The sequence below is a fragment of the Streptomyces sp. NPDC102402 genome, from assembly GCF_044765765.1.
Classification (GTDB): Bacteria; Actinomycetota; Actinomycetes; order Streptomycetales; family Streptomycetaceae; genus Streptomyces.
On record NZ_JBIWKR010000005.1, the window covers coordinates 499,236 to 555,012 of the forward strand.

Genomic DNA, 55,777 nt, shown 5'->3' on the forward strand with positions numbered 1-55,777 from the left:
AGCCAGATGTACGCACGCCCCGCCCGCTGGGCCCGTGTGCGCACCTCGCTCCAGGCGTCCGCTCCCCAGTCCAGCTCGGCGCCGATCTCCATGGGCCGCGCGAGGGAGACAGCGCCTGGCGGGGCATCGGTCGATTCCCCCTCGTGACCTGCGTCACCTGGGGGCAGCTCGAATCCTCCCGAGCTCACCCGTGTACCGCCTTCCACTCCCCCACCAACGATCAAGGAAGGGTACTCCGGGAGCGGGAGCCGGTGCAGCCGGATGCACAGGCTCCTCACTCAACTCCCCTGCGCGACAGGCCTGTTCCTTGCAGTGAGATCAGGTGGAGTGAGATGGTTCATAGTGATTGCGCACCCTCTCGCATGCCGCATACCGGACGGAGGAGCTGTCGGGCGGCCCGAGCCCCCTGTTCGGGCGACAGCACGGTGCCCCAGGTTGACCGGCCCGCCGGGACCGCGTCGACGGGACCCGGCCGCACCGGCCGACGTACTAGGTACGGGACCGTCTTTCGGGGAGTATCGGGTCGAAAACACCCAGCACCCGGATCAGAAGTGGAAGAGTCCTATCTATGCAGGTCTGGCCGGGACACGCGTATCCGCTCGGCGCCACGTACGACGGCGCCGGAACCAACTTCGCGGTCTTCTCGGAGGCCGCCGACCGAATCGAGTTGTGCCTGCTGCACGACGACGGTTCAGAAACGGCGGTGGAACTCCGCGAGACCGACGCCTTCGTCCGTCACGCCTATCTGCCCGGGGTGATGCCGGGGCAGCGATACGGCTTCCGGGTGCACGGGCCCTACGAACCGCAGAACGGGCAGCGCTGCAACTCCGCGAAGCTGCTCCTCGATCCGTACGCACGTGCGATCTCGGGGCAGATCCAGTGGGGCGAGGCGGTGTACGGCTACCCGTTCGGCAAGCCGGACGAGCGCAACGACCTCGACTCCGCGCCGCACATGATGAGCTCCGTCGTGGTCAATCCGTACTTCGACTGGGGCGACGACCGCCGCCCCCGCACCGACTACCACCGCACGGTGATCTACGAGGCCCATGTGAAGGGCCTCACGATGCTTCACCCGGGCCTGCCCGAGGAGCTGCGCGGCACCTACGCGGGGCTCGCGCATCCGGAGATCATCGCCCACCTGACGGAGCTGGGCGTCACCGCGATCGAGCTCATGCCGGTGCACCAGTTCGTCCAGGACCACCGTCTCGCCGACGCCGGACTGGCCAACTACTGGGGCTACAACACCATCGGGTTCTTCGCCCCGCACAACGCCTACGCCTCCTGGGGCGACCGCGGCGAGCAGGTGCTGGAGTTCAAGCAGGCGGTGAAGGCACTGCACCAGGCCGGCATCGAGGTCATCCTCGACGTGGTCTACAACCACACGGCGGAGGGCAACCACCTCGGTCCGACGCTCTCCTTCCGGGGCCTGGACAACGCCTCCTACTACCGCCTGGCCGATGACCAGAAGTACTACATGGACACCACGGGCACCGGGAACTCCCTGCTGATGCGGTCCCCCCACGTCCTGCAGCTGATCATGGACTCGCTGCGGTACTGGGTGACCGAGATGCACGTCGACGGGTTCCGCTTCGACCTGGCGGCGACTCTCGCCCGCCAGTTCCACGAGGTCGACCGGCTGTCCTCGTTCTTCGACCTGGTGCAGCAGGACCCGGTGGTCAGCCAGGTGAAGCTGATCGCCGAACCCTGGGACGTCGGTGAGGGCGGCTACCAGGTGGGGAACTTCCCGCCGCTGTGGACCGAGTGGAACGGCAAGTACCGGGACACCGTGCGGGATCTCTGGCGGGGCGAGCCCCGCACCCTGGCGGAGTTCGCCGGCCGCCTCACGGGCTCCTCGGACCTCTACCAGGACGACGGCCGGCGTCCGCTGGCCTCCATCAACTTCACCACCTGCCACGACGGCTTCACGCTGCACGACCTGGTCTCGTACAACGACAAGCGCAACGACGCCAACGGCGAGGGCAACCGGGACGGCGAGAGCCACAACCGCTCGTGGAACTGCGGGGCGGAGGGCGAGACCGAGGACAAGGAGATCCTGGAGCTGCGCAGCCGTCAGATGCGCAACTTCATCGCCACGCTGATGCTCTCCCAGGGTGTTCCCATGCTGAGCCACGGCGACGAGTTCGCCCGTACTCAGCGGGGCAACAACAACGGCTACTGCCAGGACAACGAGCTCTCCTGGGTCCACTGGCCCGATCCGGCCGCCGCCACGCGCACCGAGGAAGGCGAGGAGGACGGGGGCGGCTCGGACACGAGCCTGCTGGAGTTCACCCGGTCGATGGTCTGGCTCCGCCGCGACCATCCGGTCTTCCGGCGCAGGCGCTTCTTCCACGGCCGGCCGGTGGAGGGGACGCACGACGAGCTGTCCGACATCGCGTGGTTCACCCCCCGGGGTGCGGAGATGACGCAGCGGGACTGGCAGGCCGCGCACGCCAAGGCCATGACGGTCTTCCTCAACGGCCACGCGATCTCCGAGCCGGGCCCGCGCGGTGAGCGGATCGCCGACGACTCGTTCCTGCTCATGTTCAACGCGAGCGCGGAGTCCCTGGAATTCGCCGTCCCGATGAACCACGGCAAGCGGTGGCAGGTCGTCGTGGACACGGCGATCCCGGACGGGGTGCCGCCCGGCGCGGGACCCAGGGTCTCCGCGGGCGAGCGGGTGACGCTGGTCGGGCGGAGCCTGACGGTGCTCAAGCGTCCGGCGTAGGCCGATGGGGTGACGGGCACCGGTCCGGCGGCTGCCGGGCCGGTGCCGGTGGCGGAGAAGGTGGGAGAGAGGCGCCCGGCTGGGTACGTACGAGTCCATGACGCCCACTGCCACGTACCGGCTGCAGCTCCAACCGGACTTCCCGTTCGCCGCCGCCGCGGACGCCGTGCCGTATCTCGCCGAGCTCGGCGTCTCGCATCTGCATCTGTCCCCCGTGCTGGAGGCCGTGCCCGGTTCGGGGCACGGCTACGACGTCGTCGACCACCACACGGTGCGGGCCGAGTTCGGGGGCGAGGCGGGCCTCCGGCAGCTCGCCGCCACGGCACACGCCCACGGTCTCGGGATCGTGCTGGACATCGTGCCGAACCACATGGCGGCCGCGCCCCGGCACAACCTGCCTCTCTGGGAGGTGCTGCGGGAGGGCCCGGAATCCCCGTACGCCCGCTGGTTCGACATCGACTGGGCGGCCGGCGGCGGGAAGGTGCTGCTGCCCGTGCTCGCGGGGCGCGCCGGCGACGAGAGCGGCGGCTTCGAGGCGGGCACCCGCGACGACGGCACGCCCGTGCTCCGCTACGGGGACCTGGAGTTCCCCCTGCGGGAGGGCACCGCCTCCCTCCCCCTCCAGGAGCTGCTGGCCGCCCAGCACTACCGGCTCGCGTGGTGGCGGCTGGCCAGGACGGAACTGAACTACCGGCGGTTCTTCACCATCTCCGATCTGATCGGTGTACGGGTCGAGCATCCCGAGGTGTTCGCCGGGACGCACGGCAAGATCCTCGAACTGGTCCGTGACGGCGTCGTCGACGGACTGCGCGTAGACCACCCGGACGGGCTGGCCGACCCCGCCGCCTACCTGGGGCGGCTGGGTGAGGCCACCGGCGGCCGGTGGACCGTGGTGGAGAAGATCCTCACCGGTTCCGAGGCGCTGCCGGCCGGCTGGGCGGTCGCGGGGACCACCGGGTACGACGCGCTGCACCGGATCGACGGTGTGTTCACCGACCCGATGGGCGCGGCGGAGCTGCTCGGCCGCTACCGGGACTTCGCCGGCCCTCCCGGGGACCGCGGCGGCTACTGGCCGGCGACGGTCCGCCGTGCCGCGTACCGCGTCGTCACCCATGAGCTGGCGGCCGAGACGGAGTGGCTGACCCGTCTCGCCGTGCAGGCGTGCGCCGGTGATCCGGCGCTGCACGACCACGCGCCGTGGGCGCTGCACACGGCGGTGCGCGAGCTCCTGGTGCGGGTCCCCGTCTACCGGCCCTACGTCACGGCGGGCGGGCCGCTGACCGGGATCGCCGAGTCGACGCTCCCGGCGGAGGCGGTGCGGGACGCCAAGGCGGTGTTCTCGGTCCCGGAGGAGGCGCAGGCCGTCGACGTGGTCCGGGATCTCGCGCTGGGCCGGCTCGGCGACGGCCCGGAACACGCGGCGTTCTGCGCCCGGTTCGCGCAGACGGCCTCCGCACTGCACGCCAAGTCCGTCGAGGACACGGCGTTCTACCGCTACGTGCCGCTCATCTCGGCGACGGAGGTGGGCGGCGACCCGGGGCAGCCGGCGGTGAGCCCGGAGGAGTTCCACGCGTTCTGTGCACGCATCGCGCGGGACTGGCCGGCCACCGGCACGGTACTGACCACGCATGACACCAAGCGCAGCGGGGACGTGCGGGCCCGGATCGCGGTCCTGTCCGAGTGCCCCGAGCGATGGTCCTCGCTGGTGGCACAGCTGACCAGGGCCGCGTCCGTGCCCGCTCCGGACCCCCAGCTGGCCTGGCAGGCCTGGCAGTCGGCGTACGGCTGTGCGGGACTGCCCGCAGGGGAGATGGCGGGCCGCCTGGAGCCCGCGCTGCTGAAGGCCGTGCGTGAGGCGGGCCTCCACACCAGCTGGACGGAGCCGGATCCGGCGTACGAGCGGGCGGTGTCCGACTTCGTGGCGGCCGGTCCGGGCGGCGTCGCGGGCGAGGCGCGACCGATGCTGGCCAGGTTCTCGGACACGCTCGCCCCCTTCGTGCGGGCGAACGTGCTGGGTGCCGCTCTGGTGCATCTGACGATGCCCGGGGTGCCCGATCTCTACCAGGGCACGGAGCGGGAGTACATCGCGCTGGTCGACCCGGACAACCGGGCGCCGTTCAGCAGACCGCGTGGGGGCGGCGACGAGAAGGCGGAGCTGACCTCGGCCGCGTTGCGGCTGCGCCGGGAGCGCCCGGAACTCTTCGGCGAGACGGGCACGTACGCCCCCCTGGCGGCGCGGGGTCCCGCGGCGGCGCACTGTCTGGCGTTCTGCCGGTCCGGTGAGGTGGTCACGGCGGTGACCCGGCTGGCCCTGCGGCTCGACGAGGAGGGCGGCTGGCGGGACACGGAGCTGGCGCTGCCCGACGAGGGGCCGTGGACCGATCTGCTGGTGCCGGGGAGGGTGTTCACGGGAGCCGCGGTCCCGGTGGCGCGGCTCTTCGAGGACCGGCCGGTGGCGCTTCTCACGAAGGCGGGAGCGGTTACCGGCCACGGGTGAGGGGCACGTGGCGAGCCGCCCGCGACCAGCGGCTCAGCGCTCCCCGGCGGGCCCGAACCGGTGGGGGGCGAGGGTGGTCAGCAGGGAGCTGACGACGAGGTCGGTCGAGGCCGCCATGTCCACGGCCTCAGGTGACAGCAGCCACTGCACCTGCAGGCCGTCCATGACCGCGATGACGGCGTTGGCCGCGGTCTCGGCCTCGTACGCGCGGTCCTCGGGCAGGCCGCAGGCCTCGCGCAGGGCGTCGGCCACGAAGGCGCGCAGCCCGGTGTACCGGTCGCGGAAGTAGGTCTGGGCGGGGTGGTCCTCGGTGACGGATTCGGCCGACAGCACGGCGTACAGCCGGACGATGCCTTCCCGTTCGGCGTTGCGGAGCGCGGTGTCCACCAGGTGACGCAGGAATTCCAGGCCCTGGGGGCGGTCGGCGCCCAGCTGTTCGATGTCCGTCTGGTCGCGCAGCTCCAGGACGCTGGTGAGCAGGAGCGCCTTGGAGCGGAAGTAGTGCAGGACACCCGCCTGGGTGAGACCGGCCTGTTCCGCGATCTCGGCGAGCGAGGCGTTGTTGTAGCCGCGGGTACCGAAGGTGTCCGTCGCGATGTGCAGGATGCGCTGCTGCCGCTGCTTGGCTTCCGCACTGCGCGGTGTGCGGGGCCGGGCCTTGTGGGCGGGCGTGCTCGCTGAAGGGTTACTCACCCGCGCAGCCTAATCCCGCTCGTCCTGGCGGGCGCCGGCCTCCCCGTACGACACCTCGATAGGTGACCTACATCACTTACTAACCACTCAGTGGGTGTGCTTTCATATGCGACGGCATTCCAACTCCCCCTCGTGCAGCGGCATTTGAGCGCGAGTGCCGGCACCGGCCCGGAGCGGGACCGAGGGCCGCAGGCGCCGCGCGCACCACCCGCACAGGTACGAACAGAAGGAGCCGCACCATGTCACCACTCAGCCCCGTCCGCCGTCGGGCGGCGAGAGCCGCAGGCGCCGCCCTGGCCCTGGCCGTCGCCGGATTCGGACTGTCCGGCACGGGCACCGCCCAGGCCGCCGACCCCGCGGCCCAGGTGTGGATCACCACGCCGGACGGCAGCAGGAAGCTGGCCTCCGACGGCAGCATCCCCTTCACCGCCACGCCCCAGGCCGTCGACATACGGATCGACGGCAACAGCAAGGGCCAGAAGTTCACCGGCGCGGGCGCCTCGGTCACCGGTGCCTCCGCACACCTGATCCAGAGCCTTCCGCAGGGCAAGCGCGACGAGCTGATGAGGTCGCTGTTCTCCACCAGCGACGGCATCGGCCTCAACTACCTGCGCCAGCCGTTGGGCGACTCCGACTTCAACGCCGCCGGCGGATTCCACAGCTACGAGGACACCCGGGGCGCCTTCTCCATCGCCCGGGACAAGAGCGAGATCATCCCGGTCCTGAAGCAGGCCACCGCCGTCAACCCGTCCATCCGCTTCATGGGCTCCCCCTGGTCCCCGCCCGCCTGGATGAAGACCAACAACTCCCTCATCGGCGGCAGTCTGAGGACGGAGAACCACCAGGACTACGCCGACTACCTGGTCAGGTCCATCCGGGCGTACGGCCAGGAGGGCATCGGCCTGACCGACCTCACCGTGCAGAACGAACCGGAGTTCGCGGCCTCCTACCCCTCCATGACCATGACGTCGGGCCAGCAGGCGGCGTTCTTCAAGGTCCTCGACCGCACCCTCACCGCCGCCGGTCTCCCCACCAACCTGCTGGCCTACGACCACAACTGGGACCACCCGAACTATCCGGTCGAGGTGTTCGACGGGGCTCCGGGCATCAGCCGGGTGATCGGCGCGGCCTTCCACTGCTACGGGGGAGCGCCCTCGGCCCAGCAGCGGGTCGTCGACGCGGGCAAGCGCGTCTTCTTCACCGAGTGCTCGGGCACCGACAGCGCCGACCCGTCCGCCACCTTCGCCGACACCCTGCGGTGGCACGCGGAGAACCTCGTCGTGCAGAACATGCGCCACGGCGGCGAGACCGTCATCAACTGGAACCTCGCGCTCGACCGGAACGGCGGCCCCCATCAGGGTGGTTGCGGCACGCGCTGCAACGGCGTCGTCGACATCGCGAACGGCGACGTCACCCGCAACGCCGAGTACTACGTCCTCGGCCACGTCGCCAAGTTCGTCAAGGCCGGTGCCACCCGCATCGGCTCCACCAGCCAGGGCGGCGGCGGTGTGCAGAACGTCGCCTTCCAGAACCCCGACGGCAGCCGCGCCGCGTACGTGGTGAACACGGGTGCGGGCGCCCAGCGGCTCTCACTGACCGACGACGGCAAGTCCCTCGCCTACACCCTGCCGGCCGGCGCGGTCGCCACGTTCGTCTGGGACGGCACCGGCTCCACCACCGAGCCGCCCACCGGTCCGATCGACCCGGACACCTGGTACCAGGTCAGGAACAGCAACAGCGGCGCCTGCCTGGACGCCGCCGACTGGGGCACCGCCGACGGCACCGCGCTCCAGCAATGGGCCTGCGGCACCGGGGCCAACCAGCGCTGGCAGTTCCGCCCCACCGGCGACGGCACCTACCAGGTCGTCAACCGGCACAACGCCAAGGCCTGGGACGTCGACGGCGGCACGGGTGCCACCGGGAACGGCACCAGGGTCCACCTGTGGACGTACGGAGGCGGAGCCAACCAGCAGTGGAAGCCCGAGTCCGTCGGCACCGGTGGGCAGTACCGCTTCACCGCGCGGCACAGCGGCAAGTGCCTCACCGTGGACGGCTCTTCGGCGGCCGACGGCGCCCGGCTCTCGCAGCAGCCGTGCGACGGTTCGCCCGCCCAGGCGTTCACCCTGTCCGGATGATCCGCTGACACCGTTCCCTCACCGTGCGGGCCCCGTTCCGGCGGACGGGGCCCGCACGTGTTCCGGCGACAGGACGTGCTCCGCCCTCAGGCCGGGGGCGCGGGGAGCTGCACGGTGAGCCGGAAGGTCATCCGGCCGAAGCTCACCTGGTCGCCGTCGCTCACCACGGCGGAGCCGATGACCCGTTGACCGTTGACACAGGTGCCGTTCGTGGAGCCGAGGTCGCGCAGGACCCACCGGCTGCCGTGCGTGGTCAGTTCGGCGTGCAGCCGGGACACCGTCTCGTGGCTGAGCCGGAGTCCGTTGCCCGGGTCGCGGCCGATCCGCAGCGGGTGCGGCCCCGGCAGCGGCAGCATCAGTTTCGGAAGCCGCTCGGACTGCCACGCCCTGCGGACGCGCGCGGGGAAGGCCGAGACCCCGCCCACCGCGCGGTACAGCCCGCGGGACCAGCGCCCACCGGACTCCAGGTCCGAGGTGAGCGCCCTCAGCTCCTCGGACCGCCGGGCGGTCAGGGCCAGCTCCATGCGGCGCAGGAAGGTGTCGTGGGAGAGCTTTCCCTGGGCGGCCCCGTCCCTGAGCACACCGAGGACCCGGTCGCGCTCGGCGTCCGAGAGCCGCGCGGGATACGTGTGGTGCTCGAAGGAGGACGTCACGTCGACGATTGTCGGGCCGGATGGGCCGGAGTGTCCAGACGATGCCCGTTTCCGCCCGCCCTGACCTGCGCGGCAGACGGTAATCGGCTCCCGCCCCATGACCGGTGGTTGGTAGCCTCCGGGGCTGCCGCCGTACGGCGCGGCATCCCCGCCGAGGAGACTCCGTGACCCCTGCACCGCCGGAACTGACCATTCGTCCGCTCGCCGGACCGGACGAACTCGGTCTCTTCTGCCGCCTTTCCTACGTGCTCGACCACGAGCTCGCCGACGACCTCGTCACGGGCCGCCGCCGCCCCGACTGGATGTGGGTGGCCCTGCGCGGCGACCGCGTCCTCGGCCGGCTCTCCTGGTGGACGGGACAGGAGGGCGGCAGCCCGCAGTTCCTGGACTTCTTCGACCTGGACGACACCCTCCCGGAGCCGGAGCGCGGCGCGATCGGGCTCGAACTGCTGGAGAAGGCGACGGCCGCGGTCGTCCCTGCCGGAGCCCCCCGGCCGGAGTACGGCCGGTTCGTCCCCCCGGACTGGCGCGAGGACCCCGTGGCGCGCGATGTCGTCGAGGCACGGATACGGGTGATGGAGTCGAGCGGCGCCCGGATGCTGGTCGAGCGGCTGCGCCTGGAGTGGCGGGCGGGCACTCCGGTGCCCGGGGACAACGGCCGGCTGGTGTTCCGGCAGGTCTCCGGACGTGAGGACCTCGTCGCGCTGATGGCCCCGGTGATGGAGGGCACCCTGGACGCGCACGGCCAGGCGGACCTGGCGTCCGGCCTGAGTGCCCGCGAGGCAGCGGAGAAGCAGTACGACGAGGAGTTCGCCGGTCTCCGGACGCCCCGGGAGTGGTGGCGGATCGCGGAGCTTCCGGGCGGTGGACCGGTGGGCTTCGTCATCCCGGCACGCAACAACTACCACCCGATGATCTCCTACATCGGGGTGCTGCCCGCGCACCGCGGGCACGGCTACATCGACGACATCCTCGCCGAGGGGACCCGGGTGCTCGCCGCCCAGGACGGCGTGGAGCGGATCAGGGCGGCGACGGACCTGGGCAACGTGCCCATGGCGAAGTCCTTCGCGCGCCTGGGCTACGTCAACTTCGAGCGGGCGTTCGACATGGTGTGGGACCACTGAAACCGGTGGACGTGAGGGTCCGGGGGCCGCACCGTCGCCGCCCGGGCACCCGCCCGGTCCCTCCGACCGTCCGCCGCTTCCTCGCGGACGAGGCCGCCACGTCCGTCGCGGGCGCGACGGACCGGGGCGACGCCCCGGTGGCCGCCGCGTTCGCCCGGGCCGCCCACCGCATCACCCAGGAGCGCGTTCACCTGGCGTGAGCGCCCGGCCGCCCGTGCGCTGCGCGCGGATCACCTCGCGGTACCAGGCGTACGACTCCTTGGGGGTGCGCCGCAGGGTCTCGTAGTCGATGTGGACCAGGCCGAACCGCTTGCTGGCCCCCTCGGTCCATTCGACGTTGTCGGTCAGTGACCAGGTGAAGTAGCCGCGTACGTCGACGCCCGCGTCGATGGCCGTCCGCAGCGCCTCCAGGTGTCCTTCCAGGTAGGCGATGCGGCGGCTGTCGGCGACGGGCTCGTCGACCGCGCAGCCGTTCTCCGTGATGTAGACGGGCGGCAGCCGGTCACCGAAGCGGTCCCGCAGCTGACCCAGTGTCTGCGCGAGCCCCTGGGGGACGACGGGCCAGCCGAAGTCGGTGGTGTCGTACCCCTCGATCTCCCTGATCCCGAAGGGAAGCCCGTCGGGCATCGGGTAGCCGGAGAAGGAGTCGAGCGCCTCCGGCCTCGGGGCGCCGACGAGGGTCGGGTTGTAGTAGTTGACGCCGTACCAGTCGAGGGGCGCGGAGATGACCTTGAGGTCGTCCTCGACCGGTCCCGGCATCAGCGCGGCGAAACCCTCGTCGGGATACCGGCCGGTGAGTACGGGATCGGCGAACAGCCAGTTGGTCAGGGTGTCGTAGATCTCCGCACCCGCGCGGTCCTCGTCGGAGTCCCCCGCGGTCCAGACGGGGGTGTGCGACAGCGCGATGCCGATGTTGCCGGCGCCGGCGGCGCGCAGCGCGCGGACGGCCAGTCCGTGGGCGAGGAGCTGGTGGTGGGCGGCCGGCAGCGCGTCGAAGAGCAGCGTGCGGCCGGGGGCGTGCTCGCCGAGCGCGTAGCCGAGCATCGTCACCTCGGCCGGTTCGTTGATGGTGATCCACATGGGGACCCGGTCGGCGAGGCGTTCGGCGACGATCCCCGCGTACTCGGCGAAGCGGTAGGCGGTGTCCCGGTTGAGCCAGCCGCCGGCCTCGTCCAGCGGGAGCGGGGTGTCCCAGTGGTAGAGCGTGGGGGCCGGGGTGATGCCGTGGGCGCAGAGCTCGTCGACGAGCCGGTCGTAGAAGTCCAGTCCGGCCGGGTTGAGTGAGCCGCTGCCGCCCGGCACGACCCGGGGCCAGCTGATGGAGAAGCGGAAGGCGTCCGCGCCGAGTCCGGCGAGCAGGGCCACGTCCTCGCGGTAGTGCTGGTGGAAGCCGGTGCCGCGCGTGGTGTCGGTGCCGTCCTTGATCCTGCCGGGCTGCGCGGCGAACGCGTCCCAGCCGGACGGGCCCTTGCCGTCGGCGTCGAAGGCACCTTCGGTCTGGAAAGCGGAGGCGGAGGCTCCCCAGAGGAAGCCGGGTGGGAAGGTCGGCACGGTCATCTCGGCCTCCAGCAGCCGTCAGAGGGACCTTGTGTGACTGCTCGGGTTCCTCGCGAATGAGCAGAACCCGGCAGGGCAATGATCAGGACCAGACCCTAATCGCCAGTTGTGTGCTCGCTCCAGTGTCCCGGGGCCGTGCGTGCGAATTCCGCCGATCATGGGGCCTCCGGTGAGGCATCAGGTTCATGGACGAGGAGTGCTGAATGCAGTTCGAGGTGTGGGCCCCGGAATCAGGGTCGGCCGTGCTCCGCACGGCGGGCGGCCGCCGTCCGATGGAACGCGACCCCGGGCGCGCGGGCTGGTGGACGGCCGAGGCCGAGGCGGCGGACGGCGACCGCTACGGCTTCTCCCTCGACGACGGCCCCGTGCTGCCCGACCCGCGCTCCCGCCGGCAGCCGGACGGGCCCGACGGCGAGAGCGCGGTCGTGGACCACGGGGCCTACGCCTGGCGCACCACCTGGGCCGGGCGCGGACTCGCCGGCGCCGTCCTGTACGAGCTGCACGTCGGCACGTTCACGGAGGCGGGCACCTTCGACGCCGCCGCCGAGCGGCTCGCCCACCTGGTGGACCTCGGCATCACCCATGTGGAGCTGATGCCCGTCTGCCCGTTCCCCGGTACGCACGGGTGGGGGTACGAAGGCGTGTCGCTCTGGGCGGTGCACGAGCCGTACGGCGGCCCGGAGGGGCTGAAGCGCTTCGTCGACACGGCGCACGGGCTGGGGCTCGCCGTGCTCCTGGACGTGGTCCACAACCACCTCGGCCCCTCGGGCAACCACCTTCCGGCCTTCGGCCCGTACTTCACGGACACGCACCACACCCCGTGGGGCTCGGCGGTGAATCTCGACGCCCCCGGATCGGACGAGGTACGGGCGTATCTGCTGGGCAGCGCGCTCGCCTGGCTCCGTGACTACCGTCTGGACGGTCTGCGTCTGGACGCCGTCCACGCGCTCGCCGACGGCCGGGCTCTGACCTTCCTGGAAGAGCTCTCCACCGCCGTCGACGCCCTGGCCTCGGAACTCGGCCGGCCGCTCGGGCTGATCGCGGAGTCCGATCTCTGCGACCCGCGCACGACCACCCCGCGCACGGAGGGCGGCATCGGGCTGCACGCCCAGTGGAACGACGACTTCCACCACGCCCTGCACACCGCGCTCACCGGCGAGTCCCAGGGCTACTACGCCGACTTCGCGACGGCTCCGCTGAGCGGTCTCGCCAAGACCGTGACCAAGGCGTTCTTCCACGACGGTACGTACTCCAGCTTCCGGGGCCGCGCGCACGGCCGCCCCGTCGACGCCGCCCGGACGCCCGCCCACCGGTTCGTCGGCTACGCCCAGACGCACGACCAGATCGGCAACCGCGCCCTCGGTGACCGGCTGGCCGCCTCACTCTCCCCCGGGCTGCAGGCCTGCGCGGCGGCGCTCGTGCTCACCGGGCCGTTCACGCCGATGCTCTTCATGGGCGAGGAGTGGGGGGCCCGCACCCCGTGGCAGTTCTTCACCGACCACACCGACCCGGAGCTCGCCGTCGCCGTACGCGACGGCAGACGCAGGGAGTTCGCGGCGCACGGCTGGGCGGAGGCGGACATCCCCGATCCGCAGGACCCGGCCACCCGGGCCCGCTCCTGTCTCGACTGGGGCGAACCGGAGCGCGAGCCGCACACCCGGCTGCACGCCTGGTACCGGGAGCTGATCGCCCTGCGCCACGCACTCCCGGACCTGTCCGATCCGGACCTCGCCTCCGTCAGGACGGCGTACGACGAGGACGCCCGCTGGATCGCCTACCGGCGGGGCGATCTGCGGATCGCGGTCAACCTCTCCGGGAAGCCCGCCGCCATCCCGCTGGGCGCCGGCCGTCACCGGGCCGGCGGGGGGCGGGTGCTGGCGGCCTGGGAGCCCGCCGAGGCCCCGGGCGCCGACGGAGTGCTGCACCTGCCACCGGAGTCCTGCGTGGTACTGGCCGACGACTGAGACCTCGCCGTGCGCGGGACGGCGGCCATACCTTCCCCCTGCCCCGCCGGGGAACGACGCCCGGCGCGAGAGGGACGGTCACCGGGGAGCGAACGGTGCGGGCGGTCCTCCTCCGGGAGGCTCACCCGCGTCCGGCAGCGGGCACCGCTACTCGACGATCGCCAGTTCACGGGCTGTGGTGTTCAGCCGGCGTCCGCCGGTCCCCGTGACCGTGACGATGTCCTCGATGCGGACGCCGAAGCGCCCCGGGAGGTAGATTCCCGGCTCCACGGAGAAGCACATCCCGGGGACGAGAACCTGCTCCTCGCCCTCGATCATGTAGGGCGGCTCGTGGGTGGTGACGCCGATGCCGTGGCCGGTGCGGTGGATGAAGCGTTCGCCGTAGCCGAATTCGGTGATGACGGCACGGGCCGCCCGGTCGATGTCCTGGCAGGCGACGCCGGGCCGCACCGCCCGGCAGCCGGCCTCCTGGGCCTCCCGTACGACGTCGTGGACCCGCTGCTCCTCGGCGGTGGGCTCCCCGACGTGGACCGTCCGGGAGGTGTCCGAGCCGTAGCCCTGCATCAGCCCGCCGAAGTCGAGGACCACCATGTCGCCCCGCTCGATGGTGCGGTCGCCGGCCTCGTGGTGCGGGTCGGCACCGTTCGGCCCGGACCCCACCACGGTGAAGTCGACCTGGGAGTGCCCGTGTTCGATGAGGAGCGCGGCCAGGTCCGCTGCCACGTCACTCTCCCGGCGGCCGGAGAAGCGCACCCCCAGGATCTGCTCGTAGGTCGCGTCGGCGGCGGCGCCCGCGGCGGCGAGGCGCTCCAGCTCGGCGGTGTCCTTGACCGCCCGCAGCATCGGCAGGGCTTCGGTGAGCGAGGCGTAGGAGGTGTCGGGGAGGAGCTTGCGCAGCGCCAGGAGGTGCAGCGCCCAGGCGTTGTCGCTGATCCCGAACCGGCCCTTCGCGTCCAGCAGCCCGGCGGTCAGGCCGTACGGGTCGGCGGCGTCGGTCCAGTCCCGCAGGGTCAGGGCGGGGGCGCCCGTCGCGCGTTCCGCGTCCGCCGCCTCGAGCGCCGGGACGACGAGGACGGGGTCGTGGCCCGCCCTCAGGACGAGCAGGGTGAGGCGCTCGGTTTCGGCGGTCGGCCGGTAGCCGGTCAGGTGGACCATGTCGGGACCCGGCGCGACGAGGACGCCGGCCAGACCCGCCGCGTCGGCGGACTCGGCCGCGCGGGTCATCCGGGCCCTGTAGTCGTCGGCGGTGAACGGCACGGACTGATCGGTGCTGGGCATGGGTACCTCCTGGCGTGGCGACGCGGCACTCAGCATCCTGCCCGTCCGCAGGGGTGGAGGCGAGCGGATTCGGGGCGCGCCGGTCACGGTTCGCCGAGCCGCACGACGAGGTCGGCACGGCCGCGGTGCCGCTCGACCAGCCGGGCGTTGCGCTCGTCGGACCCGGCGGCAAAGCGCTCGGCGTACGGACGGGGCTTGCCGAACCGCACGTGCCGGTCCACGAGCCTGCTCAACCGGAGCTCCGGGTCGGTGTCCAGGAACCACACCTCGTCCAGCAGCCCGCGCACCGGCGCCCAGGGCCCCTCGTCCAGCAGCAGGTAGTTGCCCTCGGTCACGACGAGCGGGACGTCCGGGGGAACGCACACCGACCCGGCGACCGGCTCCTCCAGGGCCCGGTCGAAGGCGGGGGCGTAGACCGGGTCCGGGCCTTCGGGGTGGCGCAGCCGTCGCAGCAGTGCCGCGTATCCGGCCGCGTCGAAGGTGTCGGGCGCCCCTTTGCGGTCCGCGCGCCCGAGACGTTCCAGCTCCGCCCCCGCCAGGTGGAAGCCGTCCATCGATACGAGCACCGCGCGTCCTTCGAGCGCTTCGGTGATCCGCGCCGCCAGCGTGGACTTCCCGGCGCCCGGCGCTCCCGCGATCCCGAGGACGCGGCGGTGGCCGCCCGCGGCGAGGCTGCGGGCTCGGTCCGTCAGTGCGGCGAGTTCGCTCGTGTCCATGGCGGGCATTGTCCCCCTCTGCGCCGGGTCCACCGGGGCTCCGCTCCCGTCGTCACCTTTCCGCCGGGCCACCGGCCGCAGGCGGAACCGGTCACACCGGGGCCCGCCGCCCCTGGCCCGGCCGTCCGGGCAGACCGCGGCTCCCTCGACGTCGCGCGGCCGGCGCAGCGCTAGTGTTACGTATGACGTCATCATCACCTCCCCTCACGACGAGGTCCCCCATGTCCCACATCGCCCTGGTCACGCTGGTCGTCAACGACTACGACGAGGCCCTCGCCTTCTACACCGACGCCCTCGGCTTCGAGCTGGTGGAGGACACGGACCGGGGCGACGGCTCCCGTTGGGTGGTCGTACGGCCCCGGGGTTCCTCGGGGACCGGGCTGCTGCTGGCACGCGCCGGAAACGGGGAACAGGGCGAGCGGGTGGGCACGCAGACGGGCGGCCGGGTCGGCTTCTTCCTGCACACGGAGGACTTCGCGGGCGACCACGCCCGGATGCTGGCCGCGGGGGTGCGCTTCCTGGAGGAGCCGCGGCACGAGGTCTACGGCTCGGTCGCGGTGTTCGAGGACCTCTACGGCAACCGGTGGGACCTGCTGCAGCCCGCGTGAGCTCCGCTCCCAGCCTTCCGGACGGCCCGGCGTTCAGCGATGATGCGGTCATGACGTCGGACGAGGCATCTCCGCTCTACGAGGTGCGGTACGGCTGGGACCGCAGGACCACGACGGTCGTGGCGACCGCGGCCGTGTTCACCGCCGTACTGCCGCTGACGGACGCCTCCTTGGTCCTGCGGGTCCTGGGCATCGCTCTCTTCGGCGGCGGAGGACTCCTCATGGCCGTCAACGCGCTGAGCCGCAAGGTCGCGTTCCGGGTCGACGGGACCGGGGTGCTGCTCGGCGGTTCCCCCGCCCGTTACGCGGCGACCACCGCGCACGTTCCCTGGCAGGACATCGCCGCTGTGGTGCTGTGGCGCCAGGGCACGGCCGCCGGGATGCCCTGGGTGGGGGTCGCCCGCCACCCGGGCGCGGGCCCGATGCCGGGGCCCGGACAGGGCCGGGGCGCGCACACCACAGCGCAGGCGCTGGTACCCCACATCCCCGCCGACGTGACCCTGGCCTCGCGCGCGGTGACCGGCTGGCGTCTCGACCGGGAGCGACTGGCCGCGGCCGTCGCGCACTTCGCACCGGACGTTCCGGTCGTCGAGGCCGGCTGACGCGGCTCCGCTCCGGGCCCGGCGGGCGGAGCAGCGACGTCACGCGCGGCCGGGGCCGGACGCGGCGGCGCCCGGCGTCACACCGGTCCGGCCGCAGTGGCCAGCGCGTCCAGGACCGGCTTGATCAGCGGATGCCCCTCGGCTCCCTGCCGTACCGCGGCGAAGACCCGCCGGGTGGGGGCCGCGCCCTCCACCGGCCGCACGACGACCCCGCCGAGCTCCGTGCCGCGCAGCGCCGAGCGGGGCACCAGCGCCACTCCGGCCCCCGCGCCGGCCAGGGCGACCACGGCGTGGAAGTCGTCCGACGAGTGCTCCAGCCGGGGCTCGAAGCCGGCGTACTCGCAGGCCAGGACCACGACGTCGTGGCAGGGGTTGCCGGGGTACGGGCCGATCCACGCGTCCTCGGCCAGGTCGGCGACGGACACGTGGTCCCGCCCGGCGAGGCGGTGGCCGACCGGCAGCACCGCGTCGAAGGGCTCGGAGTAGAGCGGCACCCGGGTCAGCCTCCGGTCGTCGACTCCTGGCGCGCCCCGGTATTCGACGGCGACCGCCACGTCGACCTGCCGGTCGAGCACCATCGGCACGCTCGCGTCGCCCTCGGCGTCCTGCACCCGGACCCGGATCCCCGGTGCGGTGCGTGTCAGTGCCACGATCGCGGGAGCGAGGACGAGCCCGATGCCCGTGGCGAACGCGGCGACGGTGACCGTCCCCGCGACGCCCGCGCTGTACTCCGCGAGCTCCGCCTCGGCCCGTTCCAACTGGGCGAGGACGGCGTTGGCGTGGGTCAGCAGGATCTCTCCCGCCGCGGTCAGCCGGGCGCCCCGCGCCCCGCGCTCCACCAGCCGGTGGCCGGTCTCCTGCTCCAGCGCGGCGAGCTGCTGGGAGACCGCGGAGGGCGTGAGGTAGAGCGCGGCGGCGGCCGCGGTCACCGTGCGGTGGTCGGCCACCGCACGGAGGATACGCAGCCGCCGTGCATCGATCATGTGCTCATTGTCCCTGTTCGCGCGGGGTTCACGCCTCCAGGGCGGCCCGTGCGTCGACGAACGCGTCCACGGCGCGGTCGACGTCCTCGGTGGAGTGGGCGGCGGAGAGCTGGACGCGGATGCGCGCGGCACCCTGCGGGACGACCGGGTACGAGAACCCGATCACGTACACCCCGCGCTCCAGGAGCAGCTCGGCCATCCGGCCCGCCTTCGACGCGTCGCCGATCATCACGGGGGCGATGGCGTGGTCGCCGGGCAGGATGTCGAAGCCTTCCGCGGTCATCCGGGAACGGAAGAGCGCGGTGTTGGCGTCGAGCCGCTCGCGCAGGTCGTCCGCGGACTCCAGCAGGTCGATGACCTTGAGGGAGGCGGCGGCGATGACCGGGGCGAGCGAGTTGGAGAAGAGGTAGGGGCGCGAGCGCTGGCGCAGGAGCGCCACGATCTCGGCGCGCGCGGCGACGTAGCCGCCGGAGGCACCGCCCAGGGCCTTGCCGAGTGTGCCGGTGATGATGTCGACGCGGTCCATGACGCCGTGCAGCTCGGGGGTGCCCCGGCCGCCGGGGCCGACGAAGCCGACGGCGTGCGAGTCGTCGACCATGACCATGGCGCCGTAGCGGTCGGCGAGGTCGCAGATCTCCGCCAGCGGGGCGACGTAACCGTCCATGGAGAACACGCCGTCGGTGACGATCAGACGGCGCCGGGCCCCGGAGGCCTCCTTGAGCTGCTGCTCCAGGTCGGCCATGTCGCGGTTGGCGTAACGGAGGCGCTTCGCCTTGGAGAGGCGGATGCCGTCGATGATGGAGGCGTGGTTCAGGGCGTCCGAGATCACCGCGTCCTCGGGGCCGAGGAGGGTCTCGAAGACTCCGCCGTTGGCGTCGAAGCAGGAGGAGTAGAGGATCGTGTCCTCCTGGCCGAGGAAGGTGGAGAGCCGCTGCTCCAGCTCCTTGTGGACCTCCTGGGTGCCGCAGATGAAGCGGACGGACGCGAGGCCGTAGCCCCAGCGGTCCAGCGCCTCGTGGGCGGCGGCGACGACCTCGGGGTGGTCGGCGAGACCCAGGTAGTTGTTGGCGCAGAAGTTGAGCACCTCACCGGCGCGCGCCCCCGAGGTGACGGCGACGGTGGCGGACTGCGGGGTGCCGATGACCCGCTCGGGTTTCTGGAGTCCGGCGTCGCGGATCTCGTCGAGGGTCGTGCGCAGGTCGTCGCGTACGGAATCGAACATCAGGGGTGTCTCCCAGCTGGATACGGATGCGTACGAATCTTCAGGCGGCCCAGTCGAGCAGGACCTTGCCGCCGAGACCACTCGCGGCGTCGTCGAACGCGGCCTCGAAGTCGCGGTAGCCGTACCGGCCGGTGATCACCGGGGCGAGGTCGAGTCCGCCCTCCAGGAGTACGGACATGGCGTACCAGGTCTCGTACATCTCGCGGCCGTAGATGCCCTTGATCGTGAGCATCGAGGTGACGACGCGGGACCAGTCGACGGGGAACTCCGCGGACGGGAGTCCGAGCATCGCGATCCGGCCGCCGTGCGTCATGTTCGCGATCATGTCCCGCATGGCCTCGGGACGTCCGGACATCTCCAGGCCGATGTCGAATCCCTCGCGCAGCCCGAGGAGGCGCTGGCCGTCGGCGATGGTCCGCCCGCCGACGTTCAGCGCGAGATCCACCCCGACCTCGCGGGCCAGTTCGAGCCGGGCCTCGCTGACGTCGGTGATGACGACGTTGCGGGCCCCGGCGTGGCGGGCGACGGCGGCGGCCATGATGCCGATCGGGCCCGCGCCGGTGATCAGCACGTCCTCGCCGACCAGCGGGAAGGACAGCGCGGTGTGCACGGCGTTGCCGAACGGGTCGAAGATCGCGGCGATGTCGAGGTCGACCTTGTCGCGGTGCACCCAGACGTTCGACGCGGGCAGGGCCAGGTACTCCGCGAAGGCCCCGTCGCGTCCGACGCCGAGTCCGAGGGTGGAACGGCACAGGTGGCGGCGGCCGGCGAGACAGTTGCGGCACTTCCCGCAGACCAGGTGGCCCTCGCCGCTGACCAGGTCGCCGATCTCGATGTCCACGACGTCCGCGCCGATCCCGGCGACCTCGCCCACGAACTCGTGGCCCAGGACGAGGGGTGTGCGCACGGCCTGCTGCGCCCAGCCGTCGTAGTCGCGGATGTGGAGGTCCGTGCCGCAGATACCGGTGCGCAGGACCTTGATCAGCACGTCCCCGGGGCCGGTCTCCGGCTCCGGTACGTCCATCAGCCACAGTCCCGGCTCGGCCTTGTGCTTCACGAGTGCCTTCACAGCTGCGGCTCCCTGTACCTGGTGTGTGCGGATGTCCCGGGCCGCGGGCATACCGAAAGCGGCCTGCGGCCCGGAGTGTGCGGGGGATGGACGGCGGACGGGACAGGGCTGGCCGCCCGGCTCCGCGGTCTGCGCCGTCACTAGAAATGTGCCGCACCCCGGCGCCCAGGTCCATCGAGGATTTCTTAAGCGGAGCCGTAGATCGCCTTCAGGCCCGGCCCGGGGCACGCTCCGGGTGACCGGTCGGCCATGGACCGCTCCGGGCCGGCCGGCGCCCGCCCGGCGGGCCGATGCTCATTTACGTATGTTGACATAGCTATTGCTCGATACCTATGCTGCCCGCATGCCCGGCCCCTCCGCATCCCGACAGGACATCGACCGCGCGGCCTCCGCGCTCGTGGTGTCCCTGCCCGCGCTGCACCGGGGTCTGGAGCGGCAGGTCGCGCACGAGTTCGCGCATCCCCGCCTTCCGGACGGCCAGCTGGCGCTGCTGTTCCTCGTCGAGGAGCGCGAAGGGATCACCGTCCGGGAGGCGGCCGAGGCCCTGCTGATGAAGCCGAACAACGTCAGCGCGCTGGTCTCCCAGCTCACCGACGGGGGGCTGCTGGAGCGCAGGCAGGACGCGGCCGACAAGCGGGTCGCCCGCCTCCATCCCACGGCGACGGCCCGGGAGCGGCTCGCCGAAGCGCGGACGATCAAGGAATCACACCTGGCGCGCGCGCTGCACACCCTCACCGAGGGGGAGCTCGACGCTCTCGGTGCCGCCCTGGGCGCGCTGGCGTCACTGAACCGGCACCTCCACCTCCCCGCCGGCTGACCCCCCGCTCCGCCACCCGCCGTGACCGGGCTCCGGGCACGGCCGTGACCGGGTGCGGCCCCGTTTCCCCGGGCCGCGCGGCCCGGCACGTCCCCCCGCCATCCCTGAGATCCACAGACAAGGCTTCCCCATGTCCTCCACCACCGTGGACACCTCCGCCCTGCCCGAAACCGGCCCACCCGCCGCGCCCAGGGACAGGCGGGCCAATCCCTGGCTGACGCTGGTCGCCGTGGCCATCGGCCTGTTCATGGTCAACCTCGACGCCTCCGTCGTCGCGATCGCCAACCCCGAGATAGGACGCGACCTCGACGCGTCCACCGCCGACCTCCAGTGGGTCACCAACGCCTACCTCATCGCCATGGCCGCCCTCCTGATCCTCGGCGGCAAACTCGGTGACCGCTTCGGGCGGCACACGGTGTACATGGTGGGCACCGCCGGATTCACCCTGGCCTCGGTCGCCATCGCCCTCTCCGGTTCCATCGAGGGCGTCATCACCTTCCGCGCGGTCCAGGGCCTGTTCGGCGCCCTGCTGATCCCCAACACCCTCGGCCTCCTGCGCGCGGTCTTCCCGCCCCGGAAGTTCGGCATGGCCGTCGGCCTGTGGGCCATGGTGGCATCCTGCTCCACCGCGCTCGGACCGATCGTCGGCGGCCTGCTCATCGAGCACGTCAACTGGGAGTCGGTCTTCTACATCAACGCGCCGATCGGCGCCGCCGCTCTGGTCTTCAGCCTGTTCGTCCTTCCGAAGAGCAAGGACTCCACCGGACACCACCGTTTCGACATGGCAGGTGTGGTCCTCCTCGCCGCCGGTCTGGTCGCCCTGATCTTCGGCGTGGTCAAGGGGGAGACCTGGGGCTGGAGTTCCGGCGGAACGCTGGGATCGATCGCCGCGGGACTGGCCGTGCTGGCAGGCTTCTGCCGGTACGAGACCCGCCGCGAGCACCCGCTGCTGCCGATGCGCCTCTTCCGTAACCGTTCGCTGGCCATCGGCACGCTCGTCACCGCGATCAACTTCTTCGTGATGCTCGGGGTCATCTTCTTCGTGATGCTGTACCTGCAGAACGTGCGTGGTTTCTCCCCGGTGGAGGCCGGAGTCCGCACCCTGCCGTTCAGCCTCGCCACGGTGGTGGCGGCGCCGCTCGGCGCCACCCTGACCCAGCGTTTCGGTCCGCGGCTCACCATGCCGGCCGGCATGGCCCTCCAGGCGGCGGCCGCCCTGTGGATGCTGACGTGGGAGGCCGGCTCCTCCTACGCCGCGATGTGGCCGCCGTTCCTCGCCATCGGCCTCGGTGTCGGCATGGTGATGTCCGCGTCCTCCGATTCCATCGTCGGCAACGCGCCGAGGAAGGACGGGGGCGTCGCGGGCGGTCTGCAGGCCACCTCGCTGCAGATCGGCGGCGCGCTCGGCACATCCGTGCTGGTATCCCTGATCAGCGGCACGGTGGGCTCCACCCTCACCGGCGAACTGACCTCCGCCGGAGTCCCCGCCGAGACGGCCGCCGGCTTCGGGGAGGCCAAGGACGCGGTGTCCATGGGGGTCTCGCCCGTGTCGGCGGACATGCCCGCGCAGCTCAGGGCCGCAGTGGTCGAGGGCAGCGGCAACGCGTTCATGAACGGCATGCACAGCGCCCTCGTCGTCACCGCGGTCCTGTGCGCGGCCGGCGCGCTGCTGGCCGCCTTCGGGATGCGCCGCCGCACCGAACCGGAGGACGCGGAGGGCTGAGGACCGACCGGCCGGGTGCGGGATCGCCTGCGGGCGTCCCGCACCCGGCCGGACCTGGTCACGGCCGGAGGGCGGACTCCCCCGCCCGCCACCCCGTGCAGCAGGACCACCACGGGCCCGTCGCCGCCCGTGTCCTCGTACTCCACCACTCCCGCGGAAAGCGTCACCTCGGTCATACGGCCAACCTGGAGCGGCCTCGGGTGACATGGCGCCCAACGGGCCGTCAGGGCTTGATAACGTCGCCCGCACGACTGCGGAAAGCTCCCCGCCGGGGTCGTCGCTCCGCCGGGCCGGGCCGCACCGAAGGGCGGCGAGCGGCGGCCGGTGCGCGTGACGGGGACGCACGTGGCAGGGACGATGAGGGCCTACGCATGAGCCTCCCGCAGTTGCACTACACCTCCGTCACGTCCGGGGACGGGGAGCCGGCCGGCCGGTTCACCTCCGTCGACCCCGCGATACCCGGGCCGGTGCGCGCGGAGGCCGCACCGGTCCTGTCGTACGAGGCTCCGGAAGGCACCCCACAGCAGCTCGGCGACGCCCGGCTCCGCGCGCTGCCCGTGGCGTTCGGCTTCGCCCTGCTCTCCGACGGCAGCCATCTGCTCAGCCGCACGGTGGCCGCGGGCGCGGGCGGGTTCCACGCGCACGCCGTGCACCTGCCGCCCGGTACGCCGATACCCGGCCGGGTGCTGCCGGTCGCCGCCTGGGGAGCGGCGGGATGGCTCTCCACGACGCCCGACCGGATGCGGCCCGACCCCCTGACCTCGATGTCCGCGCAGGGCCCCTCCCGGGGACTCACCCGGGAGAGCCTCGGCGACTTCGCCGTGTCCCGCGGCCCGTGGCTCGCCGCCGTGCTGAGCGACCTGCGCCGGGTGAGCGAGGACCCGTCCGCGCCGCCGGTCGTGCTCGTGGAGCGGCACAGCGCCGATGTGGCCCGGTGGGTCGCGCTGGCGACCGCCGTACTGCCGCGGGAGCACGCGGAACGCCTGACCTTCACCACGTACACCCGGCATCCCGGACGGACCGCGTACCAGGTCGTCGGGGTGCTGCCCGAGGACGCCCCCGACGCACGTGACCCCCGCTTCCGTGTGCACGCCGCCTCCGGCCCCCGGCCGTCCGGGGTGGTGGACGACGCCTGGGCCGCCACCGCCGCCCGGATCTGGCGCAGCCGGGTCCCCGAACTCTTCCGGGAGGCCGCGGCGTTGCCGGGCGAGCCCTTCTCCGCCGGTCCGCTCGCCGTCACGGCGCTCGGCGCGGGCATCGCGCTCGGGTCCGACGAGCGGGCCGCCGCGGCGGGCTGGGCGGCCGAGCGGCCGTACGCGCTGGACGAGAAGGGCATCCGGCAGCTGGCCGACGCCCTGACCGCGCCCGCGGACGACCGCACGGCCGCGGAGTGCGCGGCGGCGCTCCGGCTGCTGACGGCGCTCGACGGCCGCAGCCCCGCCTCCGTCACCGCGCCGCTGGCCGCGCTGCTGGTGACGCAGGCGGTGCGGGGCGGCGACGTGACCCTGGAGCCTCCGGCGCGTTCGGCGTTCGAGGAGCCCGCCGGGGAGCGGGCGCTCGCCGCGCTGGTCGAGGAGCTCGGTGACGAGCTGCTGGCCGAACTCACCGCCGGGGTGCCCCGGGGCGTGGCGCGGACCGTGCAGCTGCTGCGGATCGTGCGGCTCCTCGGCGTCGACTGCGCGGAGCTGCTTCCCGACGTCGTGGTCCGGCTGGCCCGCGCGCTGCTCGACGACCCCGAGGCAGGCGCGTGCCGCGCGCTGCTGGACCTGATGGACGAGCAGTTCGACGTCCGTACGGCACTGCTGGATGAGCTGGACCGGCTGGCCCCGGACCACCCGGAGGGCACGGAACGGCTGCTGATCCGGGTGGCCCTGCCGTTCACCGGGACGCAGGCCCTGCCGCATCTGCGGATGTGTGCCGAGGCTCCGGGCGCGAAGGCGCGTGGGGCGGACCGGGTGGGGGTCCTGCACATGGTGCTGCGCGCGGCGGGCATGTCCCCCTTCGCTGAGCCGCTGGTGCTGCGGACGGCGGTCGGGCTGGTGTGGGGCGAGGACACCCCGACGGCGGACGAGGCCCGGTCGCTGCTGGGCGAGACCACGTCGGACGCCCACCGGACGGCCGGCACCTGGAAGACCCTGGTCGACGCCGCGCTGGCCGCCCCCTACGGCGACGAGGACGCCCCGGAGCTCGCACACGACCTGCTGCGCGGCTTCCCGCAGGAGATCGGGACCCGGGTGCGGGCGTGCCTGACGCTGCTGGAATTCGCGCGGGACATGCGCTCGGGGACCCCGGAACCCGGCTGGGCGGACCGGGTCCGTGAGCTGCGTGCCCGCGCCGAGCCCGCGGAGTCCCTGGTCCTGGAACACGCCTACGGCGCCCTGGCCGAGGGGCTGCTGGCCCCGGACCGCCCGGAGGCGGAGCTGTACGCCTTCGTGCACAGCGGAGACGAGGCCCTGATCACGGCGTACGGCAGGGCCGCCCGCCGCGCCGCGGTCGTGGCCCTGCTGCGGGCGGATCCCGAGTACGCCGCCGACTGCTTCACGGTGTGGAACGCCCACCCGCACGCGGGCGGCGACTGGACCCGCACCCGCACAGCGCTGCTGGAGGAGGTGCTGCGCCCCGCGGTGCGCGGCCTGTCCGCCGAGGAGCTGGCCGCGGTGGAGAGGGCCGTGGAGCGTGACGGGAGCAGCCGCACCCTCGAGGCGTTCCGCACCTGGAACCGGCAGCCCCGCGCCATCGGACGCCTCGGCCGACGCATCGTGGGGCGGGTGCGCCGGGGGTGACGAGGTCGCTGGGGGCGCCGTGCTGCGGGTACCGTGGGACGTTCTGATCTCGTGTGCCTCCTGGTGGGCTGCGTGACACCCCAGGAGGAGACGGCATGACGACGAACCGCGGACGCAAGGACGTGATCCGGGACCGGATGGCCGCGACCGGCGAGTCGTACAACGTCGCCGCGCGGAATCTGAAGGCGATGAAGGACATGGGTGCCACCCGTGACGCCCTGCTCGTCCAGCGGTGGACCCCCGCGGAGTCGCTGGACGTGCCGTGTCCGTGCGGTGGCACGTGTGAACCCGGCGAGACGTGCGATCACTGCCATGCCCGGCACCGGCACGTGAAGCGCTATCCGGGCAGTGTCACGGACGTGGAGCTCTGGGCGGACCGCTACGAGTGCACGGGCTGCTCGTCCTCGTACACGCTGACCGTCCGCCTGGCGGGGCGCCCGTGGGGTGTGGCGGAGACCGTGGTGCAGGGCGGTGCGGCGGAGGAGGTCGTGCGGGCCCGGGTGTTCCCCGGCGTGGCGCACCCCCTCCTGCGGGCCGAGGCGACGGCGGAGTCGGCGTCCGACGAGGACTGACCACATCTACTCCCCGCCCGGAGCGGGCCGGGGGCCGGGCGGGGACGGATGAAGGCGGACAAGGTGGCGGACGGCAGCGGGACCGGATCGGGGGACCGCGACGGCGGTTCGGGTACTCCGGCGCCGGCCGGCGCCGCCTCCTCCTTGAGCGCGCGGGCCCGTGAAGCCGTCCTGCAGCGCATCGTCGACAGACGCTACGCGCAGGGCGCGCGCCTCGTCGAGCGGGAGGTGGCCGAGGAGCTGAGCATGTCCCGGGTGCCCGTGCGCGAGGCACTGCGGGCGCTGGTCACCGAAGGGCTCCTCGAGCTGCTCCCCCACAGCGGTGTCCGTGTGCGCCGCCTCGAGTACGCCGACGTCGAGCACCTGTACGAGGTCTGGGAGCCCCTGGCCGTCCAGGCGTCGCGGCTCGCGGCGCGGGCGGTCGCAGCGGGTGACACGGAGGGGCTGGGCCCGCTCAGGGCCACTCTCCGGCAGGCCGAGGCGGCCGCCGCGTCGGACCAGGGGACGCGTGAGGTCGCCGCCCACACCGCGTTCCACGAGGGCGTCGTGGCCATGGCGGGCAATCCCCTGCTCGCACGCACCATGGAACAGCTGAGCTGGCAGCTCCGGCTGCTGTTCGGCATGCGCGAGGAGCCCGCGCACATGCGGGCCCAGCACGCGGAGATGTTCCGGCACATCTCCGCCGGTGACGGGGAGGCCGCCGCGGCCTGCACCCTGCTGCACGTGCGCGACAGCAGAGCCGTGGCCCTGCGCTCGCTGTTCGGCGACGGCTGACAGCCCACAGCCGGGAGCCGGCAGGCACCGGCAGCCGCGCAGCATTTGTATACCAAAATGGGAAAACGCCTCCTCGGCCCCGTAGCCCCGTCGACTCCGGATGCACACAAACCCCCAGTTCGCAGACATGATCCTTGCTCGTCGCCACACCCTTGGTATACAAACTGGGGAGCCATCGGCCCACTCCCCCCAAGGAGCCCCTCATGTGCGTCGAAGCCGTCCCCCCGCCCTCCGGCAGGCTGACCCGCCGCGGGGTCCTCGCCGGTGCGGCCGCCCTCGCAGGGACCGTGGCGGCCGCCGCCCCCGCCGCAGCCGCCTCGGACCGTGACGCCGCTCCGTCCGGCGGACGCGCGTCCCGCGGCGCGCCGCGCGGCGGCACCCTCGTCATCGAGGGCGGCACCCTGCTCGACCCCGCGACCGGCGAGGTCACCGAGGACGCCGTCGTCGTCATCGAGGACGGCACGGTGCGCGCGGCCGGTCCGCGCGGCAGCGTCGCCGTCCCCCGGGGCGCCGACACCCTCGACGCGCACGGGCGCTGGGTCCTGCCCGGCCTGGTCGACGCGCACATCCACCTGAGCACCGCCGCCGAGGCCCGCGACGCCGTGCGCCAGGGTGCGACCAGCGCGCGCAGCGGATCGACCTCCTTCTACCAGGACATCGCCGTCCGTGAGCTGGCCCGGCACAGCCCCGCGCTGGCGCCCCGGCTGACCGCCGCGGGCGTCTTCGTCACCCCGGACCTCGGGGAGACCGTGCTCGCCGACCCCGACCTCACCCCGCTCGCCCGCCTGGCGGACGGCGTCCGCTCGGCGGAGGCGCTGCGCCGCGTGGTGGAGGTCAACGTCGCCCGCGGCGCGGACGTCATCAAGACGCGCGTCAACGAGCGCGCCGGGCTGCCCGAGCAGGATCCGCTCACACAGGTGTACTCGCACGAGCAGCTCTCCGAGATCGTGGGCGCGGCACGGCGGCGGGGCAAGGGCGTCCTGTGCCACAGCTACAGCGAGCGGGGCTGCCACGACGCCGTGACGGCCGGCATCCGCTCCCTGGAGCACGGCGTGTTCGTCGGCGAGCGGACCCTGGGCGAGATGCGCCGCAGGGGTACGTACTTCACGCCCACCCTCACCGCCATCGCGGGCCTGGCCGACTCCGCCGACCCGGTCCTCGCCGAGCGGGGGCGCACCTACCTCCCCGTGCTGGAGCGGGCCGTGCTCGCCGCCCACGAACTCGGCGTCCCGCTCGCCGCGGGCACCGACTCCTCCGGCGGCACCGTGCGCCCGATCGGCCGGGAGGTCGAGCTGATGCACGCGGCAGGGCTGTCCGCGCTGGACGCGATCCGCACCGCCACGACGGGCGCGGCCCGGCTGCTCGGGCTGGACCGCACGGCGGGCCGGCTGGCGCGCGGCTTCGCCGGTGACGCGATCCTTCTGGACGGCGATCCGCTGGCCGACGTCACGCTCCTCAAGCGGCCGGTGCGGGTGGTCCGGGCGGGCCTCGCGCTCTGACGGCCCGGCAGGCGTCCCACCGGCCGGGGTCCTCCGGCCGGGTACCCAGCCACCGCACACGGCCGCTCCCCGGCCCCCTCCCCGCCCGTTCGCCGCGCCGACCCCGAAGCAGGAGTGCCCATGCAGCCGTCCTCACCCGCCTCCGGTACCTTCTCCCGCCGCACGATGCTGGCCGGTGCCGCCGCACTGGCCGGCACCGCGGCCACGACGACCGCGGCCGTCGCCGCACCGGCCGGAGCCACCGCCGCCGGCCCCTCGGGGGCCGGCACCGGGACCGTCGTCTTCCGTGACGTACGCCCGCTCGGCACCCAGCACCCCACCGACCTCGTGGTGGTCGACGGCCGCGTCTCGGACGGCCCGGCGCCCCGGGGCGCGAGGGTCGTCGACGGCGGCGGCCGCATCGCCCTGCCGTCCCTCGTGGACGCGCACATCCACCCCGACAAGACGACCTGGGGCGGATCCTGGGTGTCGCGCCGCCCGGCGAGCGGCATCGCCGACTACGTGGAACAGGACGTTGAGCTGTTCCACAGCCAGCGCCGCTCCGTGGCGGAGCGCGCGTACGGCCTGATGACCCACGCCGTCAGCCGCGGTACGCGGGGGATGCGCGCCCACGCCGACGTGGCGCCCGCCTACGGCCTCGCCGGGGTCGAGGGGCTCGCGGAGGCCCGCCGGCGGCTGCGCCACGCCCTGGACGTCCAGATCGTGGCCTTCCCGCAGCACGGCGTGATCCGCACCCCTGGCACGGTGGAACTGCTGGAGGAGGCCGCGCGCGGCGGCGCCGTCGACATGATCGGCGGTATCGACCCCGGCGGCTTCGACCAGGCTCCGGAGGAGCAGCTCGACGCCGTCTTCGGCATCGCGGACCGCCATGGCGTCGGCCTGGACATCCATCTGCACGACCGCGGGGCGAAGGGGCTCGAAGCGATGCGCGGCATCATCGACCGCACACGCGCCCTGTCGCTGACCGGCAAGGTCACCGTCAGCCACGTCTTCTGCCTGACCGGCCTGGCGGACGGCGAACTCGGTTCCGTCGCCGCCGATCTCGGTGACCTGGACATCGCGCTGACCACGGTGGCGCCGTCCGGCTCGCTGGTGCTCCCGATCGCCCGGCTGCGCGAGCACGGAGTGCGGGTGGGGCTCGGCTCCGACGGCGTACGCGACTCCTGGAGCCCTTTCGGCAACGCCGACATGCTGCACCGCGCACATCTGCTCGGGTGGGTCACGGACGTGCGGCTCGACGACGAACTGACGGAGTGCTACCGGGTGGCGGCCCACGGGGGCGCGGACGTCATGGGCCTCCCGCACGCGGACCTGAAGCCCGGCGCTCCGGCCGACTTCGTCCTCGTGCGAGGCGAGTGCCTGCCGCAGGTCGTCGTGGACATGCCCCAGCGGGACATGGTCGTGCACGGCGGTGTCGTCGTCGCGCGCGACGGAGAGTTCCTCGGCCGGGGGCGCCCGGCGGGGAAGTGACGCCCGGCCGGGGCACTCCGCACCCCCGCCGGCCGTCGCGCCGGACCCCGGCGACGAGTTCACGGATGGCCCCCCAGCCCTGGGGGGCCATCTCCCTTTCCGCCACCGGGTGCCGGCCACCGCGCGGAATCGGCACACGGACCGGAGAGAGACCCTGACCGACCGGTCAGCTCTGACCGATCGGTCAGCTACGGTGGACCCATGCCACGTCCGCCCTCCACGATGCGCCGTCAGATCCTCGACGCCGCACTGCGCCTCTTCGCCGAGCACGGCTTCAAGGGCACCTCGCTCCACGACATCGCGGTCGAGGCCCACTGCTCCAAGGCCTCCCTGCTCTACCACTTCGCCGGCAAGGACGCGATCCTCACCGAGCTGCTGACGCCGCCGGCCGAGAGCCTCTCCGTCATGCGGGAGGAGTTGGCGGCGCTGAAGGGTGACCAGGCCGTCGAGTCGGCCGTGAGGGTCTACGTCGGCCTGGCGATGCGCTTCCACCTGGAAGTCAAGATCATCTTCGCCGAACTGCCCGACATGCTCGGCCATCCGGTCCTGGCCGTCATCCCCCAGGCGGTCGACCAGCTCGCGGACGCGCTCGCGGGCCGGTCGGGGGAACCGCGTGCGCGGGTCATGGCCCAGATGGTGATCGGTGGCGTGGCGGTCACGGTCGCGGCCGGTGAGGACGTCGAACCGGACTTGATGCGTGCCGAATTGATCCAGGGGGCGCTGAGAGCCCTCGGGCGCCCCAGCAGCTGACAGAAGCAGTCCAGAACGAAGAGAAGGACGCCTCCTCCGCATGGCAATCCTGCTGTACCGGCTCGGCCGGCTCTCATTCCGCCGCCGAGGGCGAGTCCTCGCCCTCTGGCTCCTCCTGCTCGCCCTGCTCGGAGGGGGTGCCGCAGCCTTCAACGGCCCCACCACCAGCAAGTTCTCGATTCCGGGCACCGAGTCCCAGAAGGCCCTGGACTCACTCTCCCGGGAATTCCCGCAGGCAGGCGGTGCGACCGGCACCATAGTCGTCGCCGCGCCCGAGGGCGGGAAGCTCACGCCCGCCGCCGTGGCTCCGGTGACCGCCCAGGCCGCGGAGGTTCCCGGTGTGCTCGCGGCCGTCGACCCGTTCGCGTCCAAGGCCGTCTCGCGGGACGGCCGCTACGCCCTGGTCCAGGTGCAGTTCACGACGGGTGTCGACGGCATCACCGACACACAGCGGGAGGCGTTCACCGAGGCCGGCGCGTCCGTCACGGAGCTGCGCGTCGAACACGGCGGCGAGATCATGCGGGGCGTCCCGGAGATCGGCTCGACCGAGGTCATCGGCGTGGCGGTCGCCGCCCTCGTCCTCGTCCTCACCTTCGGCTCCCTGGTCGCGGCGGGCATGACCCTGCTGAACGCGCTGGTCGGCGTCGCGGCCGGCATGGCCGGGCTGTTCGCCCTCAGCAGCGTCGTGGAACTGACCAGCACCGCGCCGATCCTGGCGCTCATGCTGGGCCTGGCCGTCGGCATCGACTACTCCCTGTTCATCACCTCCCGCTACCGCCACTACCTCACGCAGGGCATGGACGGTGAGGAGGCGGCCGGCCGGGCGGCCGGGACCGCGGGTTCGGCCGTCGTCTTCGCCGGTGCCACCGTCGTGATCGCGCTGGCGGGGCTCGCCGTCGCCGGTGTGCCCTTCCTGACGGTCATGGGCCTGGCCGCGGCGGCCACGGTCGCCCTCGCGGTGCTCGTCTCCCTCACCCTGCTGCCGGCCGTCCTCGGCTTCGCGGGCACCCGCGTCCTGCCCCGGAAGCAGCGCACGCGGGAGCAGGCCACCGCGGCCGCTCCCGCCGAGTCCGGATCCGGCTTCCGCTGGGGCCGGATCGTGGCGCGGCTGCGCGTCCCCGTCCTCGTCCTCGGGGTGGCCGGCCTCGGCGCTCTCGCCCTGCCGGTGCAGGACATGCGCCTGGCCCTGCCCGACGCGAGCACCGAAGCGGTCGGATCACCCAACCGCGAGGCCTACGACCTGACCACCGAGGGGTTCGGCGAGGGCTTCAACGGCCGGCTGATCGCCGTCGTCTCCGCCGGCACCCCGCAGGCGACCGGCGCGGCGGTCAAGGAGACGGCCTCGCTGATCACGAAGACCCCGGGGGTGCTGGCCGTCGCCCCGCCGCAGCTGAACGAGAAGGGCACCACGGCCCTGCTGGCCGTGATCCCCGAGACCGGTCCCACGGACGCCGCGACCGAGGACACCGTCCACGGGATCCGTGACCGCGTGGAGGGCGTCACGGGCGCCTCCGTCTCTCTGACCGGCGCCACCGCGGTGGGCATCGACGTCTCCGAGAAGCTCGCCCGCGCGCTGCCGGTCTACCTCCTGCTGGTGGTCGGGCTGTCCGTCCTGCTGCTGATGCTGGTCTTCCGGTCGGTCCTGGTGCCCCTCAAGGCGGCGCTGGGCTTCCTGCTGACGATCGGCGCCACGTTCGGCATCACCGTCGCCATCTTCCAGGAGGGCCACCTGGCCGGGCTGGTCGGCCTCGACACCCCCGGACCGCTGGTCAGCTTCCTGCCCATCCTGCTCATCGGGATCCTCTTCGGGCTGGCCATGGACTACGAGGTCTTCCTCGTCTCCCGGATGCGGGAGGACTTCGTGCACGGCGCGGACGCCCGCGAGTCCGTCGTCAGCGGGGTCGGCCACAACGGGCGCGTGGTCACGGCCGCGGCGGTGATCATGACCGCCGTCTTCGGCGGATTCGTGTTCATGCCCGACCCGATCATCAAGTCCATCGGATTCGCCCTGGCGATCGGCGTGCTCATCGACGCCTTCGTCGTCCGTATGGCCCTCGTCCCGGCGGTCATGCACCTCCTGGGCCGCGCCGCCTGGTGGCTGCCCGGCCCGGTCGACCGGGTCCTGCCCGACCTCGACATCGAGGGTGAGCGGCTGAACCGGGAGATCCCGGTGCCGTCGCAGCCGGCCGAGCTCGTCAAGACGTGAGCGCGCCCGTGCCCCCCGGCCGGACTCCGGGGGGGCACGGGAGGGGCCGGGACACCGCCGCGCCCGTCGGGAGGACGGCTCCCGACGGGCGCGGCGGTGTGGTGCGGACGGCCCCTGACGGCGGGACCGCGCCGGCTCAGCTCTCGTCCGGCGCCAGGGTCAGCGAGATCGAGTTGATGCAGTACCGCTGGTCCGTGGGCGTCCGGTAGCCCTCGCCCTCGAAGACATGCCCCAGGTGCGAGCCGCACCGGGCGCAGCGCACCTCGGTGCGGGTCATGCCCATGCTGTTGTCCGGGATCAGCTCGACCGCGTCGGTGTCCTTCGGGTCGTAGAACGACGGCCAGCCGCAGTGGGACTCGAATTTGGTGTCGGAGCGGAACAGCTCCGCCTGGCAGGCACGGCAGGAGTAGACCCCGGCCGTCTTGGTGTCGGTGTACTCACCGACGAACGCGGGCTCGGTGCCGGCCTTGCGCAGCACCGCGTACTCGGCGGGGGACAGTTCCGCCCGCCATTGCTCGTCCGGCTTCTCGACGTCGTACGACACGGTGGCTCCCTCAGCTCGACAGGTGGTCCAGGATCTGCGGGCCGAGGTCGGTGACGTCGCCCGCTCCCATGGTGAGAACCAGATCGCCCGGCTTCGCCATTCCCGCGACGGCGGCGGGGACCGCGGCCTTGTCGTGGACGGCCGTGACCTCGGCGCCCGCGGCTTTCGCGGCGTCGATGATCAGCTCGCTGGTGACGCCCGGGACCGGGTCCTCACGGGCCGGGTAGATGTCCAGCACCAGCGAGGCGTCGGCGAGGGCGAGGGCCTGGCCCATCTCCGTGCCGAGCTCCTGGGTGCGGGAGAAGAGGTGGGGCTGGAAGACGACCAGGAGCCGGGCGTCCGTGGCCGCGCCGCGCATGGCCTCCAGGTCGGCGGTCATCTCCGTGGGGTGGTGCGCGTACGAGTCGATGACCTGGACGCCGGCCGCCTCGCCCTTGAGCTGGAGTCGGCGCTTGACGCCGGTGTACTTGCCGATGGCGGAGGCCAGGTTGTGCGCGGGGATGCCGAGGGCGACACCGGCGGCGAGCGCGGCCACCGCGTTGTGCGCGTAGTGGCGGCCCGGCACGGAGACCGTGAAGGTGAGGTACTTGCCGTTGAGGACGACCGTGACCTCGCTGGTCAGGCCGCGCGGGGTGACCTTGTGCACGCGTACGTCGGCGCCCTCGGACTCGCCGTAGGTGACGACGTCGAGCGAGGGGAGGCCGCGGACCCGGCGGGTCAGCTCGACGGCGCCGGGCTGGTCGGCGGCGATGACCAGGGTGCCGCCGGGTACGACCTTGCCGACGAAGGTCTCGAAGGACTCGTAGATCTCGTCCATCGACGCGTAGTTCGCGTGGTGGTCCAGCTCCACGTTGAGGACGATCGCGACCTCGGGGACGTACTTCTGGAAGCTCCGGTCGCTCTCGTCGGCCTCGGCGACGAAGATGTCGCCGCCGCCGTGCGTGGCGTTGGTGCCGGGGCCCTCCAGGTCGCCGCCGATGGCGTACGAGGGGTCGAGGGCCAGCTCGGACAGGGCGACGGCGAGCATCGACGTGGTGGTGGTCTTGCCGTGCGTGCCGGCGACCGCGATGGCGCGCAGACCGTCCATCAGCGAGGCCAGTGCGTCGGAGCGGTGCACGACCGGGATGTCCAGCTCGGCGGCGCGGACCAGCTCGGGGTTGTCGGCGCGGATGGCGCTGGAGACGACCACCGAGGTCGCGTCGTCGGCCAGATGGCCTGCGGCGTGCCCGATGTGGACGGTCGCGCCCAGCCCGCGCAGGGCGTCGGCGGTGGCGGACTCCCTGGCATCACTGCCCGCCACCTTCGCACCGCGCTGGGCGAGGATCTTCGCGATGCCCGACATTCCGGCGCCGCCGATGCCGATGAAGTGCGGCCGTTCAAGGGCGGCAGGAATACCGGGTGCCATACGTGTCTCTCCCGAGGTGTGACGTGGTGCTGGGTCCGCCCCAGCCTATTCGCTGTGCGCGAAGAGCTTGAGCACCGGTACGCCGACCTTGTGACGGGCCCGGGAGGCCCAGTCGCGGTGGAAGAACTCCTCGACGTAGTGCGGTGCCGTCAGCACGATGACCTCATCGGCCCCGGAGTCGTCGACCACGGTCTTCAGCTTGTCCAGCGGATGATCCTCGACCACCTGCCCGACGGCCTCCGAACCCGCCTCGCGCAGCTCCCGGAGCGAGTACTCCAGCGCCATCTCGGCGGGCTCCCTGGCCTCCTTGCCCTCCGGCCGCTCCCCTTCGCGGACGGCTTCCCTGAGCTCTCCGATCGCCACGTCGTCGATCGCGCGCAGCAGCACGTCGGCCTGGTCGCTGCGGGGCTGCATCAGTACGACGAACGAGATCCGCTCCTCGCCGTGGAGGGTGGTGACGAATTCCACGTCCTCGGGGGTGAGGGGCTTCTCGATCATCAAAACGCTTGTGAACACGACAGGCGCCCTTCCGCTTCATCTCGTCGGCCGCGGGGACGGCCGCTGTGCTGAAACCATCCTTCCCCGCAATTGCACGGGGTAGCAGGGCTAAGTCTGCCCACCCGGAGCCAACCGGAACGAGTTATTCCGCTAAGTGTCAGATCTTCCCGTACCGACTGAAGAGGAATCCGTCCTCCTCCAGCAGCGACACGAGAGAGAAACGTTCCGGCACGGAGACGGCCGGCCCGCCCGCGATGCGCTGCGCGTCTCCGGCCGTGAGCAGGGGGGCGAGGGTCAGGCAGAGCTCGTCCAGCACTCCCGCGGCGACGAACTGGCCGAGCAGGCGCGGCCCGCCCTCGGTGAGGAGCCGCCCGAGGCCTTGCCCGCCCAGCGCCTCCACCGCGCGCGCCGGGTCGACGGAGGCGCCCTCGCCGGCGAACAGCACCTCGGCCCCGGCCTCGCGGGCCGCGCGGACGCGGTCCGCGGGGGCGGCGGCGCCGGTGACCACGAAGGTCGGGACGAGCGGTGAGACGAACAGCGGGAGCGAGAAGTCCAGGTCCAGGCTCGCGGTGACGACGGCGACGGCCGGGGCGGGGCCCTGCCCGGCCGCCTCGCGCCGGGCGGCGAAGGCCTCCCGGGCCCGCGCGGGCCGGTAACCCTCCGTGCGCACCGTCTCGGCGCCGACGACGACCGCGTCCGCCAGACCGCGCAGCGTGCCGAAGATCCGCATGTCGGCGGCGCACGAGATGCCCTGGGAGCGGCCGTCGTGCTGGGCGGCGCCGTCCAGGGTGGAGACCATGTTGGCGCGGAGCCAGGGGCCCTCTCCCCCGGTGGGGTAGGCGTAGGCGTCGGCCAGTTCCCCGAGTGTCCACTCGCGGCCGGCGGCCTCCGTGGACTCGGCGGGGGCTGTCAGGTCCGTCACAGGGAGCAGGCGTCGCATGTCCGCAGTCTGGCACGGCGCCGAACGCCTCCGGGGTGAGGCCTTAAGGTGGAGAGTTGTGTCGTCCTCCACAGTCGTGCCGGGGCAGAGCCCCATAGCCGAAACGTCCCCGCAGTCCCTGTGCGCCCTAGAGCCGCGCGTTCCCGCCGACCGGCTGGTCGCGGAGATGGTGCCGCCTCCGCGCTTCGACTCGGTGCGCTTCGATACGTACGTACCCGACCCCGACCAGCCGAGCCAGACCGAGGCGGTCGAGGTGCTCAGCTCGTTCGCGGCGAGTCTCGGCGGCGCGCACGCCACGGGCTCGGGGCGGCGCAAGTGGTTCGGGAAGAAGCAGCCCGCCGCTCCCGCCGGACCGCGCGGTGTCTATCTCGACGGTGGGTACGGCGTCGGAAAGACCCACCTCCTGGCCTCCCTCTGGCACGCCACTCCGGCCGACAGCTCGCTCAAGGCCTTCGGTACCTTCGTCGAGCTGACGAACCTGGTCGGCGCGCTGGGCTTCCAGCAGACCGTGCGGACCCTGAGCGGGCACCGGCTGCTCTGCATCGACGAATTCGAACTGGACGACCCGGGCGACACGGTCCTCGTGTCGTCCCTGCTCAGCAGGCTCGTCGAGGCGGGCGTCGCACTGGCCGCCACGTCGAACACACTGCCGGGCAAGCTCGGCGAGGGCCGTTTCGCCGCGGCCGACTTCCTCCGCGAGATCCAGGGGCTGTCCGCGCACTTCAGGCCGCTGCGGATCGACGGCGAGGACTACCGCCACCGCGGGCTGCCCGAGGCGCCCCCGCCGTACTCCGACGACCAGGTGACCAAGGCCGCGTACGCGACCCCGGGTGCCTCGCTCGACGACTTCCCGTCCCTGCTCGACCATCTCGCCCGGGTCCACCCGAGCCGGTACGGCGCACTGACGGACGGGATCGCCGCGGTCTGCCTCACCGACGTGCAGCCCGTGCCCGACCAGTCGACCGCACTGCGCCTGGTGGTCCTCGCGGACCGGCTGTACGACCGCGAGGTCCCGGTGCTCGCCTCCGGTCTCCCCTTCGACCGGCTCTTCAGTGACGAGATGCTGAACGGCGGGTACCGGAAGAAGTACTTCCGGGCCATCTCGCGGCTGACGGCACTGGCGCGTGACGCGAAGGGACTGGTGGCGCAGTAGGTTCGGGGGTTGAAGGACGTGCGTGTGCCTCCGGGTACCGCGTACGTCCGTATGACCGCGCACACCTTTTGAAGGGATCCAGCATGGCTACCACGCGTCAGGCGCACACGGTCTGGGAAGGCAACCTGCTCGAGGGCAAGGGTGTCGTCACCTTCGACTCCTCCGGCGTCGGGGAGTTCCCGGTCTCCTGGCCGTCCCGCGCGGAGAAGGCGAACGGGAAGACCAGCCCGGAGGAGCTCATCGCGGCCGCGCATTCCAGCTGCTTCTCGATGGCGCTCTCCAACGGGCTGGCCACGGCGGGCACCCCGCCCACCCAGCTGAACACCCAGGCCGAAGTCACCTTCCAGCCCGGTACCGGTATCACCGGCATCCACCTCACCGTGGAGGGCGTGGTTCCGGGTCTGGACGAGGCCGGTTTCGTGAAGGCCGCCGAGGACGCCAAGGCGAACTGCCCGGTCAGCCAGGCGCTCACGGGCACCACCATCACGCTCAGCGCCTCTCTGGCCTGATTCCCACGCGTCCCCGGGGCCTCCCGCGCCCCGGGGACACATGGGGCACCGTGGCCCGCATGGTTCCCGCGCGCCGCGTTGCGTGGTACACACATGCGGGTCACTTCACCTGTCCGCCAACAGGGAGTTGCCTCATGTCATCCGCACCTCGACGACTCGCAACACGACGACAGGTCCTGGCCGGGAGCGCCGCGACCGCCGCCTCGGTCGCCTTCACCGGGGCCTTCACCGAACTCTTCGCCGGCACCGCCGAGGCCCGGGGCCACAGCGGCTACGGCCCCCTCCTGCCGGATCCGGACGGTCTCCTGGACCTGCCGAAGGGTTTCCACTACCGGGTGCTCTCCCGGGAGGGTGACCCGCTCCGCTCCGGCGAGGGCCAGGTCCCCAGCAATCACGACGGCATGGCCGCCTTCGCCGGCCGCCACGGCAGGGTGCATCTCGTACGCAACCACGAGAACCGCGTCACCGGGAGGATCGGCGTCCCCACGGTCGACGGGCTCACCTACGACCCCATGGGCAAGGGCGGCTGCACGTCGCTCGAGCTCGACGGCCGCGGCAACGTACGCGGCGAGCGCGTCGCCATCGCGGGCACGGCCGTCAACTGCGCGGGTGGCCCCACTCCTTGGAACACCTGGCTGACCTGCGAGGAGACCGAGGACAAGGCCGGCACCAACGGCTACACGAAGGACCACGGCTTCGTCTTCGAGGTGGACGGCGCCGATCCGCGCCGTACCGGCGCCGTACCGCTGACCGCGATGGGGCGCTTCCAGCACGAGGCCGTCGCCATCGATCCGGACAACGGCATCGTCTACGAGACGGAGGACGCGTTCGAGAGGCCGTTCGGGCTCTTCTACCGCTTCCTCCCCGAGAAGCCGCTGGGCGGGACGGGCTCCCTGCGGGCAGGGGGCGCACTCGAGGCCATGCGGGTGCCAGGCGTACCCGACCTCTCCGCGATCCAGGAGACGGGAGCCTCCTTCGACCGGATCGAGTGGGTCCCCGTACCGGATCCGCAGGCGGCCGGCACGCCCATCAGGCTTCAGGACTTCGGGCCGAAGGGCATCACGCACGCCCAGAAGCTGGAGGGCTGTTACCGGGGCGGCTCGTCGGTGTACTTCGTCTCCAGTTTCGCGCGCAGCGCGGAGGGGTCGGCCGCCGACCACTTCGGGCAGGTGTGGCGATACGAGCCGAAACGGCGCCGGCTCACGCTGGTGATCGTCTTCGGCCCGGACACCGACGTCCAGTTGCCGGGCGAGTCCCCGGACAACATCTGCCTCGCCGCCGGGGGCGGGCTGATGGTCTGCGAGGACGGGGGCGGCGCACAGCACGTTCTGGGAGTGACACGGCGCGGCGAGGTCTACGCGATGGCCCGCGGACGCCAGAACATCGGGACGCCCGAGGAGCCGGAGTGGGGAGAGTTCGCCGGCGTCACGTTCTCACCGGACGGCGGGACGATGTTCGTGAACTGCTACACGCCCGGGACGACCTTCGCGGTGACGGGCCCCTGGCGCTGACCGGGACGCGGCAGCGCGGCTGACCAGGCGCTCCGGCCTCCGGACAGCCGGAGCGTCATGAACCTTATCTGACTAATCGTCAGCTAATGTCCTTCAGTGATCAAATCTGTTCGTACGATGATCGCGCTGACTGTTCTGAGTGGGGTGCTCGCCGGTTGCGGTGGCTCCGAGGGCACCCACGCCAGGACCGCCACGCTTCCGACCGCCTCCCGGGAACCGGTGAAGGGCAGCGCTTCCCCTTCACCGGCCCCGGAGAGCGGGCCACCCGTGCCCGCCCGGGGCCCCGGCGGCCTCACGCCGGTCTTCGAGCGGCGGGCGGACGACTCGGGCACCCGGCGCACGGCAGGCGGGGCCGACAAGGTCGTGGCACTCACCTTCGACGCGGACATGACCGCGGACCAAGGGCCCCGTGCCGCTGACGGCGAACACTTCGACAACCCCGCCCTGATCGCGTCGCTACGCCGGCTGAAGGTCCCTTCGACGGTCTTCATGACCGGCAGGTGGGCGCAGGAGTATCCGGCCCAGGCCCGCGCGATCGGCACCGATCCCCTGTTCGAGATCGGCAACCACTCGTTCAGCCACTACGCCTTCTCCTCCCCCTGCTACGGGCTGCCGGCCGTCGCGGAGACGGAGATGCGGGACGACGTGGAGCGGGCCTTCACCGCGATCCGGAGGACGGGGGCGCGCCAGGTCGTGCCGTACTTCCGCTTCCCGGGCGGCTGCTACGACGACGCGGCGCTGAAGGCCCTGGCCCCGGCCGGGGTGACCGCGGTCCAGTGGGACGTGGTCAGCGGTGACGCCTTCGCCACGGACGCGGACGCGGTGGCCGAGCAGGTACTGGACGGGGTGAAGCCCGGTTCCCTGGTGGTCATGCACTGCACCCGCAGCGCGGCGCCCGTGACGGACGACGCGGTGCGCCGGATCGTCCCGGAACTGCGCGAACGCGGCTACCGCTTCGTCAAGGTCTCCGAGCTGATGCACGGCTGAGCGGGCCACCGCCCGGGCGTCGTCAGCCGGAGCAGGCGTTGCGCCCCGCCTCCTGCCAGGCGCAGACCGGGCAGAGGGTGCTGCCCTTCGTCGACTCCGGGTACTCGGTCGGCTTCCGGCAGAGCACGCACTCCGCGTACGGCGGGCCCGCGTCCGCCGGTGCGGGGGCGGGCCGGGGTGTCTCGCAGTACGCGTCGTCCATGGCACGAGCGTACTCACTCGCGCGGCGCCGCGGGGAAGCCCTCGGAGACGTACGCCGTGCGCGGGCGTCCCGTGACACGTCCCCGGGTCGGCGCGTCGGCACCGGAGAGCAGCCGCAGCGGGGGTCGGCCCGCCCGCACCGCCGGGGCCCCCGATCCGCACGAGGGTGTGTGCGGGCAGCACCCAGGGGCCGCGCAGGCCGCATCGGCGGCCCACTCCTCGCGGCATCAATGGGACGAGGGCTTCTCCGGCTTGAGTTCGCTGGGGCGCACGATGACGAAGCCCTCGCCCTGGAGCATCAGCTGGACCGCCTCGCCGGAGCCGCCGCGCACCATCGAGCCGAAGCTCTGCGAACGGTGCAGGGAGGTGGAGAGCTGGGCGCTCCAGCCGACGACCGCGTCCGTGTCGACGTAGACGGGCTGCTGCGCGGTCACCGGGATGACTATGGGCTGGCCGTCGCAGATCAGGCCGAGCTTCCCGTATCCGCTGAAGACGCTGTTGAAGAGGCCGCCGCCGGTCATGCCGGCCCCCTTCACGGTCTTGATCTCGTAGGAGAGGCTCGCGTCGAAGCAGAGGACGTTGCGGCCGTTGATCGTCAGGACGTCGCCCTGCTCCATCTCGACGATGAAGCAGTTGGCCGCCTCGTGGGCGAACCACGCCTCGCCCTGGCCGGAGACCGCCATCAGGGCCAGCCCCTCGCCCGTCACCGCGCGCTTGAGCATGCCGCCGATGCCCTGGCCCTTGCGCTCGAACTGGAGACTGCCTCGGAAGGCGATCATCGATCCCTGTCGCGCGTGCATCTCACCGTTGACGGCGTACTTGATCGATTTGGCGTTCTGCAGGGTCATGCCGGGGGCGGTGGCCTGCTGCGCCATGTGCTCGCTGGAAAAGAGATCGCTCTTCATGCCGTGCATCCTCACCCGGAGCCCGTCGTTCTGCCAAGAACGGGTTGCCGGAGTGGCCTGGCAGACTGGGTGCGTGAGCAGCGACCGTACGACCGAGCCCCTTCCCGCAGCGCCGGAGGCCTCCGCCGACAGCCCTTTCCGCACGGAGCCGACAGCGCGTGACGAGGCCCCGCAGTTCGTCCTTCCGCTGGTGGTGCACATCGAGAAGACGGACCCTCCGGCGCGCACCGACGCCCTGGTGACCGCCGCCCGCGCGGTGCTCACGATCCTCTCGGACCCCCGCTCACTGGGCGAGGAGGAGTGCGGGACCGAGGGCGAGTGGGCGCGGGCCATGCACGACTGGCAGGACGCCCGCATCCGCAAGGTGGTCCGCCGGGCGCGCGGCGCGGAGTGGCGCAAGGCGTCCACGCTGCCCGGGATCACGGTCACGGGTGTCCACGCCGAGGTGCGGGTGTTCCCTCCGGTGCCCCTGGACGGCTGGCCCAAGGAGCTGGCCAAGCTCCAGGTGTCGGGCACGGATCTGGACGACCCCGACGCCCCCGCCGCACCCGGCCCCGCCGGTCCGGTGCTCTGGATGAACCCTGACGTCTCCATGTCGGCGGGCAAGGCGATGGCGCAGGCCGGGCACGGCGCCCAGCTCGCCTGGTGGGAGCTGTCGGACACCGAGCGCAAGGCGTGGCGCGAGGCGGGCTTCCCCCTCTCCGTCGCGACCCCGGACGCCGCCCGCTGGCGCGAACTCACCGCGAGCGGACTGCCGGTGGTCCGTGACGCCGGGTTCACCGAGGTCGCCCCTGGCTCCTGCACCGTCGTCGCCGACCACCCGGCCCTGCGCCGCTGACCGTGCCGCTTGCGCACCGGGCGTGACCTGGCCCCCGGCGCCTCCCGCATCCGGCCGGGAGGCACCGGGGCAGGGCACGGTTCCGGGTGCCCGCGGAACGCGGGGCGCCCGGGTTGAACACCGCTGCGCCGGCGTACGTATCTCCCCGGTACCGCCGCATCGGGTATTACCGCCAAGTAGGTTGACCCACGATTCAGTTGGCGGTTGATTCGACGCTGTCACGTACCGGCCCGGGAGACATCTTGCTGCGACGCATCAACGGAACGGCCCTGATCATCGCCGCGCTGGTCGCCACACTCGGCGCTCTCGCCTTTCCCGTGTGGTCGTACGCCGACCGCTCCGGCACCGGCGAGGCCAATCTGAACGCGTCCAGCGTGGCCACCCAGTGGGGTCCGCTCTCCGCCACCGACCGGGACTTCCTGATCAAGGTGCGCCTCGCCGGACTGTGGGAACTGCCCGCGGGCCAGCAGGCCATCGAACGCGCCCCGAGCGAGGGTGTGAAGCTCACCGGCGACCATCTGGTGGTCGGCCACACCGATCTGGACCGGCGGGCCCGCGACGTGGCGGCCAAGCTCGGCGTGGAGCTCCCGAACCAGCCCACCGAACAGCAGCAGGGCTGGCTGCGGGAACTCACCGCCGCGAGCGGCGAGGAGTACCAGCTGAAGTTCGCCAACCTCCTGCGCGCCGCACACGGCAAGGTGTTCGCGCTGATCGCACAGGTGCGGCACACCACGCGCAACTCGCTGATCCGGCAACTGGCCTCGGACGCCAACCAGACGGTGCTCGACCACATCACCATGCTGGAACGCACCGGCTTCGTGGACTTCGACGGACTGGCGCGCGACGCGGCCGGCGCCTCGACGGCCAGCCCCTCGGGCCCGCCCGCGCCGTCGGGGGGCGGAGTCCCGCAGGTGCCGGTGCCGGTCACCCCGAGCGGCGACCAGTCGTTCACCTCCCGCCCGGTGCCACCGACGATGGCTCCTCTGCCTCAGCCGTGAGCCCTGCTCGGGCCCTGACCGGGCCACCACGGGCGCCCGCGTGAGCACGCGGGCCGCCCCGCGCCGTCCCCCGGGACCACTGAGCCTTCACGCTGCCCGGGGACACCGCCCGGTCGGCGTCCCCGGGCAGCGTGAAGGCTCAGTGGTCCCGGCGCCGGACGTACAGGCGGTTGCCCTTCGGGCCGGTCCACTCCACCCGTACGACTCCGGGTACGGCCGCGTCGGCGAGACGCGAGGGGTTCGACCAGTGGCCGAAGTTCGGGTTGCGGAAGAAGGTCGCCCACAGACCGCCCCCGGAATCCTGGAAGAAGTTGTTGTGGCCTGCGCCGACGCCTACGGTCCAGCGCTCGGAGTACGGGCCCTCGAAGGTGTCCGACACGGCGGCGACCGCGTCGTGCTGGTACTGGACACGACCGGTGCCGGGCGGATCGTAGGCCTGACGCGGGGTGCCGTCGGCGGCGACCGACGTCCGGTCCCAGGCGGCGTGGAGGAGGAAGTACTTCCCTCCGTGCTTGAACACGTACGCGCCTTCGAGATACGGCTCGGGCGTGTAGGGGGTCTGACGGAAGGAGGGGAGATCAGTCGTCGGGACGATGTCCTCCATGTCGTCACGGAACTTCGCGTACAGGTTGTTGTGCAGCACGAGCCAGGCGTCGCGCCCTTCGCTGTAGAGGCTGCCGTCGATGTGGTGGTAGGCGCCGGGCTCGATGAAGCTCGGCCCCCCGATGAACGGCTCCCCGAAGGGTTTCTCCAGGTTGCCCTCGACGAGCCGGTACGGGCCCTCCACCCCGCCCTCGCTCACCAGCATGAAGGAGCCCACCTTCGCGGAGTGGTCCCCCATGCACGCGACGATGTACCACTTCCCGCGGAAGCGGTGCAGCTCCGGGGCCCACGCCTGGCCGCGCTTGCCGAACCGCTCGTCGTACCAGTACTCCTGCCACGGGGCGACGACCGTGCGCCCGGGCCTGTTCTCGTCGGCGAACTCGGGCGACCACACCTTGCCCTTCTCCGCGCCCGGCCGGATCCCGGTGGTGTCGGCCAGCTTCCAGGGCCCCTTGAGCGAGCGGGCCGTCCAGACGAAGATGCCGTCGTTCCACGGGCCGGCCGCTTCCAGCCCGGGCACCCGGGTGGTACCCGTGGCGACGTAGAGCGGACGCCCGTCGACGTCGAAGCAGTTGACGTAGGTGTCCCGCATCCACACCACTCCGCGCTCCCTGTCGCGGGGGCGCAGCTCCAGCGGGAGGACGAAGGAGTTGTCGTCACGGGGCCACAGGTCCGGCCGGACGTCAGCGAGGCCGTAAGGCTCCGGGTCGGGCCAGTTCGCCGGGTGCCGCCGTCCGCCCCCACCCGCGGCCTGAGCACCCGGGACGGGAGCGGCGGACGCCGGGGCGGCGGCCACGGGCAGCGCGGCCGCCGCCCCCACTCCGGCAGCACGCGCCAGCAGGGACCGCCGGCCGGGACGCCATGTCTTCTCGGAGCTGGTCATCAGTCGGGTTCTCCTTCGTCGGTCCCGCTCCCGGCCCGGTCCTGGACCTGGCCCAGCGGGCCGGTATCGGCTCCGGCGGCTTCGGATCAGCGGGTGGAGGGCATGCCCATCAGCAGGGGAAGGGCATGTCGATCAGCATGCGAACGCCTGTTGATCTCCGTCAACGGGCCCAGGATTTAATCCGGGGCGTCCGGCCCGTCGGCATATCCGAGTGCTCCGCGTTTCCGCAGGTGAGCAGCGGCGCGATCGGCACCCGGGGAGCATCACGATCGGATAACGGGGCCTTTCGGGTGCCTCCGGGAACCTCAAATCCACCTCTGAACGTCCCCCCTTCCGGATTCAGCGGCGGCCGGCGGGGCCATGACCCCTCCACGAAACGGGGAGGGAACACATGAAGCTGGGAATCGGCATCGGCTGGCGGCCGGAGATCGCGGACGCCGTCGAGGCCCTGCCGGGAATCGACTGGGTCGAGGCGGTCGCGGAGAACCTCTGCGCGGACCACCTCCCCGAGTCCCTCGTGCGCCTCCGCGAGCGGGGCGTCACGGTCGTCCCCCACGGGGTCTCGCTGGGTCTGGGCGGGGCCGACCGGCCGGACCCCGGCCGCCTGGCCGGCCTCGCCGCGCGGGCCGGACTCCTGGGCGCGCCCCTGGTGACGGAGCACATCGCCTTCGTGCGCGCCGGGGGCCGACTCACCGCCTCGCCGGTGCTGGAGGCGGGACACCTGCTTCCGGTGCCCCGGACCTGGGACGCGCTGGACGTCCTGTGCGAGAACGTGCGGATCGCGCAGGACTCGCTGCCCGTCCCCCTGGCGCTGGAGAACATCGCCGCGCTGGTCTCCTGGCCGGGTGAGGAGCTGACCGAGGGCCAGTTCCTCGCGGAGCTGGTCGAGCGCACCGGTGTACGGCTGCTGATCGATGTCGCCAATCTGCACACCAACCACGTCAACCGCGGCGAGGACCCGGCGACCGCGCTGGACGAACTGCCGGTCGAGGCCGTCGCGTACGTGCATGTCGCGGGCGGCGTCGAGAAGGACGGCGTCTGGCACGACACGCACGCCCATCCCGTGACACGACCCGTCCTGGACGTCCTGAGCGAGCTCCGCTCCCGTGTGGACCCTCCGGGCGTCCTGCTGGAGCGGGACGACGACTTCCCACCGGCCGAGGAGCTGGCCGGTGAACTGTCCGCGATCCGCACCACGCTGACCGCTGCGGCGACCCGCCGGGAGACGGCCGGCCGGCGGCCCGTGTCCGGACCTCCGCGCCCGACGGGCCGTACCCCTGGGGCCCGCGACCGGACCGGCGTGGCGCAGACCGCGCTCCTCTCGTGCCTCGTGGCCGGTACGCCCGCGCCGGACGGCTTCGACCGCCGGCGCCTGGGGGTGCAGAGCAGGGCCCTGGCCGCGAAGCGGGCCGATGTCGTCGCCAGGGTCGCACCGGAGCTGCCCGAGATCCTCGGCGACGGCTACCGGAGGGAGTTCATCTCGTACGCCAGGAACCGGCCGATGTCCGCCGGTTACCGACGCGACGCCCTCGCCTTCGCGGAACTGCTGCTCGTCGAGGGCCGGCCCGCCGACGAGGCGGCCCGGCGACGGCTGACCCTCTGGTGGCAGGACCGGGCCGCCCCCCGTCCTCCGCGCCGCGCGACCCGCCTGGTCCGCTCCGCCCGTGCCGCCCTCCTCGGAAAGTGACCGCCATGAACACCCTCGCTCTGCTCCTGACCCTGGCCGTGGCCGTCTCCTGCGTTCTCCTGGCCGTCGGAACGCGCCGCGCCGGCCGGCGCGGCGGCGAGTCCGCCGGGTACGTGCTGGACCTCTCCGAAGTGGCCTTCCTCAGCGGCGGTCCGGCCAGGGTCGTGGACACCGCGCTCACCCGCATGCAGACGGACGGGCGGCTGACCGTCGGCGGACCCGGCATCGTCGCGCTGCAGCGGGCCGAGGCCCACGACCCGGTGGAGCGTGCCGTACTGGAGGAGCTGGCCGCGGCCCCGAGCGGGGCCCTCGCCGCCCTGCGGGAGGCCGTGATGCGGCATCCCGCGGTGCAGGAGATCGGCGACGGGCTGGCCGGGCGGGGGCTGCTCATCGCCCCGGGCGAGAGCCGGGCCCGCCGCCGGTGGGGGCTCGCCGTGGGAATCGGATCCCTTGTGGCCCTCCCGGTGAGCATCCCCCTGACCGTCGCGCAGTACGTCCTGCTCGACGAGTACGCGCATGTCCCGGTCCCCTTCGTGGTGAAGGTGCTGCCCGCGATCGTCGCCGGGAGCGTGGTCGGACTGTCCAGCGCGGCAGCGGCCAAGGCGCGTATCACCAAGAGGGGGCGCCAGGTCGCCGACGGCTTCCGGACCGCCAACGCCCATGTGACCGACCCCGCCCATCTGGTGGCCACCCAGGGCCTGCGCGCACTGCCCGACCCGGTGCTGCAGGGGCAGTTGGCCGATGCGGCCCGGCAACGGCCCGCCCGGTACTCCTCGTCGGCCTCCACGGCCTCGCCGGCGGCGGCGACCGGCTTCGTGCCGGTGGTCTGGTGCGCGAGCGCGGGCCCCGGCGGGGGAGGCTGCGGAGGCTCCAGCGGCGGGGGCGGCGACTCCGGGCCGGGCTCCACCTGCAGCTCGGGGTCGAGCTGCGGCAGCGGCGGAGGATCGAGCTGCAGCAGCGGGTCCAGTTGCGGCGGCAGCAGTGGGTCGAGCTGCGGAGGCGGTTCGAGCTGCGGCAGCAGTTCATGAGCGAACGACGTCGGGAAGGGGCGGGATTCAGCCACCCATGACTGCGCGTGACCGGGATTCGTCCGTATCGTGAACACGGTGTGGCGCTCCTGAGCCTTTCTCGCATAGAACTCGGCCATGCTCTGGGTCCTGCTTCTTCTGGTCGCGTGGGGTGCGGCCGCCGTCTCCTGCATCCGGCTGTGTCTCGTCACGGCGGGTGCGGCCCAGCGGCCCACCGTCGCCGCACGAACGGCCGCATCCCCCGAACTCAACCTGTACGAGACGGCGTTCCTGGCCGGCGGACCCCAGCGGGTCGCCGATCTGGCGCTGGTCTCCATGCATCTGCGGCGCCGGCTGCTGCTCGCCCACACGGGCTGGGCGACGGTCGTCGACCCGGAGGGGCGTGACGAGGTCGAGCGCACGGTGATCCGCGCGATCGGCCCGGAGGGGCAGTCCCGCATAGCCCCGATACGGGCAGCGGCCGCGGCGGCCGACGCCGTACGCTCCCTCGCCGACCGCCTGGTCGCGGCGGGACTCGCCGTCCCGCACGGGACCCGGACGAGTCTGGAGTCGGCGGTACGCGCGGTGCGGGGCGCGGCGGTGCTGGTGGTGGCCCTGGCCGCCGCCGCGATGCTGATGCCCGGTCAGGAGACGGGATACGCGGGGCCGGTCGCCGCCTGGTTCGGACTGCCGCTCGTGCTGACGCTCGGCTGCCTGGCCATCGCGAGGGTGGAGAACCACCCGTACAGCCCCTGGGCCTCTCCGACCGGGCAGCACTGGCTGGACTCCCTGCCGGCCCCCGTGCGCGGCGCTGACCGCGATCTCCTGGCCGCGGTGGCGGTACGGGGTGTGAGCGCCCTGGAGGACCCGGGACTGAGGGCGGCTCTGCTGGGCGGGGCCCGGACCGGGGTCTGACCCGCCGGACACCACGAGGGCCGCCCCCGACTGCGTCGGGGGCGGCCCTCGTGGTGTCCTATCCAGTTGTTCGGCCCGGGACACATCGGCCGGACCCGGCGAGGAGCGGCGGTCCGCGGAGAGGAATGGCTGACTCCCCCGCGGGCCACGACGGTTCGCCGGCCTTCGGCCGATGTGTGCCCGGCACCGGACCCGGTGTCGCTGGAACGACGGGCGGCGTCACACGCGCCGTTGCCCGCCAACTGATCTTCCGGGTCGGGATGACCGGAAACGCTGGCTATGCGAGTCCGGCCACCAAGTCTGCGACAGCCTTCCTGCGCCCCGTGTAGAACGGGACCTCTTCCCGCACGTGCAGCCGCGCCTCGGACGCCCGCAGGTGACGCATGAGGTCGACGATGCGGTACAGCTCGTCGGCCTCGAACGCGAGGACCCACTCGTAGTCGCCCAGCGAGAAGGAGGCGACCGTGTTGGCGCGCACGTCGGGGTAGCCGCGGGCCATCTTGCCGTGGTCCGCGAGCATGCGGCGGCGGTCCTCGTCGGGGAGCAGGTACCAGTCGTAGCTGCGCACGAAGGGGTACACGCTGATGTAGTCGCGCGGCGTCTCGTCGGCCAGGAAGGCCGGCACGTGGGACTTGTTGAACTCGGCCGGGCGGTGCAGCGCCATGTTCGACCAGACCGGCTCGAGCGCGCGGCCCAGCTTCGTGCGCCGGAAGAGGTTGTACGCCTCCTGGAGCTCGTCGGAGGTCTCGGCGTGCCACCAGATCATCAGATCCGCGTCGGCCCGCAGACCGGACACGTCGTAGGTGCCGCGGACCGTGATGTCCTTGGCCCCCAGCTGGTCGAACAGCTCCTGGACCTCGTCGGCGTAACCGGCGCGGTCGACGGGCAGGACGTCCTTCAGCCTGAAGACGGACCACAGGGTGTAGCGGATGACCTCGTTGAGGTCCTTGGCCTTCTTGCCTGCGTTCGGAAGCTTCTCTGGCGCACTCATACGGCTATTGTCCCGCCTCGCTCCGCGTGCTCCGAACCCGGGTCGGCGTGTTGTCGATCTCCCCCGCGCCCGCGGCCGTGAGGTCGCGGACGATGTCGTCCGCGGCCCGGTGCGCGCTCGCCACGCAGGCGGGGATCCCGACCCCGTCGTACACCGCTCCGCACACCCGCAGTCCGGGCAGCTTGGCGACCTCGTCGCGGATCCGGGCGACCCGGGTGAGGTGGCCCACGGGGTACTGGGGCAGCCCGCCGATCCACCGGGTGACCTCGGTGTCCACGGGCCGGGCCGCCAGCCCGGTCGCGGACGCGAGGTCCGCCAGGGAGGCGGCGACGAGCTCGGAGTCCTCACGGTGCAGGTGCTCCTCCTCGCCGTAGCGGCCGACGGAGGTGCGCAGCACGAAGAGGTCGGGGGCGGCGTCGGCGACCCACTGCCACTTGTTGCTGGAGAAGGTGGCGGCCTTGATGGTGCGCCCGTCGACGGGCGGCACGAGGAATCCGGACCGCCCCCGGAGCGCCTCGGTCCCCTCGGTGTCCGAACGCCGGAAGGCCATGGTGACCAGGGCCATCGAGGCGTACTCGACGGCGGCGAGCTCGACCGACGCGGCCGGGCACTCGGCGGCCAGCAGGGTGGACGCCGACCAGGCGGGGGTGGCCAGGACGACGGCGTCGGCGGCGATCACCCGGGTGTCGGTGCGCACGTCCCAGCCGTCCGCGGTCCGGGTCAGGCCGAGCACCGGCGTCTCCAGGAGGATCTCGCCGCCCCCCTCCCGTACCGCGTCGGCCACGGCGCCCGGCAGGGTACCGATGCCGCCCTCGATGCCCTGGAAGACGGGTCCGGTCTGCTGCCGGGCGGCGGCCCTCTCCTGGATGCGGAGCACGCCGTCGAGGAGCGGGCCGCCCTCCTTCACCGCTTCGAAGAGCTGCGGGACGGCCGCGCGCATCGAGATCCGGTAGGCGTCGCCCGCGTAGACCCCGCCGAGCAGCGGCTCCACGAGCCGGTCGACGACCTCGCGGCCGAGCCGGTCGGCGACGTAACCGCCGACCGCGACGTCGTCGCCGACGGCGGTCGGGGTGAGGTCGCGCTCCTCGGCGATCCTGGCCAGGCCCTCGGGCGAGAGGAGCCCGCTGAGCGCCGAAGGATCTCCGGGCACGCCCATCACGTGGCCCTTGGGCATGGGGCGCAGGGCGTCACGGGTCCAGACCGACGCGGTGGCGGTGGCCGGCGGCCGGAGCCGGCCGCCGAGCCCGGCCCCGGTGGCCAGGTCGACCGCTTCGGGCCGTCGCGCGAGCATCGACTCCGCGCCGAGGTCGACCTGGGTGCCCGCGATCTCGCCGGTCATCAGCTTGCCGCCGAGCCGCCCGGTCGCCTCCAGGACGGTGACCCGGAGGCCCGAGTCCAGCAGCCGGCGGGCGGCGGCGAGTCCGGCGATGCCACCGCCGATGACGACGGCGTGGCCCGTACGTGTGGTGTCGCGCTGAAGAGGACGCTGCATGGGTCCACTCTCTCAAATCCCGTCCGAGTCCCGAACGTGACCGGTTCGAAACCGCTGACCGGCAACCCGCGAAGGGTCCCGTACGTCGAACCGGCACCATCGACAACGGCCCTGGGGGGACGCGTTATGCCATACGGACGCCACACGGACAGTCATCCGCCCACCCGCGCCGGCCGCCGGCGCCCACGCGCGCTGGCAGCCGCCGGACTGCTCGTCACACTTCTGGCCACCGGTGCCTGCGGCGCCTCGTCCGACGGCGGCGACCAGGGCGGACTGAATTCGGCGGCGGACCAGAAGGCGGCCGCACCCGCCGGCGGGGGTGCCGGCGCGAAGGGCGCGGAGAGGTCCGGTGCCGGGACCTCCTCGGCGCCGAAGCCTGGCTCCGCGGTCGCGGTCCACGTCATCCGCACGGCCACGCTCGGCATCGAGGTGAAGAGCGTGCCGAAGGCGGTGGCCGCCGCCCGCGCCACCACGGAGGGGGCGGGCGGGCTCGTCGCCGAGGAGAACACGGAGCGGGTCGACGACACCCACGAGGTCTCCCACCTCGTCCTGCGGGTGCCGCAGGACGTGTACGCCGAGGTGCTGCGCGACCTCGCGGGGACCGGGAAGCTGCTGTCCCGCACGTCGAACGCGAAGGACGTCACGGGCCAGGTCGTCGACGTCGAGAGCCGGATCGCCACCCAGCGGGCGAGCGTCACCCGGGTCCGCGAGCTGATGGACAAGGCCGAGAAGCTCACCGACGTGGTGGCCCTGGAGGGCGAACTCAGCAGCCGTCAGGCCGATCTGGAATCACTTCTCGCCCAGCAGAAGTCCCTGAGGGACCGCACCTCGCTGGCGACGATCACCCTCGAGCTCAACGAACCGGAGGCGGAGGCGGACGGCTCCGAGGAGGACGGCACCGGCTTCCTCGACGCCCTGCGCGGCGGCTGGGACGCGTTCGTGACCGTGCTGCGGTGGATCACGGTGGCGATCGGCGCCGCGGCACCGTTCCTCGCCGCCGCGGCCGTCCTGGCGCTCCTGTGGCGGCTGGTGCGCGGCCGCCTGCCACGGCGCGGCACGACGCCGGAGGAGGTCACGGGGCCCTCACAGGCCCCACCGGCCCCGTAGGCGCCGTAGCGTGGGCCCCTGACCGGCACACAGCGGCGAAGGGACCCGGCAATGGCGGCGGAGCGACTGGTGGTCGTCGGAGGCGACGCGGCGGGCATGTCCGCCGCGTCGCAGGCCCGCAGGCTCAAGGGGCCCGACGAGATGAGCATCGTCGCCTTCGAGCGCGGCGACTTCACGTCGTACTCCGCCTGCGGCATCCCGTACTGGGTGAGCGGCGACGTCGACGGCCCCGACGCCCTCATCGCCCGTACACCCGAGGAGCACCGCTCCCGCGCCATCGATCTGCGCACCCGGACCGAGGTGACGGAGATCGACGTCGCGGGGCACCGGGTACGGGTTCTGGACCGGGACAGCGGTGAGACGTACTGGACGGCCTTCGACAAGCTGGTCATCGCGACGGGTGCCCGGCCCGTGCGCCCCGCTCTGCCCGGGATCGACGCTCCGGGCGTCCACGGGGTGCAGACCCTGGGCGACGGACAGGCGCTCCTGGACTCGCTGGACCGGGCCACGGGGCGCCGGGCGGTCGTCGTCGGCGCGGGCTACATCGGTGTCGAGATGGCCGAGGCGATGCTGAAGCGCGGCTTCGAGGTGACCGTGCTCAACCGCGGGGCGCAGCCGATGGCGACGCTCGATCCGGACATGGGACGGATGGTCCACGACGCGATGGACGGGCTGGGCATCACCACGGTCAACGGCGCCACCGTCACCCGGGTCGACACCGGCGACGACGGCAGGGTCACCGCGGTCGCCACCGAGGACGACACCTACCCGGCGGACATCGTCGTGCTCGGTATCGGCGTCGAACCGGAGACGGCACTGGCCCGGGAGGCCGGTCTCCCGCTGGGCCCGCACGGCGGCCTCCTGACGGACCTGGCGATGCGGGTCGTGGGGCAGGAGGACATCTGGGCGGGCGGGGACTGCGTCGAGGTCCTGGACCTCGTCGCCGGCCGCACGCGGCACATCGCGCTCGGCACCCATGCCAACAAGCACGGCCAGATCATCGGGGCCAACGTCGGCGGCGGCTACGGCACGTTCCCCGGCGTGGTCGGTACGGCGGTGAGCAAGGTCTGCGACCTGGAGATCGCCAGGACCGGGCTGCGCGAGAAGGACGCCCGCGCGGCCGGCCTGCGCTACGTCACGGTGACGATCGAGTCGACGGGCCGCGCCGGCTACTACCCGGGGGCGAAGCCCATGACGGTGAAGATGCTCGCGGAGTACCGGACCGGCCGGCTACTCGGCGTCCAGATCGTCGGCCGCGAAGGGGCGGCGAAGCGCGTGGACGTCGCGGCGGTGGCACTCACCACCGGAATGACGGTGGAGGCCATGACCGCCCTCGACCTCGGCTACGCCCCGCCCTTCTCCCCGGTCTGGGATCCGGTCCTGGTGGCCGCCCGCAAGGCCGTTTCGGCGGTGCGGGCGGGCCTGCGGGACTAGGACCTCTCGTCCGGACCGTGCCGGGCCCGCGTGCCCCGGCACCGGACCACGCTCCCCGGTCCGGCCTGATCCCGAACCGGACGACCCTAGTGGGCCGTCTGCTGGTGGACGTACTCGACGAGGCGCGTGAGGGCGTCCGGGTCGGTGGTGGGCATGACGCCGTGGCCGAGGTTGAAGATGTGGCCCTCGAGGCCGGCGGCGGCGTCGAGCACGTCGCGGGTCTTCGCCTCCACCGCCTCGGTCGGCGCGAAGAGCACCGCCGGGTCGAGGTTGCCCTGGAGCGCCTTGCCGGGTCCGACCCGGCGGGCACCCTCGTCCATCGGCACGCGCCAGTCCACACCGACGACGTCCGCGCCGGCCTCGCCCATCAGGCCGAGGAGCTCGCCGGTGCCGACGCCGAAGTGGATGCGCGGGACGCCGTAGGACGCGACTGCGTCGAAGACCTTCGCGGAGGCCGGCATCACGGAGCGGCGGTAGTCGGACGGGGCGAGGGCGCCGACCCAGGAGTCGAAGAGCTGGACCGCTGACGCGCCGGCCTCGATCTGGACCTGGAGGAAGGCGCCGGTGATCTCCGCGAGCCGGTCGAGCAGGTCGGCCCAGAGCTCCGGCTCGCCGTACATCATGGCCTTGGTGCGCTCGTGGTTGCGGGACGGGCCGCCCTCCACGAGATAACTCGCGAGGGTGAACGGCGCACCGGCGAATCCGATCAGGGGCGTGGCGCCGAGCTCGGCGGTGAGCATCCCGATGGCCTCGGTGACGTAGGGGACGTCCTCGGGCGTGAGGTCGCGCAGCCGGGCCAGGTCGGCGCGGGTGCGGACCGGCTCGGCGATCACCGGGCCGACGCCCGGCTTGATGTCGAGGTCGATGCCGATGGCCTTGAGGGGGACGACGATGTCGCTGAAGTAGATCGCGGCGTCGACCTTGTGACGGCGTACGGGCTGCAGCGTGATCTCGGTGACCAGCTCCGGCATCATGCAGGAGTCGAGCATCGCGATGCCCTCGCGGACCTTCAGGTACTCGGGCAGCGAGCGGCCCGCCTGACGCATGAACCAGACCGGGGTGTGCGGCACCGGCTCGCGGCGGCAGGCCTTGAGGAAGGCCGAGTCATGGGTGGCGGGGGTCGTCCGCAGGCCCGAGGACGGGCCCTCCCCTGATCGGACGGAGCTGAGCTCTTGGGGAAGGTCGTTGGCACTCACGCACAGAATCTTCGCACGGAGCGGCAACGAGGCGGACGTCGCGTGGGTGTCCCTCCCCGCACGGGGCTCCGGTTCCGCCTACTCTTCCCCGCATGGCTCCGGCTCAGGGACAATTTTCCGATCATTCCGATGGCACTGACAGCGAGGAGAGTGCGGAGGGCGAATCAGTCCCGCAGGCGTTCCGGTCGGCGGTGGAAGCGCTGCGTTCCGCCCGCCTCCGTCCCGAACTGGAGGTCGAGTCCACGCGGCCGCCGAAGCGGCTCGCCCCGCACGCGTACGCCATTGAGGCCGCCGTGGTGGACGGCGAGGACGATCTCGCCGACGGCCGCCTGGTCCTCCTGCACGACCCGGCGGGGCACGACGCCTGGCAGGGCACCTTCCGCCTGGTGACGCTCGTACGGGCCGAACTCGAACCGGAGATGGCGGCCGACCCGCTGCTGCCCGAGGTGTGCTGGTCCTGGCTCACGGGGGCACTGGACGCCCGGGGGCTCTCCTACGGGGAAGCCGGCGGGACGGTGACGCGCGCGGGCTCGCACTACTTCGGCGCGCTGTCCGAGCGCCGCCCGGCGACGCAGATCGAGATCCGGGCCTCGTGGACGCCGCGCGAGGGGCGCGGCGGGGTCCCGGACATGGGCGCGCACCTGGTCGCCTGGGGAGACCTGCTCTGCCAGCTCGCCGGGCTGCCGCCGTCGGACACGGCCGACGCGACGGTGGTGAGCCTGCCCCAGCGGCGTGGGCCCCAGGTCTCCTGACGCTGCGTCACCTCGGGAGGGAGCCGGTCGCACAGGGGCCGGCTCTCTTTTCGTACAATCGATCGCGCGTCCTATTTGCCCGAATTGTTACTCACTAAATCGTGATCTTCCTCTAAAGGAGGACGCGCCTGCTGCCGAAGAGGTCAATGACCCTTCAAGCACGGTTCGCCCCGGCTTCATCCCCGAGCCGGCCCGTCCCGCCACTCCCCAGGAGGCCTGGTGTCCGTTCTCCTCGAGCAGCCCGCAAGCCTGGTCGCCTACCGCCCGAACAAGCCGACGGCCATGGTCGTCGTGGCCGACCCGCGCGTCCGTTCCACCGTGACCCGCCATCTGTGGGCCCTCGGAGTTCGTGACGTCATCGAGGCGTCGTCCATCGCGGAGGCCCGCCCCCGCGTCGGCAACCCGCGCGACATCTGCGTTGCCGACGTCCACCTGCCCGACGGTTCCGGGCTGACCCTGCTGTCCGAGACCCGAGCCGCCGGCTGGCCGAACGGCCTCGCCCTCTCCGCCGCCGACGACATCGGCGCCGTACGCAACGCCCTCGCGGGCGGAGTGAAGGGCTATGTCGTCACCGGCACCCGAACCAACATCGGCCACCCCACCCGCCCCGGCGTCGCCCCGATCGGCGCCAACGCCGCCCGTATGCACCGCAGGCCTCCCGGTTCCCCGAGCCACCCGGGCGGCTACCGCGAACTCTCCGGCCGTGAGGTGGAGGTGCTCCGCCTGGTCGCCGAAGGCCAGTCCAACAAGGCCATCGGCGTCTCGATGGGCCTCTCCGCACTCACCGTGAAGAGCCACCTC

General features: G+C 72.6%; 49 protein-coding genes and 2 pseudogenes (2 of these 51 only partly in view). 30 read left to right on the forward strand and 21 right to left on the reverse strand.

Annotated features, from left to right (window positions below):
- Positions 1–188 carry the start of an SAV2148 family HEPN domain-containing protein gene (locus ACIRJR_RS18910; RefSeq protein ID WP_403781626.1) on the reverse strand. It extends 1,045 nt beyond the left edge of the window, so 188 of the gene's 1,233 nt are visible here — the first part of the coding sequence; its start codon is at positions 186–188; its stop codon lies beyond the left edge, outside the window.
- Between the two features lie 380 nt (positions 189–568).
- On the opposite strand from ACIRJR_RS18910, the gene glgX reads away from it, so the two are divergent.
- Together glgX and treY are read left to right on the forward strand one after the other, a co-directional pair.
- Positions 569–2,725 (forward strand): glycogen debranching protein GlgX, encoded by a 2,157-nt coding sequence (glgX, locus tag ACIRJR_RS18915; RefSeq protein ID WP_403781629.1) that lies wholly within the window; start codon positions 569–571, stop codon positions 2,723–2,725.
- 97 nt (positions 2,726–2,822) lie between these two features.
- On the forward strand, positions 2,823–5,222 hold the full coding sequence (gene treY / locus ACIRJR_RS18920) for a malto-oligosyltrehalose synthase (RefSeq protein WP_403781632.1): 2,400 nt from the start codon (positions 2,823–2,825) through the stop codon (positions 5,220–5,222).
- A 33-nt stretch (positions 5,223–5,255) separates the two neighbouring features.
- On the opposite strand, the gene ACIRJR_RS18925 is transcribed toward treY, so the two are convergent.
- Entirely contained in the window at positions 5,256–5,915 is a 660-nt protein-coding gene (locus ACIRJR_RS18925; protein ID WP_403781635.1) for a TetR/AcrR family transcriptional regulator, read from the reverse strand.
- 239 nt (positions 5,916–6,154) lie between these two features.
- Between ACIRJR_RS18925 and ACIRJR_RS18930 the strand changes: the two genes are divergently transcribed.
- Positions 6,155–8,050: an RICIN domain-containing protein gene (locus ACIRJR_RS18930; RefSeq protein ID WP_403781637.1), complete on the forward strand. Its 1,896-nt coding sequence runs from the start codon at positions 6,155–6,157 to the stop codon at positions 8,048–8,050.
- A gap of 86 nt (positions 8,051–8,136) precedes the next feature.
- On the opposite strand, the gene ACIRJR_RS18935 is transcribed toward ACIRJR_RS18930, so the two are convergent.
- Positions 8,137–8,703, reverse strand: a complete 567-nt coding sequence (locus ACIRJR_RS18935) for an FHA domain-containing protein (RefSeq protein WP_403781640.1) — start codon at positions 8,701–8,703, stop codon at positions 8,137–8,139.
- Between the two features lie 164 nt (positions 8,704–8,867).
- On the opposite strand from ACIRJR_RS18935, the gene ACIRJR_RS18940 reads away from it, so the two are divergent.
- Positions 8,868–9,827 (forward strand): GNAT family N-acetyltransferase, encoded by a 960-nt coding sequence (locus tag ACIRJR_RS18940; RefSeq protein WP_403781643.1) that lies wholly within the window; start codon positions 8,868–8,870, stop codon positions 9,825–9,827.
- A gap of 5 nt (positions 9,828–9,832) precedes the next feature.
- Positions 9,833–10,027: a hypothetical protein gene (locus ACIRJR_RS18945; protein ID WP_403781646.1), complete on the forward strand. Its 195-nt coding sequence runs from the start codon at positions 9,833–9,835 to the stop codon at positions 10,025–10,027.
- Here the strand turns inward: ACIRJR_RS18945 and ACIRJR_RS18950 are convergent.
- A complete protein-coding gene (locus ACIRJR_RS18950; protein ID WP_403781649.1) occupies positions 9,999–11,384 on the reverse strand; it encodes a GH1 family beta-glucosidase in 1,386 nt (461 codons plus the stop codon). The genes ACIRJR_RS18945 and ACIRJR_RS18950 overlap by 29 nt on opposite strands.
- 203 nt (positions 11,385–11,587) lie before the next feature.
- Here ACIRJR_RS18950 and treZ point away from each other — a divergent pair, with 203 nt between their 5' ends.
- Positions 11,588–13,348: a malto-oligosyltrehalose trehalohydrolase gene (gene treZ / locus ACIRJR_RS18955; protein WP_403781652.1), complete on the forward strand. Its 1,761-nt coding sequence runs from the start codon at positions 11,588–11,590 to the stop codon at positions 13,346–13,348.
- Positions 13,349–13,495: 147 nt separating this feature from the next.
- Here treZ and ACIRJR_RS18960 read toward each other — a convergent pair whose 3' ends face one another.
- Entirely contained in the window at positions 13,496–14,626 is a 1,131-nt protein-coding gene (locus ACIRJR_RS18960; protein WP_403781655.1) for a M24 family metallopeptidase, read from the reverse strand.
- Positions 14,627–14,709: 83 nt separating this feature from the next.
- A complete protein-coding gene (locus tag ACIRJR_RS18965; protein WP_403781658.1) occupies positions 14,710–15,342 on the reverse strand; it encodes a nucleoside/nucleotide kinase family protein in 633 nt (210 codons plus the stop codon).
- A gap of 221 nt (positions 15,343–15,563) precedes the next feature.
- On the opposite strand from ACIRJR_RS18965, the gene ACIRJR_RS18970 reads away from it, so the two are divergent.
- Positions 15,564–15,950, forward strand: a complete 387-nt coding sequence (locus ACIRJR_RS18970) for a VOC family protein (protein ID WP_403781661.1) — start codon at positions 15,564–15,566, stop codon at positions 15,948–15,950.
- 50 nt (positions 15,951–16,000) lie between these two features.
- Positions 16,001–16,552, forward strand: a complete 552-nt coding sequence (locus ACIRJR_RS18975; protein ID WP_403781664.1) for a hypothetical protein — start codon at positions 16,001–16,003, stop codon at positions 16,550–16,552.
- A 77-nt stretch (positions 16,553–16,629) separates the two neighbouring features.
- On the opposite strand, the gene ACIRJR_RS18980 is transcribed toward ACIRJR_RS18975, so the two are convergent.
- The 3 genes from ACIRJR_RS18980 to tdh are packed head-to-tail and all read right to left on the reverse strand — an operon-like array spanning position 16,630 to position 19,826.
- Positions 16,630–17,535: a LysR family transcriptional regulator gene (locus tag ACIRJR_RS18980; protein WP_403781667.1), complete on the reverse strand. Its 906-nt coding sequence runs from the start codon at positions 17,533–17,535 to the stop codon at positions 16,630–16,632.
- 28 nt (positions 17,536–17,563) lie between these two features.
- Positions 17,564–18,757, reverse strand: coding sequence for a glycine C-acetyltransferase (locus ACIRJR_RS18985; RefSeq protein WP_403781670.1), 1,194 nt, complete (start codon positions 18,755–18,757; stop codon positions 17,564–17,566).
- A 40-nt stretch (positions 18,758–18,797) separates the two neighbouring features.
- Positions 18,798–19,826, reverse strand: a complete 1,029-nt coding sequence (gene tdh / locus ACIRJR_RS18990; RefSeq protein WP_403781673.1) for an L-threonine 3-dehydrogenase — start codon at positions 19,824–19,826, stop codon at positions 18,798–18,800.
- Positions 19,827–20,169: 343 nt separating this feature from the next.
- Here tdh and ACIRJR_RS18995 point away from each other — a divergent pair, with 343 nt between their 5' ends.
- Together ACIRJR_RS18995 and ACIRJR_RS19000 are read left to right on the forward strand one after the other, a co-directional pair.
- Complete coding sequence (locus ACIRJR_RS18995; RefSeq protein ID WP_403781676.1) at positions 20,170–20,643, forward strand: MarR family winged helix-turn-helix transcriptional regulator; 474 nt, start codon at positions 20,170–20,172, stop codon at positions 20,641–20,643.
- 130 nt (positions 20,644–20,773) lie between these two features.
- Positions 20,774–22,366: an MFS transporter gene (locus ACIRJR_RS19000; RefSeq protein WP_403781679.1), complete on the forward strand. Its 1,593-nt coding sequence runs from the start codon at positions 20,774–20,776 to the stop codon at positions 22,364–22,366.
- An 86-nt stretch (positions 22,367–22,452) separates the two neighbouring features.
- Here the strand turns inward: ACIRJR_RS19000 and ACIRJR_RS19005 are convergent.
- Positions 22,453–22,542 (reverse strand): annotated as a pseudogene (locus ACIRJR_RS19005) (alpha/beta hydrolase); the annotation flags it as partial.
- A 195-nt stretch (positions 22,543–22,737) separates the two neighbouring features.
- Between ACIRJR_RS19005 and ACIRJR_RS19010 the strand changes: the two are divergent.
- From ACIRJR_RS19010 to ACIRJR_RS19040, 7 genes are all read left to right on the forward strand, one after another.
- The gene (locus tag ACIRJR_RS19010; protein WP_403781682.1) at positions 22,738–25,149 is read left to right on the forward strand and encodes a GTPase-associated protein 1-related protein; all 2,412 of its coding nucleotides are present in this window, start codon (positions 22,738–22,740) and stop codon (positions 25,147–25,149) included.
- Between the two features lie 95 nt (positions 25,150–25,244).
- Positions 25,245–25,721 carry a hypothetical protein gene (locus ACIRJR_RS19015; protein WP_403781685.1) on the forward strand — a complete coding sequence of 159 codons (477 nt, stop codon included), beginning with the start codon at positions 25,245–25,247 and terminating at the stop codon, positions 25,719–25,721.
- A gap of 48 nt (positions 25,722–25,769) precedes the next feature.
- The gene (locus tag ACIRJR_RS19020; RefSeq protein ID WP_403781688.1) at positions 25,770–26,495 is read left to right on the forward strand and encodes a GntR family transcriptional regulator; all 726 of its coding nucleotides are present in this window, start codon (positions 25,770–25,772) and stop codon (positions 26,493–26,495) included.
- Positions 26,496–26,698: 203 nt separating this feature from the next.
- The gene (locus tag ACIRJR_RS19025; RefSeq protein WP_403781691.1) at positions 26,699–27,994 is read left to right on the forward strand and encodes an amidohydrolase family protein; all 1,296 of its coding nucleotides are present in this window, start codon (positions 26,699–26,701) and stop codon (positions 27,992–27,994) included.
- 120 nt (positions 27,995–28,114) lie between these two features.
- Positions 28,115–29,464: an amidohydrolase gene (locus tag ACIRJR_RS19030; protein ID WP_403781694.1), complete on the forward strand. Its 1,350-nt coding sequence runs from the start codon at positions 28,115–28,117 to the stop codon at positions 29,462–29,464.
- A gap of 201 nt (positions 29,465–29,665) precedes the next feature.
- Positions 29,666–30,214: a TetR/AcrR family transcriptional regulator gene (locus tag ACIRJR_RS19035; protein WP_403781697.1), complete on the forward strand. Its 549-nt coding sequence runs from the start codon at positions 29,666–29,668 to the stop codon at positions 30,212–30,214.
- Between the two features lie 40 nt (positions 30,215–30,254).
- Positions 30,255–32,420, forward strand: coding sequence for an MMPL family transporter (locus ACIRJR_RS19040; protein WP_403781700.1), 2,166 nt, complete (start codon positions 30,255–30,257; stop codon positions 32,418–32,420).
- A 136-nt stretch (positions 32,421–32,556) separates the two neighbouring features.
- Here the strand turns inward: ACIRJR_RS19040 and msrB are convergent, their stop codons facing one another.
- The 4 genes from msrB to ACIRJR_RS19060 form a co-directional block, all read right to left on the reverse strand.
- Positions 32,557–32,964 (reverse strand): peptide-methionine (R)-S-oxide reductase MsrB, encoded by a 408-nt coding sequence (msrB, locus tag ACIRJR_RS19045; protein ID WP_403781703.1) that lies wholly within the window; start codon positions 32,962–32,964, stop codon positions 32,557–32,559.
- Positions 32,965–32,974: 10 nt separating this feature from the next.
- Entirely contained in the window at positions 32,975–34,369 is a 1,395-nt protein-coding gene (gene murC, locus ACIRJR_RS19050; protein ID WP_403781706.1) for a UDP-N-acetylmuramate--L-alanine ligase, read from the reverse strand.
- A gap of 45 nt (positions 34,370–34,414) precedes the next feature.
- Positions 34,415–34,867: an indole-3-glycerol phosphate synthase gene (locus ACIRJR_RS19055; RefSeq protein ID WP_403781709.1), complete on the reverse strand. Its 453-nt coding sequence runs from the start codon at positions 34,865–34,867 to the stop codon at positions 34,415–34,417.
- 157 nt (positions 34,868–35,024) lie between these two features.
- The gene (locus ACIRJR_RS19060; protein ID WP_403781712.1) at positions 35,025–35,807 is read right to left on the reverse strand and encodes a pyrimidine reductase family protein; all 783 of its coding nucleotides are present in this window, start codon (positions 35,805–35,807) and stop codon (positions 35,025–35,027) included.
- A 58-nt stretch (positions 35,808–35,865) separates the two neighbouring features.
- Here ACIRJR_RS19060 and zapE point away from each other — a divergent pair, with 58 nt between their 5' ends.
- The 4 genes from zapE (at position 35,866) to ACIRJR_RS19080 (ending at position 39,967) form a co-directional block, all read left to right on the forward strand.
- Positions 35,866–36,960 carry a cell division protein ZapE gene (zapE, locus tag ACIRJR_RS19065; RefSeq protein ID WP_403781715.1) on the forward strand — a complete coding sequence of 365 codons (1,095 nt, stop codon included), beginning with the start codon at positions 35,866–35,868 and terminating at the stop codon, positions 36,958–36,960.
- An 83-nt stretch (positions 36,961–37,043) separates the two neighbouring features.
- Positions 37,044–37,469 (forward strand): OsmC family protein, encoded by a 426-nt coding sequence (locus tag ACIRJR_RS19070; protein WP_329234308.1) that lies wholly within the window; start codon positions 37,044–37,046, stop codon positions 37,467–37,469.
- A gap of 134 nt (positions 37,470–37,603) precedes the next feature.
- Positions 37,604–38,980 carry an alkaline phosphatase PhoX gene (locus tag ACIRJR_RS19075; protein WP_403781719.1) on the forward strand — a complete coding sequence of 459 codons (1,377 nt, stop codon included), beginning with the start codon at positions 37,604–37,606 and terminating at the stop codon, positions 38,978–38,980.
- A 117-nt stretch (positions 38,981–39,097) separates the two neighbouring features.
- On the forward strand, positions 39,098–39,967 hold the full coding sequence (locus ACIRJR_RS19080; RefSeq protein WP_403781946.1) for a polysaccharide deacetylase family protein: 870 nt from the start codon (positions 39,098–39,100) through the stop codon (positions 39,965–39,967).
- Between the two features lie 22 nt (positions 39,968–39,989).
- Here ACIRJR_RS19080 and ACIRJR_RS19085 read toward each other — a convergent pair whose 3' ends face one another.
- From ACIRJR_RS19085 to ACIRJR_RS19095, 3 genes and pseudogenes are all read right to left on the reverse strand, one after another.
- Complete coding sequence (locus tag ACIRJR_RS19085) at positions 39,990–40,169, reverse strand: hypothetical protein (RefSeq protein ID WP_403781722.1); 180 nt, start codon at positions 40,167–40,169, stop codon at positions 39,990–39,992.
- A gap of 25 nt (positions 40,170–40,194) precedes the next feature.
- A pseudogene (locus ACIRJR_RS19090) lies at positions 40,195–40,396 on the reverse strand (ABC transporter ATP-binding protein); the annotation flags it as partial.
- Positions 40,396–41,073: an AIM24 family protein gene (locus ACIRJR_RS19095; protein ID WP_403781725.1), complete on the reverse strand. Its 678-nt coding sequence runs from the start codon at positions 41,071–41,073 to the stop codon at positions 40,396–40,398. The pseudogene ACIRJR_RS19090 and the gene ACIRJR_RS19095, both read right to left, overlap by 1 nt.
- Between ACIRJR_RS19095 and ACIRJR_RS19100 the strand changes: the two genes are divergently transcribed.
- Both ACIRJR_RS19100 and ACIRJR_RS19105 read left to right on the forward strand, forming a co-directional pair.
- Positions 41,072–41,911, forward strand: a complete 840-nt coding sequence (locus ACIRJR_RS19100; protein ID WP_403781728.1) for a peptidyl-tRNA hydrolase — start codon at positions 41,072–41,074, stop codon at positions 41,909–41,911. The genes ACIRJR_RS19095 and ACIRJR_RS19100 overlap by 2 nt on opposite strands.
- Positions 41,912–42,156: 245 nt before the next feature.
- A complete protein-coding gene (locus tag ACIRJR_RS19105) occupies positions 42,157–42,909 on the forward strand; it encodes a DUF4142 domain-containing protein (RefSeq protein WP_403781949.1) in 753 nt (250 codons plus the stop codon).
- A gap of 139 nt (positions 42,910–43,048) precedes the next feature.
- On the opposite strand, the gene ACIRJR_RS19110 is transcribed toward ACIRJR_RS19105, so the two are convergent.
- A complete protein-coding gene (locus tag ACIRJR_RS19110) occupies positions 43,049–44,395 on the reverse strand; it encodes a family 43 glycosylhydrolase (RefSeq protein ID WP_403781732.1) in 1,347 nt (448 codons plus the stop codon).
- Positions 44,396–44,786: 391 nt separating this feature from the next.
- Here ACIRJR_RS19110 and ACIRJR_RS19115 point away from each other — a divergent pair, with 391 nt between their 5' ends.
- The 3 genes from ACIRJR_RS19115 to ACIRJR_RS19125 all read left to right on the forward strand — a co-directional run bounded on the left by ACIRJR_RS19115 (position 44,787) and on the right by ACIRJR_RS19125 (position 48,004).
- Positions 44,787–46,082, forward strand: coding sequence for a DUF692 domain-containing protein (locus ACIRJR_RS19115; RefSeq protein ID WP_403781735.1), 1,296 nt, complete (start codon positions 44,787–44,789; stop codon positions 46,080–46,082).
- A 5-nt stretch (positions 46,083–46,087) separates the two neighbouring features.
- A complete protein-coding gene (locus ACIRJR_RS19120; RefSeq protein ID WP_403781738.1) occupies positions 46,088–47,110 on the forward strand; it encodes a TIGR04222 domain-containing membrane protein in 1,023 nt (340 codons plus the stop codon).
- Between the two features lie 117 nt (positions 47,111–47,227).
- Entirely contained in the window at positions 47,228–48,004 is a 777-nt protein-coding gene (locus ACIRJR_RS19125; protein ID WP_403781741.1) for a TIGR04222 domain-containing membrane protein, read from the forward strand.
- 277 nt (positions 48,005–48,281) lie between these two features.
- Here ACIRJR_RS19125 and hemQ read toward each other — a convergent pair whose 3' ends face one another.
- Positions 48,282–48,995 carry a hydrogen peroxide-dependent heme synthase gene (hemQ, locus tag ACIRJR_RS19130; protein WP_376376559.1) on the reverse strand — a complete coding sequence of 238 codons (714 nt, stop codon included), beginning with the start codon at positions 48,993–48,995 and terminating at the stop codon, positions 48,282–48,284.
- Between the two features lie 4 nt (positions 48,996–48,999).
- The gene (gene hemG / locus ACIRJR_RS19135; RefSeq protein WP_403781744.1) at positions 49,000–50,487 is read right to left on the reverse strand and encodes a protoporphyrinogen oxidase; all 1,488 of its coding nucleotides are present in this window, start codon (positions 50,485–50,487) and stop codon (positions 49,000–49,002) included.
- 126 nt (positions 50,488–50,613) lie between these two features.
- Between hemG and ACIRJR_RS19140 the strand changes: the two genes are divergently transcribed.
- Positions 50,614–51,594, forward strand: coding sequence for a DUF4349 domain-containing protein (locus ACIRJR_RS19140; RefSeq protein WP_403781747.1), 981 nt, complete (start codon positions 50,614–50,616; stop codon positions 51,592–51,594).
- A 51-nt stretch (positions 51,595–51,645) separates the two neighbouring features.
- On the forward strand, positions 51,646–53,028 hold the full coding sequence (locus tag ACIRJR_RS19145; protein ID WP_403781750.1) for an FAD-dependent oxidoreductase: 1,383 nt from the start codon (positions 51,646–51,648) through the stop codon (positions 53,026–53,028).
- A gap of 86 nt (positions 53,029–53,114) precedes the next feature.
- On the opposite strand, the gene hemE is transcribed toward ACIRJR_RS19145, so the two are convergent.
- Complete coding sequence (gene hemE, locus ACIRJR_RS19150) at positions 53,115–54,224, reverse strand: uroporphyrinogen decarboxylase (RefSeq protein ID WP_403781753.1); 1,110 nt, start codon at positions 54,222–54,224, stop codon at positions 53,115–53,117.
- Positions 54,225–54,316: 92 nt separating this feature from the next.
- Between hemE and ACIRJR_RS19155 the strand changes: the two genes are divergently transcribed.
- Positions 54,317–54,976 (forward strand): DUF3000 domain-containing protein, encoded by a 660-nt coding sequence (locus tag ACIRJR_RS19155; RefSeq protein WP_403781756.1) that lies wholly within the window; start codon positions 54,317–54,319, stop codon positions 54,974–54,976.
- A 219-nt stretch (positions 54,977–55,195) separates the two neighbouring features.
- A protein-coding gene (locus ACIRJR_RS19160) for a response regulator transcription factor (RefSeq protein WP_033300087.1) crosses the window boundary here: on the forward strand, positions 55,196–55,777 show its 5' portion. The gene runs 81 nt beyond the window's last position; the window shows 582 of its 663 coding nt (coding positions 1–582); it begins with the start codon at positions 55,196–55,198; its stop codon lies off the right edge, out of view.

Bases quoted from the DNA above. Each gene is read 5' to 3' on its own strand.
- glgX (WP_403781629.1), top strand. From the start codon at position 569: ATGCAGGTCTGGCCGGGACACGCGTATCCGCTCGGCGCCACGTACGAC.
- treY (WP_403781632.1), top strand. From the start codon at position 2,823: ATGACGCCCACTGCCACGTACCGGCTGCAGCTCCAACCGGACTTCCCG.
- ACIRJR_RS18930 (WP_403781637.1), top strand. From the start codon at position 6,155: ATGTCACCACTCAGCCCCGTCCGCCGTCGGGCGGCGAGAGCCGCAGGC.
- ACIRJR_RS18950 (WP_403781649.1), bottom strand. From the start codon at position 11,384: ATGACCGTGCCGACCTTCCCACCCGGCTTCCTCTGGGGAGCCTCCGCC.
- treZ (WP_403781652.1), top strand. From the start codon at position 11,588: ATGCAGTTCGAGGTGTGGGCCCCGGAATCAGGGTCGGCCGTGCTCCGC.
- ACIRJR_RS18960 (WP_403781655.1), bottom strand. From the start codon at position 14,626: ATGCCCAGCACCGATCAGTCCGTGCCGTTCACCGCCGACGACTACAGG.
- ACIRJR_RS18965 (WP_403781658.1), bottom strand. From the start codon at position 15,342: ATGGACACGAGCGAACTCGCCGCACTGACGGACCGAGCCCGCAGCCTC.
- ACIRJR_RS18970 (WP_403781661.1), top strand. From the start codon at position 15,564: ATGTCCCACATCGCCCTGGTCACGCTGGTCGTCAACGACTACGACGAG.
- ACIRJR_RS18975 (WP_403781664.1), top strand. From the start codon at position 16,001: ATGACGTCGGACGAGGCATCTCCGCTCTACGAGGTGCGGTACGGCTGG.
- ACIRJR_RS18980 (WP_403781667.1), bottom strand. From the start codon at position 17,535: ATGATCGATGCACGGCGGCTGCGTATCCTCCGTGCGGTGGCCGACCAC.
- ACIRJR_RS18985 (WP_403781670.1), bottom strand. From the start codon at position 18,757: ATGTTCGATTCCGTACGCGACGACCTGCGCACGACCCTCGACGAGATC.
- ACIRJR_RS18995 (WP_403781676.1), top strand. From the start codon at position 20,170: ATGCCCGGCCCCTCCGCATCCCGACAGGACATCGACCGCGCGGCCTCC.
- ACIRJR_RS19000 (WP_403781679.1), top strand. From the start codon at position 20,774: ATGTCCTCCACCACCGTGGACACCTCCGCCCTGCCCGAAACCGGCCCA.
- ACIRJR_RS19010 (WP_403781682.1), top strand. From the start codon at position 22,738: ATGAGCCTCCCGCAGTTGCACTACACCTCCGTCACGTCCGGGGACGGG.
- ACIRJR_RS19015 (WP_403781685.1), top strand. From the start codon at position 25,245: ATGACGACGAACCGCGGACGCAAGGACGTGATCCGGGACCGGATGGCC.
- ACIRJR_RS19020 (WP_403781688.1), top strand. From the start codon at position 25,770: ATGAAGGCGGACAAGGTGGCGGACGGCAGCGGGACCGGATCGGGGGAC.
- ACIRJR_RS19025 (WP_403781691.1), top strand. From the start codon at position 26,699: ATGTGCGTCGAAGCCGTCCCCCCGCCCTCCGGCAGGCTGACCCGCCGC.
- ACIRJR_RS19030 (WP_403781694.1), top strand. From the start codon at position 28,115: ATGCAGCCGTCCTCACCCGCCTCCGGTACCTTCTCCCGCCGCACGATG.
- ACIRJR_RS19035 (WP_403781697.1), top strand. From the start codon at position 29,666: ATGCCACGTCCGCCCTCCACGATGCGCCGTCAGATCCTCGACGCCGCA.
- ACIRJR_RS19040 (WP_403781700.1), top strand. From the start codon at position 30,255: ATGGCAATCCTGCTGTACCGGCTCGGCCGGCTCTCATTCCGCCGCCGA.
- murC (WP_403781706.1), bottom strand. From the start codon at position 34,369: ATGGCACCCGGTATTCCTGCCGCCCTTGAACGGCCGCACTTCATCGGC.
- ACIRJR_RS19055 (WP_403781709.1), bottom strand. From the start codon at position 34,867: ATGATCGAGAAGCCCCTCACCCCCGAGGACGTGGAATTCGTCACCACC.
- ACIRJR_RS19060 (WP_403781712.1), bottom strand. From the start codon at position 35,807: ATGCGACGCCTGCTCCCTGTGACGGACCTGACAGCCCCCGCCGAGTCC.
- ACIRJR_RS19070 (WP_329234308.1), top strand. From the start codon at position 37,044: ATGGCTACCACGCGTCAGGCGCACACGGTCTGGGAAGGCAACCTGCTC.
- ACIRJR_RS19075 (WP_403781719.1), top strand. From the start codon at position 37,604: ATGTCATCCGCACCTCGACGACTCGCAACACGACGACAGGTCCTGGCC.
- ACIRJR_RS19080 (WP_403781946.1), top strand. From the start codon at position 39,098: ATGATCGCGCTGACTGTTCTGAGTGGGGTGCTCGCCGGTTGCGGTGGC.
- ACIRJR_RS19085 (WP_403781722.1), bottom strand. From the start codon at position 40,169: ATGGACGACGCGTACTGCGAGACACCCCGGCCCGCCCCCGCACCGGCG.
- ACIRJR_RS19100 (WP_403781728.1), top strand. From the start codon at position 41,072: ATGCCGTGCATCCTCACCCGGAGCCCGTCGTTCTGCCAAGAACGGGTT.
- ACIRJR_RS19095 (WP_403781725.1), bottom strand. From the start codon at position 41,073: ATGAAGAGCGATCTCTTTTCCAGCGAGCACATGGCGCAGCAGGCCACC.
- ACIRJR_RS19110 (WP_403781732.1), bottom strand. From the start codon at position 44,395: ATGACCAGCTCCGAGAAGACATGGCGTCCCGGCCGGCGGTCCCTGCTG.
- ACIRJR_RS19115 (WP_403781735.1), top strand. From the start codon at position 44,787: ATGAAGCTGGGAATCGGCATCGGCTGGCGGCCGGAGATCGCGGACGCC.
- ACIRJR_RS19120 (WP_403781738.1), top strand. From the start codon at position 46,088: ATGAACACCCTCGCTCTGCTCCTGACCCTGGCCGTGGCCGTCTCCTGC.
- ACIRJR_RS19125 (WP_403781741.1), top strand. From the start codon at position 47,228: ATGCTCTGGGTCCTGCTTCTTCTGGTCGCGTGGGGTGCGGCCGCCGTC.
- hemQ (WP_376376559.1), bottom strand. From the start codon at position 48,995: ATGAGTGCGCCAGAGAAGCTTCCGAACGCAGGCAAGAAGGCCAAGGAC.
- hemG (WP_403781744.1), bottom strand. From the start codon at position 50,487: ATGCAGCGTCCTCTTCAGCGCGACACCACACGTACGGGCCACGCCGTC.
- ACIRJR_RS19140 (WP_403781747.1), top strand. From the start codon at position 50,614: ATGCCATACGGACGCCACACGGACAGTCATCCGCCCACCCGCGCCGGC.
- ACIRJR_RS19145 (WP_403781750.1), top strand. From the start codon at position 51,646: ATGGCGGCGGAGCGACTGGTGGTCGTCGGAGGCGACGCGGCGGGCATG.
- ACIRJR_RS19155 (WP_403781756.1), top strand. From the start codon at position 54,317: ATGGCTCCGGCTCAGGGACAATTTTCCGATCATTCCGATGGCACTGAC.